This window comes from Arthrobacter liuii, from assembly GCF_014639275.1.
Taxonomy (GTDB): domain Bacteria; phylum Actinomycetota; class Actinomycetes; order Actinomycetales; family Micrococcaceae; genus Arthrobacter; species Arthrobacter liuii.
The window spans coordinates 1-57,671 of the sequence record NZ_BMFW01000015.1; the positions used below are offsets into that span (position 1 = coordinate 1).

The 57,671-nt window shown below is 63.6% G+C and carries 52 protein-coding genes and 3 tRNA genes (1 of these 55 running past the window's edge); 27 read left to right on the forward strand and 28 right to left on the reverse strand.

What is annotated here, in order from left to right:
* Positions 1 to 225: 225 nt before the first annotated feature.
* The gene (locus tag IEW19_RS14420) at positions 226 to 1,047 is read right to left on the reverse strand and encodes a LysR substrate-binding domain-containing protein (RefSeq protein WP_188572373.1); all 822 of its coding nucleotides are present in this window, start codon (positions 1,045 to 1,047) and stop codon (positions 226 to 228) included.
* On the opposite strand from IEW19_RS14420, the gene IEW19_RS14425 reads away from it, so the two are divergent.
* Positions 1,010 to 1,411, forward strand: a complete 402-nt coding sequence (locus IEW19_RS14425; protein WP_188572313.1) for a DUF5997 family protein — start codon at positions 1,010 to 1,012, stop codon at positions 1,409 to 1,411. The genes IEW19_RS14420 and IEW19_RS14425 overlap by 38 nt on opposite strands.
* A 23-nt stretch (positions 1,412 to 1,434) precedes the next feature.
* On the opposite strand, the gene IEW19_RS14430 is transcribed toward IEW19_RS14425, so the two are convergent.
* On the reverse strand, positions 1,435 to 1,815 hold the full coding sequence (locus IEW19_RS14430) for a VOC family protein (protein ID WP_188572314.1): 381 nt from the start codon (positions 1,813 to 1,815) through the stop codon (positions 1,435 to 1,437).
* A 162-nt stretch (positions 1,816 to 1,977) separates the two neighbouring features.
* On the opposite strand from IEW19_RS14430, the gene IEW19_RS14435 reads away from it, so the two are divergent.
* A complete protein-coding gene (locus tag IEW19_RS14435; RefSeq protein WP_188572315.1) occupies positions 1,978 to 2,610 on the forward strand; it encodes a hypothetical protein in 633 nt (210 codons plus the stop codon).
* A 54-nt stretch (positions 2,611 to 2,664) separates the two neighbouring features.
* Positions 2,665 to 3,273: a DUF6919 domain-containing protein gene (locus tag IEW19_RS14440; protein ID WP_188572316.1), complete on the forward strand. Its 609-nt coding sequence runs from the start codon at positions 2,665 to 2,667 to the stop codon at positions 3,271 to 3,273.
* Positions 3,274 to 3,300: 27 nt separating this feature from the next.
* Here IEW19_RS14440 and IEW19_RS14445 read toward each other — a convergent pair whose 3' ends face one another.
* Positions 3,301 to 3,783, reverse strand: coding sequence for a pyridoxamine 5'-phosphate oxidase family protein (locus IEW19_RS14445; RefSeq protein WP_188572317.1), 483 nt, complete (start codon positions 3,781 to 3,783; stop codon positions 3,301 to 3,303).
* A gap of 66 nt (positions 3,784 to 3,849) precedes the next feature.
* On the reverse strand, positions 3,850 to 5,052 hold the full coding sequence (locus IEW19_RS14450; RefSeq protein ID WP_188572318.1) for a flavin monoamine oxidase family protein: 1,203 nt from the start codon (positions 5,050 to 5,052) through the stop codon (positions 3,850 to 3,852).
* A gap of 136 nt (positions 5,053 to 5,188) precedes the next feature.
* Between IEW19_RS14450 and IEW19_RS14455 the strand changes: the two genes are divergently transcribed.
* From IEW19_RS14455 to IEW19_RS14470, 4 genes are all read left to right on the forward strand, one after another.
* Entirely contained in the window at positions 5,189 to 5,902 is a 714-nt protein-coding gene (locus IEW19_RS14455) for a TetR/AcrR family transcriptional regulator (protein WP_229748486.1), read from the forward strand.
* 111 nt (positions 5,903 to 6,013) lie between these two features.
* Entirely contained in the window at positions 6,014 to 7,237 is a 1,224-nt protein-coding gene (locus IEW19_RS14460) for an MFS transporter (protein ID WP_229748487.1), read from the forward strand.
* Positions 7,238 to 7,328: 91 nt separating this feature from the next.
* Positions 7,329 to 8,456 (forward strand): L-talarate/galactarate dehydratase, encoded by a 1,128-nt coding sequence (locus tag IEW19_RS14465; protein WP_188572319.1) that lies wholly within the window; start codon positions 7,329 to 7,331, stop codon positions 8,454 to 8,456.
* 9 nt (positions 8,457 to 8,465) lie between these two features.
* The gene (locus IEW19_RS14470; protein ID WP_188572320.1) at positions 8,466 to 9,170 is read left to right on the forward strand and encodes a FadR/GntR family transcriptional regulator; all 705 of its coding nucleotides are present in this window, start codon (positions 8,466 to 8,468) and stop codon (positions 9,168 to 9,170) included.
* Positions 9,171 to 9,329: 159 nt separating this feature from the next.
* Here IEW19_RS14470 and IEW19_RS14475 read toward each other — a convergent pair.
* A tRNA-Leu gene (locus IEW19_RS14475) sits at positions 9,330 to 9,412 on the reverse strand.
* Positions 9,413 to 9,807: 395 nt separating this feature from the next.
* Between IEW19_RS14475 and IEW19_RS14480 the strand changes: the two genes are divergently transcribed.
* From IEW19_RS14480 to pknB, 7 genes are read left to right on the forward strand one after another with little or no spacing between them, the layout of a single operon-like run.
* The gene (locus IEW19_RS14480; RefSeq protein WP_188572321.1) at positions 9,808 to 10,560 is read left to right on the forward strand and encodes an FHA domain-containing protein; all 753 of its coding nucleotides are present in this window, start codon (positions 9,808 to 9,810) and stop codon (positions 10,558 to 10,560) included.
* Positions 10,557 to 11,039, forward strand: a complete 483-nt coding sequence (locus IEW19_RS14485) for an FHA domain-containing protein FhaB/FipA (protein ID WP_188572322.1) — start codon at positions 10,557 to 10,559, stop codon at positions 11,037 to 11,039. Before IEW19_RS14480 ends, IEW19_RS14485 begins: the two co-directional genes overlap by 4 nt.
* Positions 11,040 to 11,041: 2 nt before the next feature.
* Positions 11,042 to 12,766, forward strand: a complete 1,725-nt coding sequence (locus tag IEW19_RS14490) for a PP2C family protein-serine/threonine phosphatase (RefSeq protein ID WP_373283614.1) — start codon at positions 11,042 to 11,044, stop codon at positions 12,764 to 12,766.
* Positions 12,763 to 14,151, forward strand: coding sequence for an FtsW/RodA/SpoVE family cell cycle protein (locus tag IEW19_RS14495; protein ID WP_188572323.1), 1,389 nt, complete (start codon positions 12,763 to 12,765; stop codon positions 14,149 to 14,151). The genes IEW19_RS14490 and IEW19_RS14495 overlap by 4 nt, the downstream gene beginning before the upstream one ends.
* On the forward strand, positions 14,148 to 15,608 hold the full coding sequence (locus IEW19_RS14500) for a peptidoglycan D,D-transpeptidase FtsI family protein (RefSeq protein ID WP_188572324.1): 1,461 nt from the start codon (positions 14,148 to 14,150) through the stop codon (positions 15,606 to 15,608). Before IEW19_RS14495 ends, IEW19_RS14500 begins: the two co-directional genes overlap by 4 nt.
* A complete protein-coding gene (locus tag IEW19_RS14505) occupies positions 15,605 to 17,332 on the forward strand; it encodes a protein kinase domain-containing protein (RefSeq protein WP_188572325.1) in 1,728 nt (575 codons plus the stop codon). Before IEW19_RS14500 ends, IEW19_RS14505 begins: the two co-directional genes overlap by 4 nt.
* Positions 17,333 to 17,347: 15 nt before the next feature.
* Positions 17,348 to 19,312 (forward strand): Stk1 family PASTA domain-containing Ser/Thr kinase, encoded by a 1,965-nt coding sequence (gene pknB / locus IEW19_RS14510; protein WP_308419999.1) that lies wholly within the window; start codon positions 17,348 to 17,350, stop codon positions 19,310 to 19,312.
* Positions 19,313 to 19,339: 27 nt separating this feature from the next.
* Here the strand turns inward: pknB and IEW19_RS14515 are convergent, their stop codons facing one another.
* The 3 genes from IEW19_RS14515 to IEW19_RS14525 are packed head-to-tail and all read right to left on the reverse strand — an operon-like array spanning position 19,340 to position 20,939.
* Positions 19,340 to 19,981 (reverse strand): anthranilate synthase component II, encoded by a 642-nt coding sequence (locus IEW19_RS14515; RefSeq protein ID WP_188572326.1) that lies wholly within the window; start codon positions 19,979 to 19,981, stop codon positions 19,340 to 19,342.
* Entirely contained in the window at positions 19,978 to 20,148 is a 171-nt protein-coding gene (locus IEW19_RS14520; protein WP_188572327.1) for a hypothetical protein, read from the reverse strand. The genes IEW19_RS14515 and IEW19_RS14520 overlap by 4 nt, the downstream gene beginning before the upstream one ends.
* Before the next feature lie 2 nt (positions 20,149 to 20,150).
* Positions 20,151 to 20,939 carry a class E sortase gene (locus tag IEW19_RS14525; protein ID WP_188572328.1) on the reverse strand — a complete coding sequence of 263 codons (789 nt, stop codon included), beginning with the start codon at positions 20,937 to 20,939 and terminating at the stop codon, positions 20,151 to 20,153.
* Positions 20,940 to 21,131: 192 nt separating this feature from the next.
* Between IEW19_RS14525 and IEW19_RS14530 the strand changes: the two genes are divergently transcribed.
* Positions 21,132 to 21,383 carry a cell division protein CrgA gene (locus IEW19_RS14530; protein WP_018769892.1) on the forward strand — a complete coding sequence of 84 codons (252 nt, stop codon included), beginning with the start codon at positions 21,132 to 21,134 and terminating at the stop codon, positions 21,381 to 21,383.
* Positions 21,384 to 21,402: 19 nt separating this feature from the next.
* A complete protein-coding gene (locus IEW19_RS14535) occupies positions 21,403 to 22,017 on the forward strand; it encodes a DNA-3-methyladenine glycosylase I (protein WP_188572329.1) in 615 nt (204 codons plus the stop codon).
* Between the two features lie 232 nt (positions 22,018 to 22,249).
* On the opposite strand, the gene IEW19_RS14540 is transcribed toward IEW19_RS14535, so the two are convergent.
* The 3 genes from IEW19_RS14540 to IEW19_RS14550 all read right to left on the reverse strand — a co-directional run bounded on the left by IEW19_RS14540 (position 22,250) and on the right by IEW19_RS14550 (position 24,692).
* The gene (locus IEW19_RS14540) at positions 22,250 to 22,714 is read right to left on the reverse strand and encodes a carboxymuconolactone decarboxylase family protein (RefSeq protein WP_188572330.1); all 465 of its coding nucleotides are present in this window, start codon (positions 22,712 to 22,714) and stop codon (positions 22,250 to 22,252) included.
* A 544-nt stretch (positions 22,715 to 23,258) separates the two neighbouring features.
* Positions 23,259 to 24,137: a rhomboid family intramembrane serine protease gene (locus tag IEW19_RS14545; RefSeq protein WP_188572331.1), complete on the reverse strand. Its 879-nt coding sequence runs from the start codon at positions 24,135 to 24,137 to the stop codon at positions 23,259 to 23,261.
* Positions 24,138 to 24,146: 9 nt separating this feature from the next.
* Positions 24,147 to 24,692 (reverse strand): peptidylprolyl isomerase, encoded by a 546-nt coding sequence (locus IEW19_RS14550; protein WP_188572332.1) that lies wholly within the window; start codon positions 24,690 to 24,692, stop codon positions 24,147 to 24,149.
* Positions 24,693 to 24,847: 155 nt separating this feature from the next.
* Here IEW19_RS14550 and IEW19_RS14555 point away from each other — a divergent pair, with 155 nt between their 5' ends.
* Positions 24,848 to 25,807, forward strand: a complete 960-nt coding sequence (locus IEW19_RS14555) for a hypothetical protein (protein ID WP_188572333.1) — start codon at positions 24,848 to 24,850, stop codon at positions 25,805 to 25,807.
* Positions 25,808 to 25,964: 157 nt separating this feature from the next.
* A complete protein-coding gene (locus IEW19_RS14560) occupies positions 25,965 to 26,840 on the forward strand; it encodes a glycosyltransferase family 2 protein (RefSeq protein WP_188572334.1) in 876 nt (291 codons plus the stop codon).
* Between the two features lie 3 nt (positions 26,841 to 26,843).
* Here the strand turns inward: IEW19_RS14560 and IEW19_RS14565 are convergent, their stop codons facing one another.
* From IEW19_RS14565 to dnaA, 12 genes are all read right to left on the reverse strand, one after another.
* Positions 26,844 to 27,782, reverse strand: coding sequence for a DMT family transporter (locus tag IEW19_RS14565; protein WP_188572335.1), 939 nt, complete (start codon positions 27,780 to 27,782; stop codon positions 26,844 to 26,846).
* A gap of 82 nt (positions 27,783 to 27,864) precedes the next feature.
* Positions 27,865 to 27,940 (reverse strand) — tRNA-Ala (locus IEW19_RS14570).
* Positions 27,941 to 28,012: 72 nt separating this feature from the next.
* Complete coding sequence (locus tag IEW19_RS23555; RefSeq protein ID WP_229748488.1) at positions 28,013 to 28,129, reverse strand: DLW-39 family protein; 117 nt, start codon at positions 28,127 to 28,129, stop codon at positions 28,013 to 28,015.
* A 71-nt stretch (positions 28,130 to 28,200) separates the two neighbouring features.
* Positions 28,201 to 28,274, reverse strand: a tRNA-Ile gene (locus tag IEW19_RS14575).
* 97 nt (positions 28,275 to 28,371) lie between these two features.
* Positions 28,372 to 29,022, reverse strand: coding sequence for a DUF3566 domain-containing protein (locus IEW19_RS14580; RefSeq protein ID WP_188572336.1), 651 nt, complete (start codon positions 29,020 to 29,022; stop codon positions 28,372 to 28,374).
* Positions 29,015 to 31,693 (reverse strand): DNA gyrase subunit A, encoded by a 2,679-nt coding sequence (gene gyrA, locus IEW19_RS14585; RefSeq protein ID WP_188572337.1) that lies wholly within the window; start codon positions 31,691 to 31,693, stop codon positions 29,015 to 29,017. Before gyrA ends, IEW19_RS14580 begins: the two co-directional genes overlap by 8 nt.
* 54 nt (positions 31,694 to 31,747) lie before the next feature.
* Positions 31,748 to 33,835, reverse strand: a complete 2,088-nt coding sequence (gene gyrB / locus IEW19_RS14590) for a DNA topoisomerase (ATP-hydrolyzing) subunit B (protein WP_188572338.1) — start codon at positions 33,833 to 33,835, stop codon at positions 31,748 to 31,750.
* Positions 33,836 to 34,213: 378 nt separating this feature from the next.
* Positions 34,214 to 34,768 carry a DciA family protein gene (locus IEW19_RS14595; RefSeq protein WP_188572339.1) on the reverse strand — a complete coding sequence of 185 codons (555 nt, stop codon included), beginning with the start codon at positions 34,766 to 34,768 and terminating at the stop codon, positions 34,214 to 34,216.
* Positions 34,758 to 35,963 carry a DNA replication/repair protein RecF gene (gene recF, locus IEW19_RS14600; RefSeq protein ID WP_188572340.1) on the reverse strand — a complete coding sequence of 402 codons (1,206 nt, stop codon included), beginning with the start codon at positions 35,961 to 35,963 and terminating at the stop codon, positions 34,758 to 34,760. Before recF ends, IEW19_RS14595 begins: the two co-directional genes overlap by 11 nt.
* A gap of 45 nt (positions 35,964 to 36,008) precedes the next feature.
* Entirely contained in the window at positions 36,009 to 36,893 is an 885-nt protein-coding gene (gene gnd, locus IEW19_RS14605) for a phosphogluconate dehydrogenase (NAD(+)-dependent, decarboxylating) (RefSeq protein ID WP_188572378.1), read from the reverse strand.
* A gap of 149 nt (positions 36,894 to 37,042) precedes the next feature.
* Positions 37,043 to 38,167 (reverse strand): DNA polymerase III subunit beta, encoded by a 1,125-nt coding sequence (dnaN, locus tag IEW19_RS14610; RefSeq protein ID WP_188572341.1) that lies wholly within the window; start codon positions 38,165 to 38,167, stop codon positions 37,043 to 37,045.
* Between the two features lie 537 nt (positions 38,168 to 38,704).
* Positions 38,705 to 40,126: a chromosomal replication initiator protein DnaA gene (dnaA, locus tag IEW19_RS14615; protein WP_141158803.1), complete on the reverse strand. Its 1,422-nt coding sequence runs from the start codon at positions 40,124 to 40,126 to the stop codon at positions 38,705 to 38,707.
* Between the two features lie 470 nt (positions 40,127 to 40,596).
* On the opposite strand from dnaA, the gene rpmH reads away from it, so the two are divergent.
* The 8 genes from rpmH to IEW19_RS14655 all read left to right on the forward strand — a co-directional run bounded on the left by rpmH (position 40,597) and on the right by IEW19_RS14655 (position 46,323).
* The gene (gene rpmH, locus IEW19_RS14620) at positions 40,597 to 40,734 is read left to right on the forward strand and encodes a 50S ribosomal protein L34 (protein WP_003800212.1); all 138 of its coding nucleotides are present in this window, start codon (positions 40,597 to 40,599) and stop codon (positions 40,732 to 40,734) included.
* Positions 40,735 to 40,774: 40 nt separating this feature from the next.
* Entirely contained in the window at positions 40,775 to 41,185 is a 411-nt protein-coding gene (gene rnpA / locus IEW19_RS14625; RefSeq protein WP_188572342.1) for a ribonuclease P protein component, read from the forward strand.
* Positions 41,178 to 41,570, forward strand: coding sequence for a membrane protein insertion efficiency factor YidD (gene yidD, locus IEW19_RS14630; protein WP_188572343.1), 393 nt, complete (start codon positions 41,178 to 41,180; stop codon positions 41,568 to 41,570). Before rnpA ends, yidD begins: the two co-directional genes overlap by 8 nt.
* 15 nt (positions 41,571 to 41,585) lie before the next feature.
* Positions 41,586 to 42,551, forward strand: a complete 966-nt coding sequence (gene yidC / locus IEW19_RS14635; protein WP_188572344.1) for a membrane protein insertase YidC — start codon at positions 41,586 to 41,588, stop codon at positions 42,549 to 42,551.
* Positions 42,551 to 43,114 (forward strand): Jag family protein, encoded by a 564-nt coding sequence (locus IEW19_RS14640; RefSeq protein ID WP_188572345.1) that lies wholly within the window; start codon positions 42,551 to 42,553, stop codon positions 43,112 to 43,114. The genes yidC and IEW19_RS14640 overlap by 1 nt, the downstream gene beginning before the upstream one ends.
* 21 nt (positions 43,115 to 43,135) lie before the next feature.
* On the forward strand, positions 43,136 to 43,786 hold the full coding sequence (gene rsmG / locus IEW19_RS14645) for a 16S rRNA (guanine(527)-N(7))-methyltransferase RsmG (RefSeq protein ID WP_188572379.1): 651 nt from the start codon (positions 43,136 to 43,138) through the stop codon (positions 43,784 to 43,786).
* Positions 43,787 to 43,875: 89 nt separating this feature from the next.
* On the forward strand, positions 43,876 to 44,958 hold the full coding sequence (locus IEW19_RS14650) for a ParA family protein (RefSeq protein WP_229748489.1): 1,083 nt from the start codon (positions 43,876 to 43,878) through the stop codon (positions 44,956 to 44,958).
* 66 nt (positions 44,959 to 45,024) lie between these two features.
* A complete protein-coding gene (locus IEW19_RS14655; protein ID WP_188572346.1) occupies positions 45,025 to 46,323 on the forward strand; it encodes a ParB/RepB/Spo0J family partition protein in 1,299 nt (432 codons plus the stop codon).
* 4,509 nt (positions 46,324 to 50,832) lie between these two features.
* Here the strand turns inward: IEW19_RS14655 and trxA are convergent.
* The 5 genes from trxA to IEW19_RS14680 form a co-directional block, all read right to left on the reverse strand.
* The gene (trxA, locus tag IEW19_RS14660; protein WP_188572347.1) at positions 50,833 to 51,159 is read right to left on the reverse strand and encodes a thioredoxin; all 327 of its coding nucleotides are present in this window, start codon (positions 51,157 to 51,159) and stop codon (positions 50,833 to 50,835) included.
* 36 nt (positions 51,160 to 51,195) lie between these two features.
* On the reverse strand, positions 51,196 to 52,152 hold the full coding sequence (gene trxB / locus IEW19_RS14665; RefSeq protein WP_188572348.1) for a thioredoxin-disulfide reductase: 957 nt from the start codon (positions 52,150 to 52,152) through the stop codon (positions 51,196 to 51,198).
* Positions 52,153 to 52,429: 277 nt separating this feature from the next.
* A complete protein-coding gene (locus IEW19_RS14670; RefSeq protein WP_188572349.1) occupies positions 52,430 to 54,061 on the reverse strand; it encodes an ABC transporter substrate-binding protein in 1,632 nt (543 codons plus the stop codon).
* Between the two features lie 165 nt (positions 54,062 to 54,226).
* Positions 54,227 to 56,359, reverse strand: a complete 2,133-nt coding sequence (murJ, locus tag IEW19_RS14675) for a murein biosynthesis integral membrane protein MurJ (protein ID WP_188572350.1) — start codon at positions 56,357 to 56,359, stop codon at positions 54,227 to 54,229.
* Positions 56,360 to 56,419: 60 nt separating this feature from the next.
* The gene (locus IEW19_RS14680; RefSeq protein ID WP_159629410.1) at positions 56,420 to 56,920 is read right to left on the reverse strand and encodes an NUDIX hydrolase; all 501 of its coding nucleotides are present in this window, start codon (positions 56,918 to 56,920) and stop codon (positions 56,420 to 56,422) included.
* 208 nt (positions 56,921 to 57,128) lie between these two features.
* On the opposite strand from IEW19_RS14680, the gene IEW19_RS14685 reads away from it, so the two are divergent.
* A protein-coding gene (locus IEW19_RS14685) for a CCA tRNA nucleotidyltransferase (protein ID WP_188572351.1) crosses the window boundary here: on the forward strand, positions 57,129 to 57,671 show its beginning. 966 nt of this gene lie beyond the right edge of the window; 543 of the gene's 1,509 nt are visible here — the first part of the coding sequence; the start codon lies at positions 57,129 to 57,131; its stop codon lies beyond the right edge, outside the window.

The window sequence follows — 57,671 nt, forward strand, 5'->3', positions numbered from 1 at the left end:
TGGAAAACGTCAAGGCCACCGCCACCGACGCCGCCCAAAACGTCAAAACCGAAGGCCAACAAGCCGCCACCGACGTCAAAGACCGCACCACCGACGCCAAAGACAACGTCCAAAACACCTAATCCGCGTGGGTAACCAGAACCAACAGCAAAGCCGGCTCCGCACACTGCAGGGCCGGCTTTCCTGTTGTCCTGGCCTATAAGCGGAGGCCCACAGGGTCGGAGGCTAGCGCTTGCCCTTTTTCCGTGAACCCCGGCCGCGGCCCTTGTCCGGGTTGGGGGCGTACCGCTGCGCCACCTTGGGCGCCTTCTTGGCCCCGCTACCGCGGCGGTCCGGCTTCGGCTCCTTCTTTACTTTCTCCGGCTGGGCAGAGGGCTGGCGTGAACTCTGGGCGGTGCGGCCGCGCACCACCCCGATGAATTCCTCGAGCACCTCATCCGTGGCCTCCATGGGCCACGCCAGCGCCACTTCGGTTCCCTCGGCGCCGGTAAGCCTGCGCGCCACGGTGTCTTTGACGTTGAAATGGCGGGCCACCGACATGGGGAGGATCAGCAGGCCTGCACCGGCGGCAACCACTTGGAGCGCGGCCTCCGGTCCGCCCAGGGCCGCGACGTCAAGAAACGACTCCTGCGCAACGTCGGCAAGCTCCACTTCCTCGAATACCGAGATCTCGTGGCCCTTCGGGGCCACCACCACCGGCTGTTCCTCGTACAGCGGGATGACGCTGAGGCCCTCCCGTTCGATGGGCAGGCGGACGAAGCCCATGTCTGCCTTCTTGTCGACCAGCACTCCAAGCTGGGCGCCGTCGTCGACCATGAATGCCTCAAGCGGAATATGCGGCATCCGCTCTTCCCAGCGGCGGATCCATTTGCCCGGTGTCACCCCCGCCACGTAGGCGATGCGCAGCACCCGCGGTGCCGCCTCGTCAGGGCCGGTTTGGGCATCAGGCGTGGGGGTATTGTCGGCGGGCACGTCTTCACAGTACCCGTCGCCCGGATACCCTTGAAGCATGACCTCTGCAAACTCCCAGTCCATGAAGCCGGCCACTGTTGCCAAGAAACTTGGCATCTACCTGCCGGCGACGCCGCAGGAGTTCCAGGATTCATCCATTACCCGCGAGGAGTTCGCCGAGCTGCAGGCCAATCCCCCGGAATGGCTTGCAGATCTCCGCCGCAACGGCCCGCATCCCCGACCCGTGGTGGCGCAGAAGCTCAACGTGTCCATCAGCGGCCTGGCGCGCGGTGGCGTGGAGGAAGCACTGACGACGGCGGAAATCACCGCGCTGCTGCAGGCTCCGCCGCAGTGGCTGGTCACCGAACGTGCAACGCACGCAGCCGTCCGCGCTGAAGCCCAGCGCGTGAAGGACGAGGCCGCGAAGAAGCAGGCAAAGAAGGACCGGGCGCAGGCATAGCCGATTGTCAGTCCTCCCGGTCCTCAGTCCTGGTGGATCTGGATGTAGTTGCCGCAGCCGTCGTCGAACACGGCGCTGGTCCCGAATGAATCCGTTACGGGCGGACTCTTGAAGCTGACCCCGGCAGCCACCAGCCGGTCGTACTCCGCCTGCACATCGGTAACCCCGAAGACGATGGCGGGAAGGCCGGCCTCGCGCACGGCGTTCATGTAGTTGGCGCCCATCGGATTGTCGCTCGGCTCCAGGAGCAGCCCCACCGAACTGTCGTCCGCTCCTGGGTCCTTGATGATGTAGAGGTTGTACTCCGGCATGGCCATGAGGGTGTCAAAGCCCAGTGTCCCGGTGTAGAAGGCGTGGGCGGCGGCGGGATCCTGGACGTGGATGCTGCACATTTTGAGTCGCATGGTCCCACGGTACCGCCCGTCCCCGCGGCGTTTGCAGTGCCGCGCCTCCCCTTTTCCAGCCATTGACGCTGTGCCCGGAAGACGGTCCAATGGAAGGACCAGTCCGGGCTTCCCGGCCGGGCCCAAGCCTTGACTAAGAATGAAGGGCGCTGGAGGTGCAGGATGCCAGTCGTGGCGGAGTCTTTGATGCACGGACTGCTTCAGGGCGCGTGGGCGGTCCTGCTGTGCGGTCCCGTCCTGGTTGCCAGCGTGGCCGCCACCGTTTTCGTTGTACGACGCCGGGCCCTGGCGCCCAAAGGTCGCGCACCGGAGGGTGCGGACCAGCTCTTCTGGGACCTTTTCCTGGGTTCCTGCGTTGCCCTTCCTGCCCTCTTGATCCCCGCGTTGGCATCGCCCTGGGCGGGACTGGTTCTGGCCGGGGCGGCCACAGCTTCCGGCATTGCCTCCTACCGCGTCAGCCCCGGGTTCCTGGCGTGGCGCGCCGCCCAGCGTGAACAGCGGCAGCAGCTTTCTGCACACCAGGCCGCGCGGATGCAGCATGACGAACTCATGTTGCGGTGGCAGCGCTACGAGCTTGATCCGGCCTGCAACATCGACTACCCGGCATTGACCGACGTGCGGCTGCCGGAGACGTCCGCACTGATCAAGGCAATGCGGACCGCAGACCAGCTTCGGACGGCCACGCACAAGGGCTACCCGGACGCCGTCGGAAGCCTGGCTGCGTCCCTGGCTGCGGCGGAACGGGCGGCGGGAATCCCGGCCGCCCTGCCCGTCCAGCAGGCTGGCAGAGGTTAAGTGCTGTGTCGCGGGCGGTGGATCGGTCCACACGCCCGGCGATAGCATCCAAAGATGAAGCCTGAGCAACTGCCTGTCCATGACAAGTTTGGCCGGCTGCTGGAGGACCGTGGAGTCTGGCGGCAGGCCACTACCTTGGAGGCCGCCGGCGAACTGACGGCCCGGTGGCTGGAAGGCGGGAGTTCGTACCAGCCCGGGCACTTTGCTGCGGGCTTCGACGACGAGACCAGGCCCATCGCAGCGCCCTTGGCTGAACTGAACCGGAACGGGCTGTTCACCAAGGAGTCCCAGCCGGGAATTCTTGCCGATGGGGCGGCACAGCGCCAGTACGTCACCGGCTTCTGCAGCGCCGCCACCGCCGCTGATCTGCTGGCGCTATCCACCCGCACCGAACTGGTCACGGTGGCCCACGCGCCCGGCGAGGCAAGCAGCGCCGCCATTCCGGTGACCCTGGCGGGACCAGAAATCGCTACCGTGCTCGGCTCCAGCGAAAACCCCGTGGAGGAGGCACAGATCCGGGACTGGGCGGACGAAACCAACGATTCCCTGGCACTGCTGCTCGCGGACTCCTGGTATGTGGAAATCATGGATCCCGTATGGGGACGCAATGAAGTTCTCCTGCCGGCAGTCCTCCAGGCGCTGAAAGGGGCAGAGCAGCCTTAGCCGCCCCGCCCCTATCACTATTCGGCGCTACAGCTCCACGGTGCCGCTTTCACCAACACTCATCCGGCTGTGAGTCACCTTCGACTTGACCCACTGCAGCACCGTGGCGGCCGTGCCGCCCGGGCTGGTCCAGTACTCGGCGGAGTCCGAATCGATGTGCAGCAGGCACACCTCGGGGGTGTCCGGACCGTCCGGGAACCACGCCTCAACCGCCTGGTTCCACAGCTCGCGGATCTTGGCCCGGTCCGTAACCACCTCGGCGGTACCGGCGACGGAAACCCACTCGGTGTTCTTGCCAAAGGAAACGTTGACGCGCGAATCAGCCCGGACATGCGCAACCTGCGAGGTGCCAAGGCCCGTGAAGAACCACATGTCGCCGTCGTCCTTGACCTCCTGGACGGCCAGCGGCCTGCTGACGAGGGCGCCTTCTTCATTGATGGTGGTGACCATTCCGATCTTGGAATCGTTGATGATCTCCGTAACCTTGCTGATGCTCTGGGCGTCAGTCATGCCTCACCTCGTTCGTCTGAAGTCGGGGACGCTCCCCGCCGCCAGCCTATTAGTAAGCATGCTTATTTACCAGCCGGCGAGTACCGCCACCTTTGCCACTTCGGCGACGCGCGCCGCGGTGATGCGGCCCATGCGGATGGCGCCGTCCACGTGCTGGTACCCCTCGGCAGCAGGGTCGGAGGAGGACCAGTAGATGGGGCCCACCGGCGCCAATTGGTCCTTGCCGTACCGGTGGAGGCCCCCCAGGTCGTAGCTGGCTGCGTAGGCGCCGCGGGTCCACTCCTCCGACCCCCAGTCGGATTCGTAGTAGACCTCCGGGGCGAGGGCCTCGTCACCCAGGTAGCCGGCAATGGACTTGAGGATGGCGCGCTTGCGGTCGTCGGCACCCAACTCGAAGACGGCGTCGGCCTTTTCATCGGAAACGAAGCCCACCAGGGTGCCGCGCGGGTCGGCGTGGTTGGTGTTGTCATAAACCTCCTGGACCAGGGCATCCGCGCCGAAGCAGGTGCCGGAGAGTCCGGCGTTCCGCCAGAACGGCGTGCTGTACACGGCATGCACCTTGATGACCAGGCCCAGGGACTGGTGCTGGTGCATTTGGTGCTGGCGGCGCGGCAGCGGCGGATTGAAGGAGACGCGGGAGTAGAGGTTCGGCGGCACCGCCATGATCACGAACCGGGCATTGACGGTTGCGCGGTCACATTCGACGGTCACGCAGTGGCCGCCGTCGGCGTCCGGCTCCCAGTTGACCGTGCGCACCGGGGAGTTAAGGACGATGTCGCCACCCAGTTCCCGCGCCTGCAGCAGCGAGACCTGCTGCATCCCGCCCACCACGCGGCGGTCCAGTTCACGCGCCTTGGGATGCGCCCACGGTGCACTGGCGCCGACTTCCGCGGCGAGTCCGTCCAGCAGGGCCACCAGGCGGTCCATCTCGACGGCGATGTCCGGATCCACGGGAAAGGTGTCGCCGGTGTAGCGCACGGGGGCGCCGTCCGCACCGATGTAGATGGACTCCCCTTCGCGGTAGCGCGGGTAGGTGTCCAGCTTCAGCTCGTCAAGCAGTTCCAGGAGGGCGGTCTGGTCCGGTGAGACCCACTGTCCGCCGATCTCGAGCATGGCACCGTCCACGGTGTCGGTCCAGGTGCGGCCGCCCACGCGGTTTCGGGCCTCGAGCACGGTAACGGTGAGGCCCGCCTTCTTCAGTTCACGGGCGGCAGTAACTCCGGACGGCCCGGCTCCCACCACCACGACGTCGCGGTTCAGGTTCAGCATGATGTCCTCTCTGCGGCCGGTTGGTGACGGGGACCGCTAAATGAATGCCGTTCATTTAGTAGAACTATAGCTGTTGCCCGCCGGGAGCGGAAGTGCCGGGTGGAATAATGCAGGGGACATCGACGAAAGGGCAGCAATGCCGGCAGTATCAGCCGCAGAGGGACGCTCCACCAGCATTGGCGGAGCGCAGAGGAGGCGGGCGGGCCGTCCGTCCGCGGCAGTGCTGGACAAGTCCGGAATTACGGCGGCTGCGCTGGAGCTGGTCCGCCGCAAAGGCTACGACGGGCTGACAATGGCCGCCCTGGCCAAGGTGCTCGACGTGGCGCCCTCCGCCCTTTATAACCACGTGGCGTCAAAGCAGGACGTCCTGCTCCTGGTGGAGGACCACCTGATGTCCCTGGTGGACGTCTCCGGATTCGGCGGCGGCAGCTGGGAGGACGCCGTTTGCACCTGGGCCTGGAGCTACCGGGACGTCTTCGCAGAACACACTCCGCTGATTCCCGTGATCGCCGTCCTGCCCGTCACGGACGCGCCGCAGACCCTTGCCATGTACGAAACCGTCAGCAAGGGCTTCCTCGACGCCGGCTTCCCCCGGGAGCGCATTATTCCCGCCATCGTTGCGCTTGAGTCCTTTATTTTCGGCTCTGCATACGATGTCACCGCTCCGGAAGACATCTTCGATTCAGGCTCCATGGCCGGTTCCACCCCGTACTTCACCGCGGCCGTAAGGAGTGCCGCCACGGGCCAGGACGGCACGGCGCCCGGTCCGGAGCGCGGGCGGCAGGCCGACGCCGCCTTTTCGCTTGGACTCGATGCGCTGGTTTCCGGCCTGGGGGCGCTCCGGGGCTGAGATGCATGTTTCGGCGTGCCGAGGCAGGTATCCGCAGTCCCTCCCTGGTCCCGCCGCGCCTTCCTACTATTGCGTGGGGCGAAGAAACGTCTTCGCCGGGTAGGAGAAGACGTGCGGACAGGACAAGACCAATCAGCCGAGACCAAGTCGCGGCGCGGCCTGGCACCCCCTGCGGCCACTGCCGCGACTCCGCTCCTGACGTCGTCCGCCGCCTTGTGCTGGGGCCTGCAATTCGCACTTCTGAACCCCGTCCTCGCACTGCTGCTGGTCGGTTTGTACGACGCAGGTCCGGCCGATGTTGGATGGGTCCTCGCCATCTATAACGCCAGTGGGTTCGTGGCCGCACTGGGAATACCGTCGTGGGCCGACAGGAGAAGGGACTACCTGCGGCCGCTCCTGGCATGTGGAGCACTCACCCTGGCCCTCGCCGGAACCCTCGCCATAGCCACAGCCCTCCCGGTCGCGGTGGTGGCCCTCGTCGTCCTCGGTGGTCCCGCGGGCGTCGGCGTTTCCCTCCTGTTCGCCGAGATGAAGCACGCCAAAGCCGCCCCCTCAGAGGTGATCAACGTACGCGCAATCGTGTCCTTTGCCTGGGTAGCGGGGCCGCCGCTGGCCACCTTCATCATGGGATCCCTTGGAAACCGTGCCATCCTGCCGGTGCTGGCCGCCGTCGCACTCCTCAACATGGCCACCACCGCTGTCATGATCGCCAAGCGCCGCACGGCAAACAGCGTGGAACCAGACCCGGATCCGGCCATCCTTGCCAGCGGGCAATCCGTCCACCGCAGGGCCGTTGTCCCCATTGTCGCCGGCTTCGTTGCCCTGCAGGCGACCAACAGTGCAGCGGTATCGGTCATGAGCCTCTTCGTCACCGAACGCCTCGGGCTCCCGCTGGTATGGTCAGGCGTCGCACTGGGAATCTCTGCGCTGCTGGAGATTCCTGCGCTGCTGGTTATCGGAAAATTGAGCCGCCGGCTCTCAAGCCAGGCACTCCTCGCGACCGGCTGCATCGCCGGCGTTGGCTACTACGCTGCCATGACCTTAATAACAGGACCGGAGTTGCTGATCGCCGCCCAACCCCTAAATGCCTGGTTCTTCGGCACCGTCGCAGGCATTGGATTGACCTTGTTCCAGGACCTCATCCCCCGGCCAGGCCTCGCGTCCGGCTTGTTCACCAACACCAGGCGTATCGGAGCGATAGTCTCCGGTGTGATCATCGCGGCCGGCCCGGGCCTGGGCTTTGGATACCAGGGCGTGTTCGGCATCTGCGCCATCGTGGCCTTCGCAGCGCTCATCCTTATTGGACTGTCGCGTAATACCGCTCCGGCTGCGTGACAGGGAGCCCAGCCAGCTACTTGTAATACAAGTAGCTGGCTTATATCCTAAGATGGTGGGCGACGAAGCCCCCCCGCCTTTAGGAGCATCCATGAGCACCGTCGACCTGATCCGGCATGTCAAGCTGTCCACCGCCCGCCTCCCGCTCGCCGTCCCCATCAGCGACGCCAAGGTATTCACGGGCCGCCAGAAACCCATGACGGAGGTGGTTTTCCTCTTCGCTGAGATCACCACCGAACTGGGCCACTCCGGCATCGGCTTCAGCTACTCCAAGCGCGCCGGCGGCCCCGCCCAGTACGCCCACGCCAAGGAAGTCGCCGAAGGCCTCATCGGCGAGGACCCCAACGACATCGCCAAGCTCTACACCAAACTCCTCTGGGCAGCCGCCTCGGTAGGAAGGTCCGGGGTCGCCACCCAGGCCCTCGCCGCCGTCGACATCGCCTTGTACGATCTCAAGGCCAAGCGCGCAGGGTTGCCGCTGGCGAAGTTCCTCGGCTCCTACCGCGACTCCGTGCGGACGTACGACACCTCCGGCGGCTTCCTGAACGCCAGCCTTGAGGAAGTGAAGGCACGCGCAACGCAGTCCATCGAGGAAGGCATCGGCGGCATCAAAATCAAGGTGGGCCTGCCGGACAGCAAGGAAGACCTGCGCCGCGTCGCCGGCATCCGCGAGCACATCGGCCCCGACGTGCCGCTCATGGTGGACGCCAACCAGCAGTGGGACCGGGCCACCGCCCTGCGCATGGGCCGCCGCCTCGAGGAATTCGACCTGGTCTGGATCGAAGAACCCCTGGACGCCTACGATTTCGAAGGCCACGCCCACCTGGCCCAGGTCCTGGACACCCCCATCGCTACCGGCGAAATGCTCGCCTCCGTGGCCGAGCACAAGGGCCCCATCGCCGCCAACGGCTGCGACATCATCCAGCCCGACGCCCCGCGCGTCGGCGGCATCACCCAGTTCCTCCGCCTCGCCGCCCTCGCGGACGAACGCGGGCTGGGCCTGGCCCCGCACTTCGCCATGGAAATCCACCTGCACCTCGCCGCCGCCTACCCGCGCGAGCCCTGGGTGGAACACTTCGATTGGCTCGACCCACTCTTCAACGAAGGCCTCGAAACCAAGGACGGCCGCATGATCGTCCCCGACCGCCCCGGCCTGGGTGTAACCCTTAGCGACCAGGCCCGCTCCTGGACCACCGAGAGCGCGGAGTTCGGCGCGTAATCTTGACCCATGAGCCGGAACCTCACCGCGGACCTAGCCGCTGACCTTCGCACCCGCATCGTCGACGGCGTGATCCAGCCAGGCGACAAACTGCCCAGCGAGAACACGCTCATCAGCGACTTTGGCGTCAGCCGGACCGTGGTACGGGCCGCCCTCACCCGGCTCCAGGCCGAGGGACTCGTTGAGACCGAGCGCGGGCGTGGCAGCTTCGCCCTGACTCCCCCCGCTGAGGGATCTTCGGCAGTGCCGGCGCTCCGTCCCGTTGCCACTACCGAAGACAGGCTGCACCTGCTGGCATTCCGTATGGGCGTGGAGACGGAAGCCGCGGCACTGGCCGCCCGGAACCGCACGGACCGGCAGTTGCGGGCCGTCAGCACCGCACTGGACGCCTTCACCGAAAACGCAGACCACCCGGCGCACGCCATGAAGTCCGATTTCGAGTTCCACCGTGCTGTGGCCGCAGCATCAGGCAACCCCTATTACTCCGACTGCCTCGCAGCCCTGGGCCAGACCATGATCGCGATGCCACGCACCCGGCTGATGACCGGCGTCGAACACTACGCCCGGGACCATTTCGACCAGGTGGTGCTGGAGCACCGGTCCATCCGCGATGCCATTGCTGATAGTGACGAGGCTGCCGCGGCGGCTGCCATGCGCAGCCACCTTGCCAACTCACGACGCCGGTTCAAGGCTTCGGCGCGGCCGTCCAGTTAGGCGGGGCACACCAACGAGGCGCCAGGACACCCGCTTCCGGACAAACCACCCGTGTATCCCCGGGTGAAAAGTCCGGAGGAGGGTGGTGTACGGAACGACGCCCATTACGGGGACATGCAAAAGAGCCCCGGTCCGAAGACCGGGGCTCTTTCATTTGCGTGCGCGAGGGGGGATTTGAACCCCCACGCCCTTTCGGACACTGGCACCTGAAGCCAGCGCGTCTGCCGTTCCGCCACTCGCGCGCAACTTCTTCCACTTGGCCGGACCGTTTCCCGTTTCCATGCCTCGTAAAAGCAGCGAGATCAAGCATAACGGACACATGCCGCAAATTACCAATTGACCGCCGGCAACCCTCCCAGCACCCCGTTGAAACCGGATAAGAACCGCGACAAGCCAGTCGTAAGACGGCCGGCGGTAGCCAGCCCGCCCCCGCGCGGGGGCGGGCTGAAACGGCCGCGCAAGCGAACTTTTGCAGGCACCCGGCCGTTGTGGATTAAGGTCATTCGCAGGGACGGCCAGTAGTATCGGATGTAGGAGTGGCCGCCGCCGCAGGGCGTACCGCGCTGCGGCAGACTGACCCGCGTGTGCTGGCCAGCAACAACTACTGCCCCGGAGCCGGGGGGAAAGGAGAAGAACCATGGGTCTGCTGGACAAGGTTGAACGTGGCATTGAAAAGGCCGTCCGCGGTGTCTTCTCCACCGGTTCCAAAGCCCAAGTCGAACCCGTGGAGATCGCCAGCAGGCTACGCCGCGAGGTGGACCACAAAGCCCTCACCGTCGCAGCCGGCCGCACCCTGGTGCCGAACGTCTTCGACGTCCAGCTCAGTGAGGACGACTTTGGCCGGGCGCAGGAATGGGGCACCCCGCTGGCCGAAGAACTCTGCGACGTGGTCATAAATCATGTCCGCAGCCAGGGCTACATCCTCCAGGGTCCCGTCCGGATTTCCTTCCGCCGGGAAACGGGGCTTCGCGCCGGTGATTTCGAAATCGCTTCCTCAACCGAGAAGTCACAGGGCACCGGTGACGCCCAGCCCCAGCCCTACGCCAGGCCCAACGTCCCTGCCGCTCCGAGCCGGCAGCCTGTCAGGCTCCAGCCGGTACTGGACATCGACGGCCAGCGCTATTCGCTGAACGCCCCGTCCATCGTCCTGGGCAGGTCATCCGAGGCAGATATCCACATCGAGGATACGGGCGTATCCCGGCGCCACCTGGAGATCCGCACGGCCAACGGGATCACCAGCGCTGTGGACCTGGGGTCCACCAACGGCAGCTACGTCAACGGCCAGAAGGTTTCCGGAAGCACCGAACTCACCGACGGCTCCACCATCACGATGGGACGGACAAAGATTATCTTCCGCCTGCTTCCTGCCAACCAGGGTGGCCATGCATGAGCGATCTCACCATCACCGCTCTGCGGTTCGGCTTCCTGCTGCTCCTCTGGGTACTCATTTTCAGCATCGTCTCCGCCATGCGCCGCGACCTCATGGTGGGCCGAAAGGCTGCCGCCGGTGCACCCACCGCCCGCCAGGTCCGGCGCAACCCCGAACTTGCCGACGCACCGCCGCAGCCCGTGAAACAGCAGGCCCGGCAACTGGTGGTGGTCGAAGGCCCACTCAAGGGCAGGACGCTCCCGCTGGCAGCCAGCCCCATCCTGTTGGGACGCGCCCAGGAAGCCACCCTGGTCCTGGAGGACGATTACGCCTCAGGCCGCCACGCGAGGCTTTTCCCGCAGGGCAGCCGCTGGTTCATCGAAGATCTTGGCTCCACCAACGGAACCTACTTGGGAGACCAGCAACTTACCCGTGCCCTGCCCGTCGAGCCAGGGGTACCCGTGAGAATCGGCAAGACGGTCATTGAATTGAGGCCGTAACCGTGGCCGTGGCTGAAAACCCCGTAACCGGCTCCAGTCCGGGACAGCGGCCCCTTATCATGCGGTTTGCGGCGCGCTCCGACGTCGGCCGGATCCGCTCGAAGAATGACGATTCCGCCTACGCCGGCCGCCACCTCGCCGTCGTCGCCGACGGCATGGGCGGACACGCCGGCGGTGACGTCGCCTCGGCCGCAACCGTCCTGGACATGATCCACCTGGACCGCCCTGGCCACGGCGAGGAGGCCGGAACAGTCCTGGCCGACGAAATCCAGACGGCCAACTCCCTGCTCTCCGAACTGGTGCACATCAACCCGAAGCTGGCAGGCATGGGCACCACAGTCACCGCCCTCCTGCTGGGTGAGGGAAAACTGCATTTCGCGCATATCGGCGATTCACGGGCGTACCGGCTCCGCGATGACGAATTCAAGCAGATCAGCGTGGACCACACATTCGTCCAGCGGCTAATCGACGAAGGCCGCCTCCGGCCCGAGGAAGCGGAAACGCATCCGCACAAAAACGTCCTCATGCGCGTGCTGGGCGATGTCGATGCCAGCCCGGAGCTGGACCTGGACACCCTCGACGCCCGGCCCGGCGACCGGTGGCTGCTGTGCTCGGACGGATTGAACTACGTAGCCGGGCATGCCGTGGAGCGGACGGTCCGGGAAAGCCACAACCTGCATGAATGCGCCGAAACCCTCGTCGAATTGACCCTCGAGGCCGGTTCCCCGGACAACGTCACCGTTGTGGTGGTGGACATCGTGGAGGAAACGCCCGACGACGTCAGCACGGCCGCCGTCGAAATCGTCCCGCCCGTGAAGGGCAGTGAACCCGCTGCCGCGGCAGGTGCTGCGGCGGCCACCGCAGCTGCTCCTTCCGTTCCCGACGACGGAAAGAAACCCGGCGCCGGCCCCGAAGCCGCGAGCAGGGAGACCGCCAGCGGCGAAGGCTCCAACCAGGAATCCCGGGACGGCGACGCCAAGGATGGGGACGAGGGTTCCCCGGAATTCGGCAGCACCGACCCGCATCTGGGGGAACATCTCTCCGCTGAGGTCCTCCGCGAAGAACTTGCCTCGCGGCCACACGAGCTGGTGGGCGCAGCTGCCGCCGCCGCCGAATCCGGTTCCATCCCCACGGTGGCGGGCCGCACCGTGGCGCGGAGGGCAGCGACGCTCCTCACTCATAAGGCAGATCCGGCCGCTGACGTGGAGGCCGCCGCCCCAACGCCGCTGCGTCGGCGCCGCTGGGTAGCGTGGTCCGTTGCAGCCGCAGTGCTGCTTGTAGTGGCCGTCGGATTGTGGCTCGGGTACGCCTGGACGCAGACGCGCTACTACGTGGGCGAATTCGATTCCCGGGTGGCCATCTACAACGGCGTGTCCCAGCGGCTGGGGCCCATCCAGCTGTCCTCCCTTGAGGCCGTGACTGAGATCCGGATGGATTCACTTCCGCCGTTTTCGCAGCAGCGGGTCCGGCAGACCGTTCCCGCCAACGACCTCTATGATGCGCAGCGGATCGTGAAGAACCTGGAGCTCACGGGAACCACGTCGCCGGAACAGGAATGCCCTTCGCCCTCGGCCTCCGCTTCCGCTTCTACCGGGCCGTCCCCTGCAGCCAGCGCCACGCCGCCCCCCGCTCCTGGTGCTTCCGCCACGCCGACGCCATCTCCTTCCGCCACGCCGACGCCATCTCCTTCCCCCACGCCCACCATCACCTGTGAGGTGGCCAGATGAGCCAGGTAAGCACAACGCCGAAGCCTCGCCGCAACGTTGAACTCGCGCTGCTGCTGCTGGCCCTCGCCGTCGGCATCGGCGCCAACATGATGGTGGGCGTGGACCAGGAAAAGGCCTTCGATTCCGACTTCTGGTTCCAATCCAGCCTGCTGGCGGCAGCAGCCCTGGTGTTCCATGGCGTGCTGCGCTTCCGCGCAAAATATGCCGATCCTGTAATACTTCCGATCGTGGTTGCCCTGAACGGACTGGGCCTCGCCATGATCCACCGCCTGGACGCCCCCGGCGGAGATACGGGAAACAACCAGCTCCGGTGGACGCTCATCGCCATGGCTGTGGCTATCGCCGTCGTGTTCTTCCTGAAGGACCACCGCATCCTGCGCCGCTTTACCTTCATCTCCCTGGCTGCCTCCGCCCTGTTATTGATCCTTCCTCTGGTTCCGGGGATCAGCGCCGGAGAAGTCCTCGGGGCACGGGTATGGATCCGGTTCGGTTCCATGACGTTCCAGCCGGGCGAAGTAGCCAAGATTACCCTGGCCATATTCTTCGCTGGGTATCTTTCCTCCAACCGTGATCTCATCCTGCTTGCCGGCCGCAAGATCGGCCCCATGCAGTTTCCGCGGTTCAAGGACATGGGCCCTATGATCACCGCCTGGCTTGTAAGCATCGGCGTACTCGTTTTCCAGCGCGACCTGGGTTCTTCCCTGCTGTTCTTCGGCCTGTTCATCGTCATGATCTACGTGGCCACCAGCCGGATCAGCTGGGTGGTGATTGGGTTGGCCTTGATCATTGGCGGCGGCTTCGTAGCTGCCCAGGTGTTCGCCCACGTTCAGCAGAGGGTCTACGGCTGGCTCAACGCCTTCTCCCCCGACGTCTACGAGAACGGCAGCCGGCAGGTCATTGAGGGCCTGTTCGGAATGGCCAACGGCGGGCTGGTGGGCACCGGTCTTGGCCAGGGGCGCCCGGACCTGGTTCCCTTTGCCAACAGTGACATGATCATCGCCTCACTCGGCGAGGAGCTCGGCCTGATCGGCCTGTTCGCCGTTGTCCTGCTTTACCTGCTGTTCTTCACGCGCGGCTTCCGCGCCTCCCTCGGCACGCGGGATGCGTTCGGAAAACTGCTGGCCTGCGGCTTGTCCTTTGCGGTGGTCCTTCAGTGCTTCGTGGTCATAGGCGGTGTCACGCGGCTTATTCCCCTGACGGGGCTCACCACACCGTTCCTGGCGGCGGGCGGTTCCTCGCTGCTGGCGAACTGGATCATCGTGGGACTGCTCCTGATGATTTCCCACGCTGCCCGCGGCCCCGTGGACACTACCCCGCTTCCTCCTGCGGAGGCAGCCGCTGCCCCCGGCATTGACACTCCAACCGAGGCGGTGAAGCAGTCGTGAACCAGGCAATTCGACACGCGTGGGTGGCCGCAGTGGCCATGTTTGCGCTGCTCTTTGGCGCTATCAGCTTTGTGCAGGTGGTGGGGGCCGACGACCTCAAGACCAATCCGCTCAACCAGCGCGCCATCCTGCAGAACTACTGCAATGACCGCGGTGCCATCATCGTTGGCGGGACTCCCGTGGCCGAGTCGGTACAAACGGGTTCGGAGACGTGCACGTTCCAGCGAACGTACCCGCAGCCGGAGCTCTACGCCGGGCTCACCGGCTACTTCTCGAAGAACTACGGTGCCACCGGGCTGGAGCAGTCCATGGCCGCCGAACTCGCAGGCAACTCGGATCAGCTCTTCCTGGACCGGGTGGGTCAGCTCTTCCTTGGCAACCAGCCCAAGGGTGCGTCAGTTGAACTCACCATCGACCCCCAGATCCAGCAGCTGGCCTACAACCTGATCCCTGACGGCCAGCGCGGCTCGATCGTGGTGACGAATCCCAAGACCGGCGCCATCCTGGCCATGGCGTCCAAGCCGTCCTACAATCCGAACCTGGTTGCCACCCAGGACGCTGCCGCGGAGCGGGCCAACATAAACGAGTTGGTCAAGGTTCCGGGCATCAACCTGAACCAGAACGTCAGCGGCCCCACCGGGGAACTCCTGGCCCCGGGATCGGTCTTCAAGCTCGTGGACACGGCCGCGGCCCTCGCCTCGGGCAAGTACAACAAGGACAGCGTCCTTCCCAACCCCGCGGAGATGTCCTTTGACGGCATCCAGTACAAACTGCCCAACTACGCGGGTGGCAACTGCTACACAAGGGACACCGCCACCTTCGCCTTCGCACTTCAACAGTCCTGCAACACCCCGTTTGCAAGCATCGCCCTTGACCTTGGCCGCAACGCCATCGCCGACCAGGCCAGGAAGTTCGGGTTCGGCGAGGACGTCGGGGACCAGCTGAAGCTGGGCCACGCGCTGGGCAACGGGTTCCCTGACAACCTGGACGCCCCCGGCCTGGCGCAGTCGGCCATTGGCCAGAAGGATGTCCGCGCAACGCCGCTGCAGATCAACATGATGACTTCCGCCATCGCCAACGGCGGCAAGCAGATGCAGCCCAACCTTATTAAGACCCTGCGCTCCCCTGACCTTCGGGTCATCGACGAACCACAGCCGCAGCAGCTTCGCACCTCCACCACCCCGCAGATCGCCGGCCAGATCACCGAGTGGATGGCAAGTGCGGTGAGCGAAGGCATTGCAAAGGGTGCGGCGGTCCCGGGAATCCAGGTCGCCGGCAAGACAGGAACTGCAGAGCTTGGAAACGGAACCAATAACTCCTGGTTCACAGGCTTCGCCCCCGCAAATAATCCGCAGGTGAGTGTCACGATCGTCATGGAGGGCGTGAACATCACCACCGGCGCACAGCTGACCAGTCCCAACGCGAAGAAGATTTTTGAGGCGGTGTTGAATAAGTGAGGCCTACAACGGGAATCACCCTCGGCGGCAGATTCCAGCTGACCACGCGGATTGCGATCGGCGGCATGGGGGAAGTCTGGAAGGCCAAAGACCTCGTCCTGGGCCGCATCGTCGCCATCAAGGTGCTGAAGGAGGAGTACACCGGTGACCCGGGATTCCTCCAGCGCTTCCGCGCGGAGGCCCGCCACACAGCCCTCCTGAACCATGTGGGCATCGCCAACGTCTTTGACTACGGCGAAGAAGAGGGTTCAGCGTACCTGGTCATGGAGCTGGTCCCCGGGCAGCCGCTGAGCAGCATCATCGAACACGAGCAGGTGCTGTCCCCGGACCGTACGCTGTCGATCATCGCCCAGACCGCCCGCGCGCTGGCCGTTGCGCACGCCCAGGGCCTGGTCCACCGCGACGTCAAGCCCGGCAACCTCCTGATCACCCCTGACGGACGGGTCAAGGTCACGGACTTCGGCATCGCCCGCCTCGCCGACCAGGTGCCCCTCACCCAGACCGGGCAGGTCATGGGGACGGCGCAATATCTGGCTCCGGAGCAGGCCACCGGCCAAACCGCCACCGGTTCCTCGGATATCTACTCGCTGGGCGTCATCGGGTACGAATGCCTTAGCGGCCACCGTCCCTTCACCGGCGAATCCCAGATTGCCATCGCACTGGCCCAGGTGAACGACGCTCCGCCGCCGCTTTCGGAGACCCTGCCCACGCCCGTGCGCGCCCTGCTGATGTCCATGCTGGCCAAGGACCCGAAGGACCGGCCGGCGAATGCCATCAAGCTGGCGGAGGCAGCGGAGGCCATCCGCAACGGGGATGTAAGCGCAGCGCGCGCCGCCGTACCCGGCATGCTTCTTTTTGACGCCGATACCGGCCCCATCACTGCCCCCGTGGACACGGCCACCGCCCCTACCGGCGTCATTGGCGCGCAGCGGGATTCCACACCCACCGCCACGTCGGCCCTGCCGGTGGTGGGCGCGGGCGCAGCGGGCGTGGCCGCCGGAATGGCTGCCGGGGCCGCGGGTGCATCCGCCGCCGAACGGGAGGCACCGCAGGGGCCGCTGGCCCGCGCCAATGCGCTGGCGGCTGAACGGAACTGGGACCAGGAGGAGGAAACGTACGACGACGGGCCTTCCGACGAGCCCCGGCGCAAGGGACGCAGCCCCTGGACCTGGCCGCTGGTCGCCTTGATCCTGTTGCTGCTTTTCGCCCTGGTGGGCTTCCTCCTGAACCAGGCGGGACTCTTCTCGCCAGCCGGGAACCCCACGTCCGGCACCACCACAAGCAGCGCGCCCCCTTCGTCGGCGACGCCAACTAAAACCACCCAGTCGGCTACGCCTACGCAGACGCGCAGCACGCCAACGCCCACCCCCACCACGCAGCCCACCCAAACCACCGTCAACGTGATCCCGGCCGCGTACCTTGGCAAGGACTACCGGCAGGTCCAGGCTGCCCTCGCAGGCCTGGGGCTCCAGGTGACGGTCCTGCCCCAGGAGAGCTCTGCGACGCCCGGGACAGTATTGGAACTGAATCCCACCGGGACGGTCCCCAAGGGTTCGCTCATTACGGTCATCTACGCCACGGCTCCGACACCGGCGCCCACTACGGCGGCCCCAACGCCTGCGCCCACTTCATCGTCACCCGTGGCGGGGCCGACGCCCATCTCGCCCTTGCCCACCTGCACCGCCGGCCAAACGCCCGGAGCGCCGCCAACCTGCCTACCTTAGACGTCGGGACCATCAGTGAACGAGTCAGCACGCACACCGTTGCATCGGGAGGACAGCCTGCCGGTGGATAACCGGCGTGTCCTAAGCGGGCGCTACGAGCTGGGTGATCTCATTGGCCGCGGCGGCATGGCGGATGTCTACCGTGGGACCGATACCCGCCTTGGCAGGACCGTTGCCATCAAGCTGCTCCGGCCCGACATGGCCAGGGACCCGCAGTTCCAGGCACGGTTCAAGCGTGAAGCGCAGGCCGTTGCTGCCCTGAACCACCCCTCCATCGTTGCCATCTTCGATACCGGGGAACACGTGGTCCACGACGGCACCGCAGAGGACGTCCGGGTACCCTACATCGTCATGGAATATGTTGAGGGCAAGACCCTGCGCGAACTGATCCGTGCCAATGAGGTCACCATCAGCCAGGCCATCGACTACTGCCTTGGCGTCCTCGGCGCCCTCGAATACAGCCACAAGGCCGGCATTGTGCACCGGGACATCAAGCCTGCCAATGTGATGTATTGCCCGGGCCCCAACTCGGTGAAGGTGATGGACTTCGGCATTGCCCGCGCCATCGCAGATTCCTCCGCCACCATGACCCAGACCCAGGCAGTGGTGGGAACGGCCCAATACCTCTCGCCGGAGCAGGCCCGCGGTGAAACCGTTGACGCCCGGAGCGACCTCTACTCCGCGGCGTGCCTGCTCTACGAAATGCTGACCTCGCGGCCGCCGTTCGTCGGGGACAGCCCGGTGTCCGTGGCCTACCAGCACGTACGCGAAATTCCTGAGCCGGCCAGCAGCCTCAACGCGGACGTGTCACCAGCGCTGGATACCGTCCTTGCCAAGGCCCTGCAGAAGAACCGGGACGACAGGTTCCAGGACGCCGCCGCCTTCCGGCGCGCCCTGCGGGCTGCAAAGGCAGGAGTTGCTGTCCCGGCAGTACCGGCGTCGGAGGCACCCACGGACCCGAATGACCACGTTCCCCAAGCGTCACCTCCCACGGAGGCATTCGCGGCAGCCGGCGCAAGCTTCCTTGATGAGGCACCCACCGGGCAGCTGGCCGCCACCACCCTCTTCCATGACGACGGCACACCAGCTGTTCCGCTGGAAGTGGCGGATGAGCACGGCGAAGATGACCACGGCGCCGGGGCACTCCCGCTTGGCTTCCTCCCGGAACGTGAGCGCACCACGCGGCAGAAGTCCCGGCGTCGTGCCTGGATCGCGACGCTGGTGATCTTCACCCTGCTGATCCTCGCCGGCGGCGGATTGTGGCTGTACCAAACGGTGAACCGGCCCGCTCCCGCTCCGCCCAAGGTATCCATCCCGTCGGTGGCGTCCATGTCGGAAACCGCTGCACTCCAGGAACTGTACAATTCAGGCCTTCACCCCAGGATCGCACGGTCTAGAAATGACACGGTGCCCAAGGGGACCGCCATCGGGACGGATCCCGCGGCGGGCGGTTCGCTGGATCCGGGGGCCGAGGTAATCCTCAACGTCTCCGACGGACCCAGTTCGGTGAAGGTCCCGGACAGCCTCCCGGGCAAGACTGAAGCGGCGGCACGGGACATCCTGCGCCAGGTGGGACTGGTCGGCGCCCCGTCAACCATCACCGCCAACAGCGCCACCGTTCCGGCCGGGATTGTCATCACCTCCAATCCCTCACCGGGGCAAAGCGTCGGCGTGGGCACCAGCGTGGAGCTCATCGTCTCCACGGGCAAGGTGGTTGTACCGGAACTGCGTGGCCTCAACCGCGAAGAGGCCGAAGCCGCACTGAAGGAACTCGGCCTGGTGCCGTCGGTGACCGAGGTGGAAAACTCCCAGGTGGAGCCCGGCAAGGTCACGGACCAGAGCGACCCCGTCAACGCCGCGGTTGCCCAGGGAAAGACCATCACCATCGTGGTGGCCAAGGCTCCTGCGCCGCCGCCGGCGCCAACGGAAACACCGACGCCCACACCTACGCCGACGCCGAAGCCCACCAAAAGGGGCTGACGTCCCCCGCTGGGGGAACGGGCCCGGCTAGTGCTGGATGAGGGGGCTCAGTTTCGCGGCACGCGCGGCCGCGCCTTTCATGCCCAGCGACTCCAGCCAGTTGCCGAGCATCTGGTACCCGCCCTCGGTGAGCACCGATTCGGGGTGGAACTGAACCCCGCACAGGGGTGCCGTCCGGTGCTGCAGTCCCATGACCACGCCTGACGCGGTTTGTGCCGTGATTTCCAGGACATCGGGAATGGATTCCCGGACCGCTGCCAGCGAATGGTAGCGGGTGGCGGTGACGGGGGAGGGGAGTCCCGCAAAAACACTGGTGCCGATATGCTCCACTTGGGATGTCTTGCCGTGCATGAGTTCGGGGGCGTGGGTCACCTTGCCGCCGAAGGCTTCCGCCAGTGCCTGATGGCCCAGGCACACGCCAAACATGGGAACGCTGTTTTCGCCGCACCACTTGATCAGCTCGATGCAGATCCCCGCCTCGGCAGGGTTTCCGGGACCGGGAGAAATCAGGACGCCGTCCCGGGTGCCTGCAAGTTCGATCGCCTCGGCCAGGGTGACGTCGTCGTTGCGGACAACGGTGGTTTCGGCGCCGAGTTCCTGAAGGTAGCCCACCAGGGTGTAGACGAAGCTGTCGTAGTTATCCACTACGAGGATCTTGGTTGTGGTCATGGCTGGTCTGTGGAACCAATCGTTGAGTCGGTGAATTGGGTGAAATGGGACATCCAGGGGAAAAGGAACTGGACCATCAATACCAGGGCAATGAAGACCAGCACCAACGAGATGACGATCCTGAGCCAGAGCGGTCCGGGGAGGTGGCGGAAAATCCAGGGGTACACGGTCAGCTCCTTCCGGTGGCTGCTGCCACCTGGGCTGCGATCTCGGCCGGCGGTCCGGCTGCAGCCGGGCGCCAGCTGTCCAGCAGGGCATAGGCGATGATGCGTTCTTCCGCGCCGAAGCGGGGGTTGCAGCTTGTCATCGTGAGGTAGCTTTCGGTGGGCGCGGCGCCCGGCTGGGTCGGCACCGGTTCCAGGACGTCCGTGCGGGAGGGCATCACGATCTGGTTGTTCCGGAAAACGTAAACGTAATAGCCGTCCTTGGTCTGGACGTAGATCTTGTCGCCGGGCACCAGCGTGTGGATATTGTCCAGCACTGCACCGTGCGTCTGGCGGTGGCCGGCAACGGCGAAATTGCCTACCGCACCGGGCATCGCCGTATTGCTGTAATGCCCAAGGCCGAGCGTGTCCAGGACGTCCTGGCTGGTCCCCTGGACAATGGGGCGGGTGTAGGTAGGGCCGAACCGGGGGATGTACATGATGCCAATGGTCCCGGCGTGGCCCGGAGCGGTTCCCACCACGGGCTTGCCGAAATCCTGAGCCGCTGCAGGTGGCGCCGGCGTTGCTGAGGGAGCGGGTGCGGCACTGCCGAGGTCCTGGGCGAATTCCTTGATGACCTGGCTCTGCTTGGCGTCGGACTCGACGTTAGTCCACCACAGCTGCCATGCCACGAAGAGAAGAAGGATGACGCCGGCAGTGATCAGTAGTTCACCCAGCACCTGGATGGTGCCGCGCAGGACGGCGCGACGGGGTGCGGGCGCAGTGGCAGTCCCCACCTTCTCCTGCAATACCACGCGTTCTCCTCCGGGCGTTTGCCCTGGCAGTTCCCCGGCCAGGCCGGCACCGACTGCCCATCAACTGCGGCTAGAATTGGCTGCTAGTAAGAATCCAGATTTGACCAAGATCGCGCAGACCGCTGGCAATTTCCTTCTTGCAGGATACCAAGCCCGGGACGCCGAGCTTGCCCAGCCCGCCAAGGAGAGCCAGTGCCCGAGTCAAAGCCGCGCAAGAAGACCGCCAGCACCGCCCAGCCGGCTTCACCGCAGGCCTACAAGCCCAACCCAGTGTGGTTCAAGCCGGTCATGTTTGGCCTCATGATCATTGGCCTGTTCTGGATCATCACCTTCTACATCAGCGAAGGGCGCTTCCCGGTCCAGGCCTGGCAGTCCTGGAACATCGTGGCCGGCTTCGGCATTGCCATCGTCGGATTCCTCATGACCACCCGCTGGCGTTCCTAGCGCCGTAGGGCTTTTCAGGATGACCACACTGGTTCCCGGTTCCGCGGGAGTAATCGTCGGCGAGGATGGCCTGGCCCGTCCCGCCTGGGCTGCCACAGACCCGCTCATGCGGAACTACTATGACCAGGAATGGGGGCTGCCCGTCACTGACGAGCAGGGGATGTACGAACGAATCTGCCTGGAGGGCTTCCAGGCAGGACTTTCGTGGGCCACCATCCTGCGCAAGCGCCCTGCTTTCCGTTCCGCCTTTGCCGGGTTCGATCCCGAGGCCGTGGCCCTGTTCAGCAACGCCGACGTGGAGCGGCTGATGCAGGACCCAGGCATCATCAGGAACCGGTTGAAGATCCTTGCCGCGGTCAAGAACGCGCAGGCCACCTTGGAGCTTCGAAACGACGGCGGCCTGGTGGACTTTGTCTGGGGCTTCCGCCCGGCGAGTACCCCGCAGCCGCGGCGGCCAGCCGATATCCCCACCCAGTCGGCGGAGTCAGTGGCCTTGTCCCAGGCGCTCCGGAAACGTGGCTTCTCCTTTGTGGGGCCCACCACCATGTTCGCCCTGATGGAGGCAGTGGGCATAGTGGATACCCATCTCCTGGCCAGCCACCGCCGGGGGTCCTCCGGCATCTGGCCCGGCTAGGAGTGCCCACCCCGCTGCCGGTTATCCCCAGCTGTTCGGAAGGTTATCCACAGTGTGGAAAACCTTCCTACCCCATTCCGGGCCACGCAGCCGCCGCCGCTGGCAGCGCCAATCTGCGGTGCTATTGCCCGGACGCGCACGGTTAGCAACCGTTATTAACAGTGTGGAATACCTGTGGATAAACCAGGTCCGGGGCGTGGACGGGCGTCCGGCACGGAACCGCCGGTGGCTACTAGCGGTCCCGCCTGACGGGGTGGTGGCTGGTGATGGAAACCCGGTTGAAGGCGTTCATCGTCACGGCAACCCAACTTACAGCCGAAAACTCCTGCGCCGTGAGGCATTCCCGCGCGTACGCCTCCTCGTGCTCCCGTGACCGCTCATCCGGAAGTTCGGTGATGCTCTCCACCAGTGCCAGCGCGGCCCGTTCCTTGTCCGTGAAGAGCGCGGTTTCGCGCCATGCCGGCAACACCGCCAGCCGCTGCGGAGTCTCTCCTGCCTCACCGGCTTTGCGCACGTGAAGATCAAGGCAGTAGGCGCAGCCGTTGATCTGGGAAATCCGGACGTTGAGGAGTTCCAGCAGGCCCCGCCCGATTCCTGCTTCTTCTGCTGCTTCCTGGACCTTGAGGCCCAGGCCGCTGATCGCTTTCCACAGGACCGGATGCTGTTTGTCCAAGTACAGATGCTCGGTGACGCTCACGGGTGTCCTTGTCGCTTTGAACGGCTTGGCAGGCAACCATCATAGGCAGGAAGGGCACCTGCACCCCTTGTGCCTCTTATCCACTTACCAACATCGCAATACCCACAAGTTATCCACAGCTGTGGGAAACAGGGTGGAAATCCTTCCCCGGTGGGCTCTCCACCCTACTCCCGTAGCCCCGGAGCACTCGGAACTACAGGCTTGTCACTTATTAACAGTGTGCATAACGCTGTCGATAACCTCGGCATGGGGCTCATATAAGAGTCCACGCCGCACTTCAGCACCATACTTTTCCACAGAACGTCCCAGATATCGCCGGTTATCCACTTACGCACACGGATATTCCCACAGATTATCCACAGGTGTGGAGAACGTGCACCGAAAAACCGGTCACCGCCGTGTTGAAGCAGTGATGGCGGGATGGCGCACCTGAACTACACAGATGTAAGTTACCAACATTGTGGATAAGCCCTGTGGAAAACAGCTATGCCCCCGGCACCTTTGGTGCCGGGGGCATAGCCCGTTCAAGAAAAGATGGCGGCCTTTAAAGCGTCACACGTACCCAACTCACGGCAATAAGAAGTGCAAGCACGGCAGCGAGGCCCAACGCCTGGAGGAGGCCCTGCCGGCGGCCGCGCGGTGTGTAGGCAAGGACTGCAGCGCAGAGTCCGCCGGTGATAAGGCCGCCCAAGTGGGCCTGCCAGGCAATGTGGGGGATAAGGAAACCGATAACGCCGTTGATCGCGATCAGGACCCACAACTGCCGGGTATCGCCGCCCCGCTGCCGTTGGACCAGCAGCATGGCGCCGAAGAGGCCGAAGATGGCGCCGGAAGCGCCCACCAGTCCAACAAGTCCCTGCCCTGGCACCAGCAACGGGTTCAGCAGCAGATAACCGACTGAACCACCAATAGCGGAGATCAGGTACAGCGCCAGGAACCGGATCCGGCCGAGTACGGGTTCAAGGGCCTGCCCAAAAATCCAGAGCGTGTACATGTTCAGGAGGATGTGCAGCAGCGAATCCGGGGAATGGAGGAAGGCCGACGTGATCATCCGCCACGGCTCGAATGCACCGTACTGCGGCGCGGCAAAAATGTTGTTGTAGGCGAACTGCTTGTACACCCAGTCGCCGGGTATGAGCATTTGCAGGGCGTAAACGACAACGCACGCTGCGATGATGCCGTACGTCACCAAGGGCCTGCCCGTGGCAACGGCGCCGCCGTAGACCGACCGTACCTCCGCCGTCGTACGTTTTGTTTCGTTGACGCAGTCAACACATTGGAATCCGACGGCGGCCGCCCGCTGGCAGTCCGGGCATGCCGGGCGGCCGCAGCGCTGGCAACGCACATAGGACGGCCGGTCCGGATGCCGGGGGCAGACCGGGACCTGGGCGGACGGCTCAGCCGACGGAATTCCGTATGTCATGGCGGAGCGTTACAGCTGTTCGATGTCGATGCTGTTGATGGTGACGTCCTCAACCGGGCGGTCGCCCATGCCGGTGCGGACGCCCTCGATTGCGTCAACGACCTTCTTGGATTCCTCGTCAGCCACTTCACCGAAGATGGTGTGCTTGCCCTGGAGCCAGTCCGTAGGGATGGTGGTGATGAAGAACTGTGAACCGTTGGTGCCCTTGCCCATCTGGATGCCTGCGTTGGCCATGGCGAGCTTGTAAGGCTGGTTGAAGCTCAGTTCCGGGTGGATTTCATCGTCGAAGCGGTAGCCGGGGCCACCGGTTCCACGGCCCAGGGGATCGCCCGCCTGGATCATGAAGTCCTTGATGATGCGGTGGAAGATGGTTCCGTCGTACAGCGGAGTGCCGGTCTTGTCCTCACCGGTTTCCGGGTGGGTCCACGCCTGTTCGCCGGTTGACAGGCCGACGAAATTCTTGACCGTCTTGGGCGCGTGGTTGCCGAAGAGGTTAACCACGATGTCGCCGAGGCTGGTGTGGATGGTTGCTTTTGCGGTTGCGATGGCAGTCATAGGCCCCATTCTTCCATGCCGGGTATGGGCAGCCACGGCTGCGGGGACAGTTCCGCGCTGGGTGAAATCCCCCTAAAATCCGCAGAGTGAATAGCCCGTGATGATCTGGGCACGTAGGCTAGCGACAGAACCGTCACATTAATCGGGAGGTAGTTGTGAAGAAATCGGATCGTATTGCCCGTGACCTTGAGCAGTCGGTCACCAGTGCGGTGGAAAATGCCAAGGATTGGGCGGCACCCCGCGTGGAAGCTGCCGTTGACTGGGCTGTTCCCCGGCTGCAGCACAGCCTGGATACTGCATCTCCCAAGATCCAGGAAGGCCTGAAGACGGCCGCCTACAGCCTCGCCGACGGTGTTGCAACCGTGACGCCCCGCATCCAGGACGGCCTGGCCCAGCTGGCGCCGAAGATCAATGATGCAGTTGAAGGTGCACCGCCCATGCTGCACACCGCCCTGGACAAGGCCACCCCCGTTGTCCTGAATGCCCGTGACCGGGTAGTGGTGGAGTACCTGCCCAAGCTCTCGGACCAGATCGGCGTGGCATCCGGCGCAGTTCACCGCACCCTCGAGAGCACCCCGGCACGGGTGGATGCCGTCGCACAGAAGCTGGGCGACGTGGGAATCATCCACGTCATCCAGGAGCAGGCCCAGGCAACCGGCACGCAGCTGAAGGCAGCCGCATCAGGAGCCAGCCGCGCCGTGGACGTACACCTGGCCCAGCCGCAGAAGCCCAAGAAGCGCGGCTGGCTGGTCTTCGGGGTTGTCGCCGCCGCCGTCGCCGCGGGTGTTGCGGCATGGAAGGCTTCCAAGCCAGTGGAGGACCCCTGGAAGACGCCCTCGCCGGTCACGCCAACTCCGGCCCCCGTTCCCGCCACTACCGTCAGCGATGTTAAGGAAAACACCGCGGACGCCGCTGACAAGGCTGCTGCCGCGGCCGGTTCCGCCGCAAGTGCCGGCGCCGCCAAGGCGGCCGACGCAGCAGAGACGGCCAAGGAAAAGTCCGCAGAAGCCGACAAGGCCAAGCATGTTGCGGACGACGCTGCTGAGGGTGCAAACACTTCAGCCACCGACGCCGACGCGGCCACGAAGGATGACAAGGGCAGCAGCCAGCCCTAGTCTTAGCACCGCATACGCAGGGGCTCCGTTTCACGGCGGAGCCCCTTTTGTGTGCCCTGAACAGAGCAACGGGCCGGTTTCGGGAGACTCCGCGCCGGCCCCGCTGCCAGGCAGTGCCGTCCGGGGCGGACATGGCCCTGATGCTAGATTTGAAGTGATGTCAGCCAATCGATCCTCTGGGGACTCCGTGAACGACGCAGCCGTACAGCTCCGCGTGTCAATCGTCATCCCGGCGTACAACGAGGAGAGCGTGATCCGGCAATGCCTGATCGCCGCCATCTACCAGTCTGTCCCCGCCCACGAGATCATCGTGGTGGACAACCGTTCCAAGGACCGGACAGCTGACATTGTCCGCCAGATGCAGCTCGAGTATCCGGAGAGCCCCATCATCCTGCTGAGCCAGGACCGGGAACAGGGACTTATTCCCACCCGGAACTTCGGCCTGGACAGCGCCACGGGTGATGTCCTGGGGCGGATCGACGCGGACTCCATCGTGGAGCCCGACTGGGTGGAGCAGGTGCAGAAGGCGTTCGCGGACCAGACCGTCCAGGCTGCCACCGGTCCTGTGGTGTACTACGACATGCCAATGCGCCGCTTTGGACTGAAGGCGGACGACAAAATGCGCCAGCTCATGCTGAAGCTGGCCAAGCACCAGTACCACTTCCTGTTCGGTTCCAACATGGCCCTGCGGGCCAGCGCCTGGGAGACCATCCGTTCGGAGACCTGCCGCGACGAGAAGGACGAGATGCACGAGGACATCGACCTGTCCCTGCACCTGGCAGACCATGAGCTGCCGGTCCGTTATTGGCCGCAGATGGTGTCCGGAATGTCGGCCCGGCGGCTGGAGGATTCACCGCGGGACTACCGCTACTACGTCACCCGGTTCGACCGGACCTACAAGGCCCACAATGTCAGGAAGATGGCGCTGAAGGCCCCCATGGTGGTGTTCTTCTCGGTGTATTTCCCCGCCAAGCTCCTGCGGGCCATCCATACGGTCAATACAGCCCAGCCTGTCCGCCGCGGCGGACAATAGCGCTCAGTCAGTCCCCAGCCCGGCAAGGCGTTCCGACGGCGGCTCCTCCTGGTGTGCCCTTCCACGGCTGCTGCGCATGCCGTTCCTTTGGCCCAGGACCACGACGGCGAGACCCGCAAGGATGAGGCCGAGCCCTGCGTAGGTGCCCGCAGGCAGGGTCTCGTGCAGGAAGACGGCCGCCAGCAGCGCTGCCCCGGGGATCTCCAGGAGGATGATCATGGAGACGACGAGCGGGCTCATGGTGGCCAGCAGGTGGTTGAACGCAGTGTGGCCCACCAGCTGCGCGCACACCGTGATGGCTGCGATACCGAGCCATCCCGCAGGCTCGAACCCGGCCAGGGGCTGGCCTCCCAACAGGGCCAGGACGGCCACGACTACGGCGCACATTCCGTAGCAGAGGGTCGTGTAGGTTCCGGTGGTCATGCTTTGCCGCGCCTTGCCGCCGGCCAGCGTATAGAGGCCCGCCAGGGCTCCGCCGGCCATCGCCAGCAGGTCTCCCATGAGGGCCTGCGGGGATGAGCCCATATCGAAGCCGGTGATCGCCACAACGCCGCCGAAGGCGATGCCAAGCCCCACCAGTACCTGCCAGCGGTGGCGGGTGCCGCGGAACAGTTGGAAGACGGCAATCCAGCCTGACTGCAGACAGACCAGGGCTGTGGCGGCGGCTACGGAGGTGAGCTGCAGCGACGTGATGAAGCAGGCAAAGTGCAGCGCAAGGGCGACGGCGGCCAACAGCGACCAGCGGAACTCGCGGCCGGTAATCCTGCCGAACTGGCGGGGCTCCCGGAGCAGCGTGGGCGTGGCCATGACGGCCGCCCCGATGGCGTTGCGCCAGAAAGCAATGGCAAGGGCGCTGACGCTGGTGGCGCCCAGCGTGGCCGCAATCAAGGGGCCCGATGATGCCACTCCCAGGACCCCGAGGGCCGCGAAGAAGAAGTTCACTGCAGCCCCCTGATGCTGGTTCCCGGCGGAAATGGAAAGCGAAAAGTCCCGGCCTGCGTTTCCGCAGACCGGGACTTTCTTATGGTGGAGGCACGGGGACTCGAACCCCGAACCCCCTGCTTGCAAAGCAGGTGCGCTACCAATTGCGCCATGCCCCCATAAGAAGCAACCCGTCAATCGTACCCTAGAACCGTCAGAGCCTTTGACAGCTCCGGGACAGGGCATCCTGGCTAGTCAACCGTGTCGGTTGACTTACTCCAGACCGTTTTCCGGGCTTCGGACTCCTGTGCCTTGCGGTAGACCAGGACGCCTGCGATTGCCGCTGCCAGTACAAGCAACTTCTTCACATGCTCCCCGTTCCGGCTGGGTTCCGGATGGAACCGGACCAAACCTCCATTTGAAACCTGCACAGGTTCCGTGGGCGTACCAGGACTTGAACCTGGGACCTCTTCGTTATCAGCGAAGCGCTCTAACCGCCTGAGCTATACGCCCCAATCCCTCATCGGGCCGAGACATGACTTTACAGCACACCCCGGCCCGATCTCAAATCGGGCATTTTCACCGGCGTTGAGCCGGTGAAAGTGGCATCCTAATCGTCGGTAAGGGTAACGCCGACGCCGCCCACCAAGGTGGCGGAGATGTTGTAGAGAACAGCGGAAAGCATGGACAGTGCTGTCAGCAGGACAACGTTGACCACGGCAATGATGGTGGCGAATGAGGCCACTTGTCCCAACGACGCAACCTTCTTCAGCTCGAAGCCGCCGCCTTCAGAACCGGCGAGCGTACCGAGCAGGCTGTCCACCTGGTCGAAGATCCCAGTCAGGTCCAGGACCGTCCACAGGACAATGGCGGCCACCACAGTGACAATTCCCAATGCCACGGAGAGCAGGAATGCCATCTTCAGGACGGACCACGGGTCCACCTTGCTGACCAGCAGCCGGGCCCGGCGGACTTTCGCCTTTGGCGCCGGCTTGACCAGGCCGGGCGTTCCCTGGCTGGAGCCACCTTGTGCAGGACGCTGCCCCGCCTGGCCCTGGAAGGGGCGCTGGCCCGGCTGCACGGGGCGGTCGCCCTGCTGCGGGCGCTGGCCCGGGACAGCAGGGCGCTGGCCCGGAGCGCCGGCAGGAGCTGCCGGGCGCTGCTGCGGACGAACGGGGGCGTTCACGCGGGGCGCCGCTGACGGCCGATTCCCGTCGGGAACAGTGCTGTTCGGCTTGGGAAATGAGTCGGAATTACTCACTCGTTACCTCCGTGTTGTCTTCGTTCGGCTCAGCGTCGCCCGAGGCGTCCTCTGACTCAACGGCCGGTGATTCTTCTGCCATTGCTGGCGCGGCGGATTCCCCAGCGGTCCCGCCATCTTCAGCCAACGTTACGTCATCACCGGTGGATTCTTCGTCCTCAAGGCCGCGTTCGCTGTTACGCGCCACCTCAATAATCCGGTCATTCTTGTCAGGTTTGGCAAAGATGACGCCCATCGTGTCACGGCCCTTTGCCGGAACACCGGCCACAGTGGACCGCACAACCTTGCCGCCCTCCATGACCACCAGGACTTCATCCTCTTCCTGGACAATGAGCGCACCCACGAGGTGGCCGCGTTCTTCCTGGTATTTGCCCACCTTTATGCCCAGGCCGCCGCGGCCCTGCAGGCGGTATTCCTCCACCGCGGTGCGCTTGGCATAGCCGCCCTCGGTCACGATGAAGACGAAGGATCCGTCGGTGACCACATCGGCGGCCAGCAGTTCGTCATCCTCCCGGAACTTCATGCCGGTGACGCCGGATGTGGCACGTCCCATGGGGCGCAGCGCATCGTCGGTGGCGGTGAAGCGGATCGACTGGCCCATGCGGGACACCAGGAAGAGGTCGTCGGTTTCCGAGACAAGCTGGGCGGAGACCAGTTCGTCACCGTCGCGCAGGTTGATGGCAATCACCCCGGCGGACCGGTTTGTGTCGTAGTCCTCCAGCCTGGTCTTCTTCACCAGGCCCCTCTTGGTGGCCAGCACCAGGTAGGGAGCCTGCTGGTAGTCCTTCAGGTCCAGGACCTGCGCAATATGTTCGTCGGGCTGGAACGCCATCAGGTTGGCCACATGCTGGCCCTTGGCATCCCGGCCCGCTTCCATCAGTTCGTACGCCTTGGCACGGTACACGCGGCCGAGGTTGGTGAAGAACAGCAGCCAGTGGTGGGTAGTGGTGACGAAGAAGTGCTCCACAACGTCGTCGCCGCGAAGCTGGGCACCCTTGATGCCCTTGCCGCCGCGCTGTTGTGAGCGGTAGTTGTCGCTGCGCGTGCGCTTGACGTAGCCGCCGCGGGTGATGGTGACCACCATCTCCTCTTCGGGGATCAGGTCCTCCATGGACATGTCGCCGTCGAAGCCCATGAGGATCTTGGTTCGCCGGTCGTCACCGTGCTTATCCACGATCTCGCCCAGTTCGACGCTGATGATCTCGCGCTGCCGCTGTTCGGAACCCAGGATCGCGTTGTACTCCTCGATCAGGGCCTCAAGTTCAGCGTGCCGGTCCTGGATCTTCTGGCGTTCCAGGGCAGCCAGGCGGCGCAGCTGCATGTCCAGGATGGCCCGGGCCTGCAGCTCGTCGATGTCGAGCAGTTCCATCAGCCCGTCGCGCGCGGCTTCGGTGGTGTTGGAGGCACGGATCAGGGCAATGACCTCGTCGAGCATGTCCAGTGCCTTCAGGAGGGCCCGCAGGATGTGGGCTTCCTCCTCCGCCTTGCGCAGGCGGTACCTGGTGCGGCGGGCGATGACGTCCATCTGGTGCGTCACCCAGTGGCGGATGAACGCGTCAAGGCTCAGGGTCCGCGGCACGCCGTCCACGATGGCCAGCATGTTTGCAGAGAAGTTGCTCTGCAACTCGGTGTGCTTGTAGAGGTTGTTCAGCACCACCTTGGGCACTGCGTCACGCTTCAGCACGATCACCAGGCGCTGGCCGGTGCGTCCGGAGGTTTCGTCGCGGAGGTCGGCGATGCCGGAGATCTTGCCGTCCTTGACGAGTTCGGCGATCTTGATGGCCAGGTTGTCCGGGTTGGCCTGGTACGGAAGTTCCGTGACTACCAGGCAGGTGCGGCCCTGCAGTTCCTCCACTGCGACCACTGCACGCATGGTGACCGAACCGCGGCCGGTCCGGTAGGCGTCCTCGATGCCTTTGTGGCCCAGGATGGTGGCGCCCGTGGGGAAATCCGGACCCTTGACCCGCACCAGCAGTTCCTCGAGCAGTTCCTCCCGGGTAGCCCCGGGGTTGGCCAGGTACCACTGGACGCCGTCCGCCACTTCGCGGAGGTTGTGCGGTGGGATGTTGGTGGCCATGCCGACGGCGATGCCGGAGGAACCGTTCACCAGCAGGTTGGGGAACCTGGCCGGCAGGATGGTGGGTTCCTGGTTCTTGCCGTCGTAGTTGTCCTGGAAATCGACGGTTTCCTCGTCGATGTCCCGGACCATTTCCATGGCCAGGGGCGCCATCTTGGTTTCGGTGTACCGCGGTGCTGCGGCGCCGTCATTGCCCGGCGAACCAAAGTTGCCCTGGCCCAGCGCCAGCGGGTAGCGCATGGTCCAGTCCTGGATGAGGCGTACCAAGGCGTCGTAGATGGCGGTATCGCCGTGCGGGTGGTACTGGCCCATGACCTCGCCTACAACACGGGCGCATTTGTTGAAGGAACGGTCGGGGCGGTAGCCGCCGTCGAACATCGCGTACAGCACGCGACGGTGGACGGGCTTGAGTCCGTCGCGGACGTCCGGGAGGGCACGACCCACGATGACGGCCATGGCGTAGTCCAGGTACGAACGCTGCATTTCCGTCTGCAGGTCCACCTGTTCGACGCGGTCGATCAGCACGTCGCCTTCAAGAACGGTGTCCGGAGTTCCGGCCTCGGGGGCTGGATTCTCGGGGGTTTCGTCGCTCATTAGTTATTTTCCGTTTCAGGTATATGTCTGGTTCCGAATACTTAGAGCGGGTCCTTAGATATCCAGGAACCTGACGTCCTTGGCGTTCTGCTGGATGAAGTTGCGGCGTGATTCCACGTCTTCGCCCATGAGGACGGAGAAGATCTGGTCGGCGGCGAGGGCGTCGTCCATGGTCACCTGCAGCAAAGTGCGGTGGTCCGGGTCCATGGTGGTGTCCCACAGTTCGGTGTAGTCCATCTCGCCGAGGCCCTTGTAGCGCTGGATGCCGTTGTCTTTGGGGATACGGCGTCCCGCTGCCTGCCCTGCCACCAGCTTGGCGTCGCGTTCGCGGTCGCTGTAGACGTAGTCGTGCGGCGCGTTGGACCACTTGATCCGATACAGCGGGGGCTGCGCCAGGTAGACATACCCGTTCTCGATCAGCGGCCGCATGTAGCGGAACAGCAGGGTCATCAGCAGGGTGGTGATGTGCTGGCCGTCCACGTCGGCATCTGCCATGAGGACAATCTTGTGGTAGCGCAGCTTGGCAAGGTCGAAGTCCTCGCCGATGCCGGTACCGAAGGCGGTGATCATGGACTGGACCTCTGCGTTGCCCAGGGCCTTATCCAGCCGGGCACGCTCCACGTTCAGGATCTTGCCGCGCAGGGGCAGGATGGCCTGGGTCTCGGGGTTGCGGCCGCGCTTGGCTGAACCCCCGGCCGAGTCACCCTCCACGATGTAGACCTCGCATTTTTCCGGGTCCTTGGAGGAGCAGTCGGAAAGCTTGCCGGGCATGCCAAAGGATTCCAGCGGGCTCTTGCGCCGGGCGTTGTCGCGGGCCTTCCTCGCAGCCATCCGGGCCTGCGCGGCCGAGATGGCCTTGCGGATGACGTCGCGGGCCGGTCCGGGGTTGCGCTCCAGCCAGTCGCCCAGGCCGTCGGTAACCACGCGCTGGACGAAGCCCTTCACCTCGGAGTTGCCCAGCTTGGTCTTGGTCTGGCCTTCGAACTGGGGCTCGGCCAGCTTGACGGAGATGACCGCGGTAAGGCCCTCGCGGATGTCGTCGCCCGTGAGGTTGTCGTCCTTCTCCTTGATGATGCCCTTCTCCCGGGCGTACCGGTTGACCAGGGACGTCAGGGCAGCGCGGAAGCCTTCTTCGTGGGTGCCGCCCTCATGGGTGTTGATGGTGTTGGCGTAGGTGTGCACGCTCTCGGAGTACGCGCTGGTCCACTGCATGGCCATTTCCAGGGCGATGCGGCGTTCGGTGTCCTCGGTTTCGAAGGCGATGACGTCTTCGTGGACCACCTCCACCTTCTTGCCCGAGTTAAGGTGCTTGACGTAGTCCAGCAAGCCGTCGTTGTACTGGTACACCACGGTGCGGTGTTCTGCGGTGACCTCACCCTCGGTGCTGAGGTCATCGAGGTCGAGGTCGCCGTCGGCATCGTCGCCGGCTGCCGCACGCTCATCCGTCAAGGTGATGCGCAGGCCCTTGTTAAGGAAGGCCATCTGCTGGAAACGGGCGCGCAGCGTCTCGAAATCGAACTCGGTGGTCTCAAAGATCGCCGGATCCGGGTAGAAGGTCTGGGTGGTTCCCGTGGTCTCTGTCTCTTCGCCCTTGACCAGGCTGCCCTGGGGCTTGCCGCCGTCGGCGAAGGACATCCGCCAGACGTGCCCTTGGCGGCGCACTTCCGTGTCCACCCGGCTGGACAGGGCATTGACCACCGAGATGCCCACGCCGTGCAGGCCGCCCGAGACGGCGTATCCGCCGCCGCCGAACTTGCCGCCGGCGTGCAGGATGGTCATGACCACCTCGACGGTGGGCTTGTGTTCGGTGGGGTGCATGTCCACGGGAATGCCGCGGCCGTCGTCCACCACCTTGACACCGCCATCGGCCTGCAGGACAACCTCGATGTGGCTGCAGTAGCCGGCCAGCGCTTCATCCACGGAGTTGTCCACCACCTCGTAGACCAGGTGGTGGAGGCCGCGGGGTCCGGTGGAGCCGATGTACATGCCTGGGCGCTTGCGGACGGCCTCGAGGCCTTCAAGGACAGTGATGTCGCTGGCGCCGTATTCCCTTGGGCTTGTTGCCGCAGGCGGGGTATCAGGGGTGCGGCCATCCTCGACTGCTGTATCTGCTGCCAGAATATCCGTGTTGTCGTTAGCCACAGGCTCTGCGACTCCTCTGTTCTCGATGATGGCCGGCGGGCTTCTCTTCACAGGGAAAAGGCACCCGCCAACAGGCACAAACTTATGGCGCCGGTGGCTTGCTGACGGTGATGATCCATGCCCTGCACGCAGGCAGCGCGCGGAGAATGGACTGAAGTCAACGTTTCATCCGCGCCCAGTTATCTGCGTCAATTCTACCGTGAACAAGGGCATATCCCCGCATTCTAAGGGCCTTCGGCACTGGTGAATATGGCCATGCGAGGCTCTTGGCCCCGCCTTGGGCGGCCCAGCGGTGCACCCTCCGGGTTCCTATACAGGCCTGGTTCCCTACAGCGCCCTGTACGGCCTTGCGCGCAGTTTCAAGACCTGCGGTTGCGGCTATCCGTAAGTGTCCCGTGGACCGCGGCCGTTGACACTGCGTCCACCCTTGCGCCAGCTTGGTGCCGAGGGTCCCAGCACCTGGATGCTGGTCACCACGCCATCGCCCAGTTCCCGGCGGAATTTCTCCAGCAGGCTAGTGCTCAAAAGCCTGAGCTGGGTTGCCCAGGCAGTGGAATCGCACCGCACGTGCAGGGTGGTGGCGGTGAAGCTTTCGGGTATGCAGTGCGCGGAGATTTCGGGTCCCACCAACGTGGCCCACTCCGCCATGACAGAGCCGACAGCCACTGGCGACGTCCAGCCCCGTTCTGCCACAAGCCGTCCTACAACCTTCCCAAGGCCGAGCGGATCGCGGCCGGTGGAGTGGAACTGGCTGAAGCCGCGGGTGTCACGGATACTGCCTTTGGCCTTCTGCGAACCGGGCCGTGCCGCTTTCCGGCGGACTTCACCGCGGGCGGCCGCGGCTTCCCGCATCCTGTTCAGCGCGGCCTGCGGGGCATCGATGTCGTCAGGCTCACGGCCGGGCTGCAGGCCGCCGCCCTGGTCACTGCTCATCGATACCTCCCGGGATGACCTTCACCCGCCGCCCGGACAGCTCGTCCGGAATGTCGGCGTCGACGGCGGCGGTCACCAGGACCTGTTCCGCGCCGGCGACTATTGCCGCCAGTTTACGCCGCCGCTGGACGTCCAGTTCGGCAAAGACGTCGTCAAGGATGAGGATGGGAGCAGAACCACCGGTCCGGGCATCGTCCAGCATCACGTAGTACGAGGCCAGCCGAAGGGACAAACACATGGACCACGTTTCCCCGTGCGAGGCATATCCCTTGGCAGGCGCCTGGCCGAGCGTCAGCTCCAGTTCGTCACGGTGCGGGCCAACAAGGGAAATGCCCCGTTCCAGTTCCTTTTTCCGGGATTCCGCGAACGCCTGGATATACCGTTCCATGAGTTGCTCGACGGAAAGCAGCCGCAGGTCATCCTGCGCGGCTGAAGAACCTCCGCCCGGGGCTTGCTGCACACTTCCGGCTGGAACGCCGTCGTCGTCCATCTGGTTCTGGAGCGTAGAACGGTAGGTGGCGTCAGCGTGCTTGGACGCGTCCGTGAGCTCGGCGTAGGCCCGGGAAAGGTGCGGGCGGAGCCGTTCCACCAGCTCCAGCCGGGCGTGCAGCAATTCCGCTCCGGCACGGGCCATGTGCTGGTCCCACACGTCCAGGGTGGATTCATGCGCTGCCGTGAACTTGCCGGCACGCGCCGACTTGAGCAGGGCGTTGCGCTGTTTCAGGACACGGTCGTAATCGCTCCGGGTGGCTGCGTGGCGCGGGATAAGGCTGGCCAGCAGCTCGTCCAGGAAGCGGCGGCGGTTGGACGGATCACCCTTGACCAAAGCCAGGTCCTCCGGCGCGAAAAGGACGGTCTGGCAAATGCCGAGGATGTCGCGGGCACGCACCGGATTGCTGCGGTTGATGCGGCCGCGGTTGGCGCGACTGGCGTTGATTTCCAGCTCAAGGACCGTTGTCTGGCTGCCGCGGACCAGGCGGGCGCGCACCAGTGCCCGCTCCGTACCGAACCTCAGCAGGGGCGCATCGGAACTGACACGGTGCGAACTAAGCGTGGCCAGGTAACCGATGGCCTCCATCAGGTTGGTCTTGCCGATTCCGTTGTACCCCACCAGGACGGTGACGCCCGGGCCCAAGGCGAGGTCAACCTGGGCGTAACTGCGGAAGTCGGTCAGTGAAAGGTGTTCCAGATACACGCGGTTTTCGGCAATTCTGGGAACATTGTTGGTTCCCGGTGGGTGCTATTTGGCGGGACGGGTTGCGTGGCCGCCGAATTGGTTGCGCAGCGCGGAAACCATCTTCATGGCAGGCGAGGTGTCTTCGCGGGATGCGAACCTGGCAAACAGCGCGGCGGTGATGGCTGGAGCGGGAACCGCGTTGGCGATAGCTTCCTCCACCGTCCAGCGGCCTTCGCCGGAATCCTCCACGTAATCGTCAATCGAGGCCAGGCCCGGGTCCTCGTCCAAGGCCTTGACCATGAGGTCCAGCAGCCACGAGCGGACCACCGTCCCCTTCTGCCACGCCCGGAAGGTGCCGGGCAGGTCGGTGACGATGTCCTTGGCGGCGAGCAGTTCATAGCCCTCGGCATACGCCTGCATCAATCCGTATTCGATTCCGTTGTGGACCATCTTGGCGTAGTGGCCGGCACCGATTCCGCCCACGTGGACAAAACTGTCCGCCCTCTCACCCTCCGGACGCAGCGCATCGAAAATTGGCAAAGCGCGCTCAATGTCCGCGGCGTCGCCACCGGCCATCAGTCCGTAACCGTTCTGGAGTCCCCAAACTCCGCCCGAGACGCCGCAGTCGGCGAAGCGGATCCCCTTGGCGGCGAACAGTTCGCCGTGCCTCTGGTCTTCGGTGAATCGGGAGTTGCCGCCGTCGATGACAAGGTCGCCCGGCTGCAGCTTTTCGCTGAGTTCGGTAACCACGGCATCGGTGATGGCTCCGGACGGGACCATTACCCAGATGATTCTCGGCGCAGGAACCGCGGCGATCAGATCATCGACGCTGGCGGCATCAGTGACGTCAGGGTTCCGGTCGTAGCCCGTGACCTCCACGCTTCCCTTGCGCAGGCGCTCACGCATGTTGAATCCCATTTTGCCGAGGCCAATCAGTCCAATGTGCATTGTGGAACTCATTTCTGCGCTAGTGGGTGGCGGTGGTTGGGAGGGGGTCGCTCTTCTGGGGTAGTCCCGCGCCGTGAGGGCGGCGGTGGGTGGGGCCCCATCGGCGAGGGGCCCGGCCTGAGCTTGCGAAGGCTGGGAGCCGATGGGGACTAGTTGGGAAGTCGGACCGGCATCACCAGGTAGCGGTAGTCATCCTGGTCTTCGCCGTCGGCATCTGCTTGGGCTGTGATCATGGCCGGCTTGGGTGCCGCGGTGAACGAGAACCGGACGAACTTTGTCTCTATGACGCTGAGCCCCTCGATCAGGTAATGCGGATTGAAGGCAACAGTGATGTCGTCACCGGACAGCTGCGCTTCAAGCTCTTCGGACGCCTGTGCGTCCTCTCCGGTACCGGCGTCCAGGTTTAGCAGTCCAGCAGTGAAAGCAAGCCGGACCGGGGTGTTGCGCTCGGCCACGAGCGAGACCCGGCGCACGGCTTCAACCAGTTCCTGGGTCTGGACCGTGGCATGGATGGGGGTGGACTCGGGGAACAGCGACCGGATCTTGGGGTAGTCGCCGTCCACCAGGAGTGACGTGGTGGTGCGCCCGCCGCTTTCGAACCCGATAAGCCGGCTGTCGTCGTCGGACAGGGCCAGGTTGATGTCCCCACTGTTGCCGAGCGTTTTAGCTACCTCATTGAGGGTTTTGGCCTTGACCAGGGCGCTGGTGGAAATGCCGGGAGTGACCGGCTTCCACGGCACTTCACGCATGGCGAGCCGGTAACGGTCGGTGGCCAGCAGCGTGATCAGGTCGTCTTCGATCTCCATTCGCACGCCGGTGAGGATGGGGAGGGTGTCGTCCTTGCTGGCCGCGATGATGACCTGCGAAACGGCCTGGGCGAAGGCATCGCCCGGAACGGTTCCGCTGATGGCCGGCAGGGCTGGCAGTGGGGGATATTCGGCTTCCGGCATGGTGGCCAGGTGGAAGCTGCTTCGGCGGCAGGTAAGCGTGACTTTGTTGCCGTCGGTTTCGACGTCCACCGGCGCCGAAGGCAGGCTGCGGCAGATGTCGGCAAGCAGTCGTCCGGAAACCAGGATGGTGCCTTCGTCCCTGATGTCGGCCGTGATTTCAAGTCGTGCCGAGGTCTCGTAGTCAAAGCTGGAAAGGCTGACGGTTCCTGCTTCAGCCTTCAAAAGCAGGCCGGAGAGGACGGGCACTGGCGGCCGCGGAGACAACGACCGGGCTGTCCAGGTGACGGCTTCTGCCAGGACGTCCCGATCGACTCTGAACTTCACGGAAGGGTGCCGCCTTTCATTGCTGATGCCATGTAAACCCGGGAATTTCGCAGGAAACTCCGGAAGAAGTTGGGCGTGCCCTTCGATGGTGCATGGTCCGTGGAGATTGAAACCACACGAAAACCCAGGGATGGGAGCGCTGCTGACAGCTTAGCCGGAAGATCCGGGATTAACCCATCCCCCGGAGTCCGGCCCGGACCTCCAGGGGCCGGCAGGCCCTGTCTCCGAATGTGCGGACCGTTCTTGTTGTTTGAGGGATTTCGATTTTTTGGGATTAGTAGTGTTAATAACTGCTGTGGAAACTGTGGATAACCCGGTCCAGCCGCATGGTTCCGCGCTTAAGCCCTGTTCACGGACTGTGCGTTAAGCAGGTTTTAAACAGGGTGTGGATGGGGACAACACGAAACCCTGTTTTTAACGATCCACAGACGGCTTAAGGGTTTTAAGCCCATTAACCGCCCTTGTCCCCTTAACTATCCACAGGCTTATCCACATGCCTCTGTTAATAAGGTATGGAGTGCCCGGTGCGGTGTGGATTCAGGAGTCGCGCTGTTGCTGCTTGATCCGGTTGGTCAGCTCCGTCACCTGGTTGTAGATCACACGGCGCTCGGCCATCAGCTCGCGGATCTTCCGGTCGGCGTGGATGACAGTGGTGTGGTCGCGGCCACCGAGCTCCTGCCCGATCTTGGGAAGTGACATGTCAGTGAGCTCCCGGCAGAGGTACATCGCGATCTGCCGTGCTGTCACCAACGTCCGGGTCCGGGATTTGCTGCACAGCTCTTCCATGCTGAGTTTGAAGTAGTCAGCCGTCTGCTGAAGGATCTGGGCGGACGTGATCTCTTGGGCGCCGTCATCGGTAATGAGGTCCTTCAGGACCATTTCGGCAAGGGCCACGTCCACCGGCTGGCGGTTCAGGCTGGCGAAGGCCGTGACCCTGATCAGTGCGCCTTCGAGTTCACGGATGTTGCTGGAGATTTTGGAAGCGATGTACTCGAGGGCATCGTCCGGCGCCGACAGGCCCTCACTTAGTGCCTTTTTGCGGAGGATGGCGATGCGGGTCTCAAGTTCGGGCGGCTGGATGTCCGTCAGCAGGCCCCACTCGAAACGGGACTTCATGCGGTCCTCGAACCCCGCCAGCAGCTTGGGCGGCTGGTCCGAGGTGATGACCACCTGCTTGTTGTTGTTGTGCAGGGCATTGAAGGTGTGGAAGAACTCCTCTAGCGTACGGTCCTTGCCGGCCAGGAACTGGATGTCATCGATCAGCAGGACGTCTACGTTGCGGTAGGTCGTCTTGAAGCTTGTGCCCTCGTCGTCGCGGATCGAGTTGATGAAGTCGTTGGTGAATTCTTCGGAATTCACGTAGCGGACGCGGATCCCGCTGTACAGCCGCCGGGCGTAGTGGCCGATTGCGTGCAAGAGATGCGTCTTGCCGAGGCCGGAGTCACCGTAGATGAAGAGCGGGTTGTATGCCTTGGCGGGCGCCTCGGCGACGGCAACGGCGGCGGCGTGGGCAAAACGGTTCGAGGAACCAATCACGAAGGTATCGAAGACGTACTTCGGGTTTAGTCGGCCGAACTCGTGCGACGTGCTGGGCAGCATGGGCTGCGGCTTCTGCTCGATCACCTGGTCCGGCGCGAAAGCAGGTTCGACGGCGGGTTCGGGCTCTTCGTGGATGGGAACCAGGTCGGTGTCCACGTCGATGGCGCAGCGGATGTCTTCGGAGAAGACGTTGTGCAGTGCGTCGTCGAGGGCTTCCTTGACCTGGGTCTGGAGCACTTCACGGGTGAGTTCGTTGGGAACTGCTACGAGGAGGGTGGAACCGATGAGTCCCTGCGCCTGGGCGAGGATGACAAACCCCCGCTGGCGAGGTGATACGCGGTGGTCCTGTTCCAGCAGGCTGACAACCCGACGCCAGGAACTTCCGACAGTATTGGCGTGGTTTGCTTCGTCTACTGTCATCAATCGGTTCCCTCAAAACTTGCTATGCCTGCATTGCCTGCAGCCCAAGTCCGGAACCAGGGTGCTGGCCCAGCGTAATCCACAGGGTTATGCACAGTCCGTGGATAATCGGCTACTGGGACACTCTAGGGGATGAAAAGCCTAGAAGATAGCTGGCTATCCGGCTGTGGATAATTACACGGGTGTGGTTCCAAATGCACCGTTGTGAGCCACTTCATCCACAGGCTGTTGGGGATACTTAGGCACAGCTGGGGACAGCCGGGGCAGGCCGTTCCGGTTTGACTCCGGGCTCTCATTTGCCCTAATGTTGTGAAGTCCTTTGTGCCCGCTTTTTGGCCCCAACTGAACCCTCCAAAGCGCAATGCGCCTGGACAGCCGGGGGAAGCGTGCATATACAAAACTTAGCGTCGGCCAGTTCTTCCCCATTACTGATCGGGTGGGCGCACCTTTGATCCACTGGAGTAACTAACGTGAGCAAGCGGACTTTTCAGCCGAATAACCGCCGTCGAGCCAAGAAGCACGGCTTCCGCCTTCGTATGCGTACCCGTGCGGGCCGCGCCATCCTGGCAGCCCGGCGTGGCAAGGGCCGCACCGAACTGTCGGCCTAAATAACTGGCTTATCGGTAGACATCCCTTTGCGAGTTTAAGGTGCTGGCCGCCCGCAACCGCTTGAGGACCTCAACCGATTTTTCAACAACTGTACGTTCCGGTGTCCGCAATGGACGCCGGAACGTAGTGTTATATGCGGCAGCCATTGCTGCCGACGAACCCAGCCGGATCGGGTTCATTGTTTCCAAAAGTGTAGGGAACGCGGTGGTCAGAAACCTCGTTAAGAGGAGACTGAGAGAAGCAGGTGCTGCCTCGTTGCGCGAGCACGGCACAGGACTCGCTATCGTGGTGCGGGCGCTTCCGGCGTCTGCCTCCGCCAGCTGGGACCAGCTGCTGTCGGACTACAACGCTGCACTGGAATCTACGCTTAACCGGCTGGCTGGCCGCCCTTCCCGGGCTGCCGCCAAAGGTTCGGCCGGTACAACACAGGAGGGGACAACGCGTGCCTAACGCCACTGCCGTCGTCGCCCGTTTCCGCATCGTGACCGTCGCCGTCGGAAAATTCCTCTGGAACCTGCCCCGGAACATCCTCATTCTCCTGCTGATGGCCTACCGCAAGGTGGTTTCTCCCTTGTACGGGCCGGTCTGCAGATTCTTTCCTTCATGCTCGGCCTATGCCCTCGAAGCGGTTACCGTCCATGGCGCCGTCAAGGGAAGCTGGCTCGCAGTGCGGCGCCTTGGCCACTGCCACCCATGGAACGCCGGCGGAGTGGATCACGTCCCCGCCGGCGGCCGGGAATGGCCCGCAGGCCGGACCCCCACAATTGTTGTGCTGAACAATCCGGACAGGTACCTGGTTGCTCAGACTGATGAAGAAGGCCGCAGTGCGGCCTGACGAATAGGGATAAGTATGGACATCTTTGGGACAATAATCGCCCCGTTTAAGTGGCTGGTTTCGTTCATCATGGTGGCGTTCCACGATGGACTGAGCGCCATTGGCATGCCCGCCGCGAACGGCTGGACCTGGACCTTGGCCATTATCGGGCTGGTGCTGGTGATCCGCGCCGCCCTGATCCCGGTATTCGTCAAGCAGATCAAGGCGCAGCGTGGCATGCAGCTGCTCCAGCCCGACCTGAAGAAGCTGCAGGAAAAGTATAAGGGCAAGACCGACCAGCTGTCCCGCCAAGCCATGGCCCAGGAACAGATGGCCATGTACAAGAAGCACGGGACCAATCCGTTCTCGGCCTGCCTGCCCATGCTGATCCAGATGCCCTTCTTCTTCGCACTGTTCCAGGTCCTGTCGGGGATTTCACAGGCCAAGGACCAGGGCGCCGGTATCGGGGCGATGAGCCACGAGCAGGTAGTGGAATTCGACGCTTCGAGCATCTTTGGTGCCCCGCTGTCCGCAGCCCTGCTGCACGGCGGTGCCGACAACGTCGCCGTGGTAGTGCTCTCAATCGTGATGATCCTGGCCATGACGGCATCGCAGTTCATCACCCAGAAGCAGATCATGGCCAAGAACATGTCTGAAGAAGCCATGGCCAGCCCGTTCATGCGCCAGCAGAAGATGATGCTGTACATCCTGCCCATCGTCTTCGGTGTGGGTGGCATCAACTTCCCCATCGGTGTCCTGATCTACTGGACCACCACCAACCTTTGGACCATGGGCCAGCAGTTCTTCGTCATCCGCCGCATGCCGACGCCGGGATCCCCCGCGGCCAAGGCACTCGCCGAACGCCGTGCCGCCAAGGGGCTGCCGGCGCTGTCCGTCCTCAGCGGAAAACGGGATGAAGCGGCCGACGCCGCCGCGGCGGCCGCAGTCGAGACCAAGGGACAGCGCGTTCAGCCCCAGCGCAAGAACAGGAAGAAGAAGTAATGTCAGCCGAGAGCACCGAGCACGCCCTGTCTGAAGAGATCGAAGATCAGGACGAATCCTTGGACCAGGATGCTTCCGCTCCCAAGGTTTCCGCCGCCACCCGCCTCGAGGAAGAGGGGGACGTCGCCGCAGATTACCTTGAGGAACTGCTGGACATCGCCGACATTGATGGCGACATCGACATTGAGGTCCGCAACGGCAGGACCTACATCTCCATCGTTGCCGAGGACGAAGCCGAAGGGCTGGAAGGCCTGGTTGGCGAAGACGGCGAGGTCCTTGAAGCCCTCCAGGAGCTCACCCGGCTGGCAGTGCTGTCCGCCACGGAGAACCGCTCCCGGCTGGTCCTGGACATCAACGGGTACCGGCAGGAACGCACCGGGCATCTGCAGAAGATCGCCGAAGATGCCGCTGCCGCCGTGAAGGAAACAGGCAAGTCAGTGGCCCTCGAACCGATGAGCGCCTACGAACGGAAGATCGTGCACGACGCCGTGGCCGATCTGGGACTGGTCAGCGAGTCCGAAGGCGAAGGCGCCGGACGCCACATTGTTGTTTCCTCAGACTAGAGAATGCTGAACCCGATAACCATGGTTGACATCACGGCAGCAGAACTTCACGCTGCTGAGAAGATCTTCGGCGACCGGCTGGAGCTCGCCAAGCGCTACGTGGAGCACCTTGCCACGTCCGGGACCGAGCGCGGCCTGATCGGTCCGCGCGAGGTGCCCAGGCTGTGGAGCCGGCACGTGCTCAACTGTGCGGTCATCGAAAGCGTGATTGCCCACGGAAGCCATGTTGCCGACGTCGGAAGCGGCGCGGGACTGCCCGGCCTCTGCCTTGCCATCGCGCGTCCCGACCTTGAGTTGACCCTCATCGAGCCGCTCGAGCGCAGGGTGATCTGGCTCCAGGAAGTGGTCGATGACCTCGGCTTGGACAACGTCACTGTCATGCGCACCCGGGCAGAGCTGGCTGTGGGCAACGTGGAGGCTGACGTGGTGACTGCCCGCGCTGTATCGGCGCTAACCAACCTTGCCGGCCTCACCATCCCGCTTCTCGGCGGACACGGTGAAGTAGTGGCCATCAAGGGCCGCAGCGCTGGTGAGGAAATCGACAAGGCAGCCAAGACCATCCGCAAGCTGGGTGGCGAGGATACCTCCGTGCTGACCGTGGGTGACAATCTCCTGGAGGAGCCCACCACGGTGGTTCGCATCGTGGTGAACAAGTCCCAAAAGAAGTCCTAATGCGGGCCCGCCGACGGCTGTCAGCAGGCCGGAGCGGTTAGGCTAGACAACGGCAGCAAAATTGGCTGAACGAGAGTGAGTGTGCCCCAGTGACCAGTAGTGAAGCCTCCGCACAACGGATCCCGCCGTTTGTGTCCTTGGGGTCGGCACGTTCTGTCGCTGGGTCCGGACTGGCCGGCCTCGGGATGGCTCGCGGCCAAGGTGGCAGTCATCCTAAAACGGTTGTCTCGCCGGCTTCCAGTGGTTCAGTTTCACGTGAAACAACCTCTGGGGGTCGTTCGAACGTGATTGACGCCATCGATGACTCGAGTCCTATCGCGCGCGAGCTTGCCCATGAGAACAAGCGCCGTGAGCGCCTGATGGGACGCCAACTCCCACGCCCCGAGAAGACCCGTATCTTCACCGTTTCCAACCAAAAGGGCGGGGTGGGCAAGACCACCACCACCGTGAACATCGCTGCCGCCCTTGCAGCTGCCGGACTGAATGTCCTGGTCATCGATATCGATCCGCAGGGAAATGCTTCCACCGCGCTGGGTATTGAACACCATGCAGATGTGGACAGCATCTACGACGTACTGATCAATGATGTCGCGCTGGCTGATGTCGTTGCCCCATGTCCGGACATCGGGAAGCTCATCTGCGCGCCGGCAACGATCCACCTTGCCGGCGCTGAGATTGAGCTGGTGTCTCTCGTTGCACGGGAGCAGCGGTTGCGGCGTGCCATCGATGTCTACGCGACGACGCGCGAGAAGAACGGCGAGGAACGCCTGGACTACGTCTTCATCGACTGCCCGCCCAGCCTGGGCCTGCTGACTGTCAATGCTTTCTGTGCGGCCAGTGAGGTACTGATCCCCATCCAGTGCGAGTACTACGCGCTGGAAGGCCTCAGCCAGCTCCTGAAAAACATCGAGATGATCCAGAAGCACCTAAATGCGGATCTTGTTGTTTCCACCATCCTCCTCACGATGTATGACGGCCGTACCAACCTCGCTGCGCAGGTTGCCGCGGAGGTGCGTCAGCACTTCCCTGAACAGGTGCTTTCCGCCGTCGTTCCGCGGTCCGTGCGGATCTCCGAAGCTCCCAGCTACCAGCAGACGGTCATGACATACGACCCCTCGTCGAGCGGTGCGCTGTCCTACCTGGAAGCCGCTGCCGAAATAGCGGAACGTTAGAATCTTTCAATACCGCAACGCACGGAGCCAGGCTGGTCCTGGCTCTACCACTGGAGGGATTTACCCATGAGCGAGAAGCGACGGGGCCTAGGCCGCGGTCTTGGCGCGCTGATTCCAAGTTCCGCCGCAGCCAATGGGGCTGGCAACGGTGGGGCGGTATCCCGGCCTGTGGACTTGTTCTTCCCCGAGGGCCGGAAGAAGGCCGAACCGTTGGAGGAGCCTGCGGCGTCAGCTGCCGACAAGGTGCAGGACAAGTCGACCCCAGCCGTTGCACCCCGCGCGTCGTCAGCTAAAGCAGGATCCGCGAAGTCGGCTGCGGACGAGGGCAGCGATGACAAAGAGGATGCTCCGGCAACTGCTGAAGCGCCTGCGAAAAAGGCTCCCGCGCGTGAGACTCGCGCCGCCGCTTCAAAGACCGTTTCCAAGCCCGCAGCAGACGCAGATCCGGCCGCGGCCGGGACCGCGGCCGGGACCTCCGACCGTATGGCCGCTTCCGCGCCCGTCGAAGTGGCCCGGCCCGAGGACAACGGTGTTGAGCTGGTTGAGGTACCTGGCGCCCGGTTCGCTGAGATCTCCGTTGGGGACATCCATCCGAACCGGAAGCAGCCCCGAAATGTCTTCGATGAAGACGACATGGCCGAACTGGTCCACTCCGTCCGCGAAATCGGTGTCCTGCAGCCAATTGTGGTGCGGACATCAACCGAGGGCGGTAGCGAACCGTATGAGCTTGTTATGGGTGAGCGCCGGTGGCGTGCCGTGCAGGCCGCAGGGCTCGAAACCATCCCTGCCATCATTCGCGACACCACCGACGATGACCTTCTGCGGGATGCGCTCCTTGAGAACCTCCACCGCAGCCAGCTGAACCCGCTGGAAGAGGCTGCCGCCTACCAGCAGCTTCTCGAGGACTTCGGTACCACCCATGAGCAGCTGGCGGACCGGATCGGGCGTTCCCGGCCCCAGGTGTCGAACACCCTCCGCTTGTTGAAGCTGCCCCCGCTGGTGCAGCGTCGTGTGGCCGCCGGCGTACTGTCCGCTGGGCATGCCAGGGCGCTTCTCTCACTTCCGGACGCCGCCGCAATGGAGCGCCTTGCACAGAGGATTGTCGCTGAGGGGATGTCGGTCCGTGCAACTGAAGAGGCGGTCACCCTGTACCAGGACCCCTCCACACCCGCCAAAAACAACGTTCCACGACCCGGTGCACGCCATGAGCGCCTTGACTACCTGGCATCTTCGCTCTCCGACCGCCTGGATACCAACGTCAAGATCTCGCTCGGGGTGAGGAAAGGCAAGGTAAGCATTGAATTTGCCAGCGTTGAGGATTTGAACCGAATCATGGACGTCCTGGCTCCCGATTCAACAAACTAATCCGCCAGTAAAAGGCCCGATTCTGTATTAAATCGGGCCTTTTGCTTTTCCTCCAGTAGGAAAGGCTGCCCGCAATTCTTATGCAACTTCAGGAACACTGGGACAGCTCACGTGGTGCGCGTCATGACATCTTTCTCTGACTGCGGTAGGGTGCTTTGGCTTCGGATTTTCTTTCTGCGGTCTTTCGCCGCGTGGATAACGTGATAGCTAAACCGCTCCCAGCTGTGAGGTGGTGACATAAACAGTGGGGTGCCAGCCGGTAAGACATCTCCTAGCCACTGATTTCGGTTCGTGTCCCCCCGCCTATGGTCATACACTTCGTCGGGTGCGGGCACTGACTCGTGATCGGACGCTCCCCTTGGTGCCCTTACCCGAAGGCAGCTCGCCTCAGCTTCTGTGAGTATACGGGTTCGTACGGTCCCTAGCTTGTTCTTTAGGCTCGTCGGGCCAGCGCTTCTGTGCGTTTCACGTGAAACTATCCGCATTCCGGTAATGTGATCATCGATCTTAAGAACGCTGCTGCGGCCACTGTATGCGCTTTCGGACTGCGACTTAACAAACATGGAGGAGAGGGTCAGACGTCCGAGTTCCCCCGCGATCCAAGGTCTTCGAGGCAATCCAGCCAACCGGGGCATTACCGCATCCTTCGTGGCAGCTTTATGGCTGGTCACCAATGTGGGCAGGGCGCCTACTATCTACACCAGCCGTACGCGCCAAACCGCAAACCCCTCTTTGGTGAGGTGGCTTGCCGCATCCTTGGTGATTCTGCATCCTCGTCTGATGGATCGTCATTCGTGACTTGATTCCTTGCGCGCAGGTGGTCCAGCGACGAACAACGGTTATCAGCCATCAGAGCGGCAGTTAGCAGCGAAACGAACGGTGTTCTTAACGCGAAGGATGGTTTTTGGCGGGCCAGGGACATAAGATCGATCGCCAGCTCCCCCGCGCAGCGCAGGATGCCGGACTGATCGTTACTGCAAATCCATAGTGCTTGCGTCGCTATCCCTGTGCATTTTTGTGGGTCTATGTATGACGATGACCCAGTCGCGCCAGGACTTCAGGATGGTGGCCTTAGTTGAAGGTAGAGCACGTTCTTTCTGCCGGCGCTGGGGAAAGTGCTTGAGTGCTGAACCATCAGCCTGCTTCATGTGGGAGCTCGGACTCCGGTGGAATATGATGGTTTCACGTGAAACCCATGATGCGTACGTCTAGAACTACTGGTGCACCGAGACTGCCATGCATCACTCCACCTCGATTCTGAGTTCGGAGGGGTCCAGCGCGACCCACCGATTATCAGGCCCCCATCGCAAAAGATTGGCCCCTTCGAAGAGCCACACTTCCTAGACACGCCATGCACGCCGCTGCGCCCATGTTTCACGTGAAACACCAAGCTCGAGGGCTTCCCGGCAACCAGCCCGAGGAACTGAGCGGTAACGGGCTCCTGGGGAGCCTGACCTCCAACCCGCGTCGAAACACCGTGGGACCAACGAGGCGACGACCATTGCTCCCGCTCCCGATAGTGAATGCAACTCCCAATAGCCAGCCGCGCGTCAACTGTCAGGGCATTGGGAAATGCATCCGAGGAGCCCAGCTCTGTGATGTACACCCGGCCGCATCACAGCATTGACGACCTGCGTAGAAGCCTCCCGGCGGCGCAGCGCTAGTGAACCGTGAACGGTGCCACGAGGTACTTGGCTGGCTGCCTTTGGCATCGCCGATGGACGTCGCGATGCGCGTCAATGCGGTTCCTATGAACCGCGCCTGTGCCGCCAAGTCAGAAGCTGCCCACAGGCGCACCTGAAGTGACGGGCCAGGTGAGGCGTAGGTGGAGCACGGCTTTTCAACAAAAGATGCGGAGAATCAGCTTCGGCTCGCCAGTGGGCAACTGTTCCGTCATCCGCCCAGAAGCGAGCTGCCACCGACTGTTTGTTTCCCGAGGTGGAGTCGGGGTAACTGGACGTATGTTGGCGTTAGCCAGGCAGACGCGGCGGTCGGAGTCGCCGCACCTGTCCTGCACTCACAGTGGTTAGTCTCGGTGTGTTCCTCGACAGTAAAAACCGCGCAGCGATTTCGGCCCTCTAGTCGTATCTGCATCGAGTTCATAGCATCGATCTCTGTGACTGAGGGATCACCGTAGTGCCTGTCTGGCTGGCTCTGCAGTCGTGGTGAGGTGGGGATATTCTTGTGTATAACTCCGTGGATAACCGCTGCATCGCGCCGACCACCAGGGCTTGTATTGCTGGGGATCCCCGGAATATGTAGCGGCATTCCCGGACCAAGCATCCGGCACTGCGCATCGGTCGCCGGACCTCGTTTCACGTGAAACGTAGTGAGAGGACCAGATTGCAGGAAATACGGTCCCACGCGGCTTAGTATCAGCCGAAAACAGGCACAGTACATGTGTCCTACGCGTGCGTGAAGAGGACTGCAGCAGTCGCAAGGCGGAAACCTGCGCTCAGTCTATTCTTATGTGGTGGCCTACTAGCTAGAGATGCCCGTCCGCAACCAACGATACCTGGCATTGCCGCTGTGGATAACTGTGTGGACAAAGTCCGGACAAGGTTGTGGATAACGTTGTGGACAAATCGCGGTACGGCGGTCGCTGCTTCATCGTTCAGCTCCTCCCGTTCCGCCTATCGTGTCGAGAGCGAGTTGTGCTCGCTGGTGCAGGTCGCATCTGGCTATAGCACGCGTTGGTGTGTTTCACGGATATGTAGCGCGAAGTTTGTGTATGTGACGACGCGGGTGGATTCGCGTCCGCGGTGCCGTCATGGAGATGAGGTCGCCGCCACCGTACGGACAGGATGAAGCAGCCAGTGGTCGGGTGTTTTTGGTCCAGCGGTCCTGTTTTTCGTGCCCGTGTTCGTGGCCGCGGCCGGTCGCCAGGGCTGCGGCCCTTGCTCCTCAAGCATACTGGGCCTAGAACGCCATCCCTGGTCCTGCGCGAATCAGCTCCTGGGTCATGGGGCTTGCGCTGGCGTAGGTTCTCGGTAATGCTGTCGCGGGTAGGCATAGTGGCAGAGAGGCACCCGAAGAGCCGCCTTGAGGGCTCCGCAGGCGAGGTGCGGCGGAGTGGCTACGCCAACAACAACAGGGACAGGCTACCCGCATCTACAGATCCACGGCCATTCACGCGCACCTTGGTCCGCCGGTGGCATTCCACGGGGCCAGCCTGGCCAGCCGGTGTTTCACGTGAAACACGCGTCGGTTGGTGGGGCACACCTTGCCACTCGCCCAACTAGCTACGATCCTTTGTCGGCGCCGTCATGAACCGCCGAGGAGTCGAGCGCTGACTACAGTCCGACAGCGTATGTGTCCCTGCGTGTTGTCTTACTGTCGCCCCGTCTACTTCCAGTCCTGCCTGGGCTTTAGGAGCGAAATGCGGCCACTTCTGGACCTGGCGGGCGGAGAGTCGTAGGCCGGTTAGCTCGTCCAACATTGGCGCAGCTATGCGCCGGGCCTAATGCAGCTCGGGCGTTCGTTCCCGTCCCCTTAAGTATCTGGGACATCACGGTTGTCCTAGCCGTGGGCTGGGAGGTCCACCGACCGGGCCATCGCCAGGTGGTGAGGTGGCGGGCACGGCGCATTGCTGGATCGCCAATCACCGCTCACGCGCAGAGGAGTGGGCGTGCAAAGGCGTCTTGCCGAGAGACCTCTGGTCGGGACCACTGATTCTTTGCATAATGCCTAGATATGGATAGGTACCTGGGTGGAAGTGGAGCTGTTTGTCTACTTTTGTCCGAGGCCGGATTTGCATGGATTGTTGGTGGCGCGCGAATCCTGTGTCTCAGAACGTTGATCGGCGCGTGAGTTCGGGGATCGCAGGGAACCACACATCCAGTGGTATGCAAGAAGTTGTTGGATCGCATAACTCCATGTCAGCCCTGCGGCTGAGTCATCGGTGCGAAGGCCTGGCGTTCCCATGCACGAGAAATCATCAAGCCAGCCTGATGCAGGACTCAATGCTTCGCCATGCAGGCATGTGCCCGTGTTTCACGTGAAACATGACGCAGTCGGGTTACCCCTGCAGATCGAACACCGCTACTAACTGGAGCTACGGGGGGAGCCTGGACGGTCGGTGCGTCCCGGGGTCCCTCAAGAGAGGCGGAGCTCAGTTCCGGAAGCTCCCAGTGGAAGGCGCCGCGGGAATAATAGTTCTGCTTCTCCACAAGAGACTTGGTCCAAAAGAGATCTGGAATCCCCCTTGGGGTGACCCGAAGGCGCAGCCCACGCGGCACGACCCGCCGCAGCACCCTGCCGTTGGCAAACACTGTGGATGACACAACCGATGCGCCCCTGCGCCCCCTCGCGAGTTTCACGTGAAACACATCGGTGCGGACCCGCAGCGAGCAGAAATAGGTGGCGTGGACACGGGCTGTGCCGAAATAGCATCGCGAGGTAGCAATATCCACACCTGCATCAGGACCATAAAGCAAAAGTGGCCAGCACCATCGGCGCTGGCCACTTTACGTACTGCTCCAACCTATGGTGCCCATAGGCACCCGGAAGTCAGGACAAGACGTCAGAGAATTCCTTCTCAAAGAACTGCTTGGGCTTGGCACCGATGACAGTGCTCTTCACCTCGCCACCCTGGAAAAGGTAGACAGCTGGAATTGAGGTGATGCCGTATTCGGCGGCGATTGCAGGGTTGTCATCAACATTGACCTTGACGACGTTCACCTTTTCGCTGTATTCCACCGAAATCTCGTCGAGGATGGGGCCAAGCTTGCGGCAGGGTCCGCACCATTCGGCCCAAAAATCTACAATTACCGGCTTGTCGGCGGACAATACGTCCGTGCCGAAACTTGCGTCAGTCACATCTTTTGCGTTGCTCATAACCATATCTTTCTCTTCGGATAACAGTGGCGCAGATTAGGCCGGGAGGTCTGCCAAATAGTGTTCGACGTCGATTGCCGCCACACAGCCGGAACCCGACGCGGTGATGGCTTGACGGTAGGTGGGGTCTACAACGTCGCCTGCAGCGAAGACTCCTGGAAGGCTTGTCTTGGAGCTGCGCCCCTGTACCGCAATGGTTCCTTCCGGCGTCAACTCAAGAATGTTTTTGACCAGGTCTGTCCGGGGGTCATTGCCGATGGCAATGAAGACGCCAGTGACAGTAAGCTCTGTCAAAGATTCATCCACTAGGTTCTTCAGCCGGAGGCCGATGACCTTGTCGGTCCCCAGGACGTCGTCCACGGTGCTGTTCCACGTAAAGTTGATCTTCTCGTGGGCCAGAGCGCGGTCTGCCATGATTTTGGAAGCCTTCAGCGAATCACGGCGGTGAACAACTGTTACTGACTTCGCGAACTTGGTGAGGAACAGGGCTTCTTCCATCGCGGAGTCGCCACCGCCAATGACGGCGATGTCCTGGTCTTTGAAAAAGAAACCGTCACAGGTTGCGCACCAACTCACGCCGTGTCCGGACAGACGCTTTTCGTTGGGCAAGCCCAGTTCCCTGTAGGCCGAGCCAGTGGAAAGGATGATGGCCTTCGCCTTGAAGGTCTCCCCCGTGGCGATGGTGACCGTCTTGACGGGCCCCTCCAGCTCCAATGCTGTGACGTCCTCAAACTGGATCTCGGTTCCGAAGCGAGCCGCCTGCTTCTCGAAGTTCTCCATGAGGTCCGGTCCCATGATGCCTTCGGGGAATCCCGGATAATTTTCGACATCCGTGGTGTTCATCAGTTCACCGCCGGCAGTCACGGACCCTGCCAGCAACAAAGGTTTGAGGTTTGCCCGGGCGGTGTAAACGGCTGCCGTATAGCCTGCCGGGCCTGAGCCCACAATGATGACGTCGCGAACGTCCGACGTCGTCTTTTCTTCGATGGTCACTGAACCGTGAACCTCTTCCTTGTTCGACTCGCCTCCTTGTGGAGACCGGCCACATGGCACAACTGTGTCCGTGTGCTGAATATTCCAGCGCCCGGACATGCCGAACCGCCAGGAAAAGACGGAGGACCAGCCGTCGCGGGGCGCTCTTCCCAGAGTACATTCCCGGGGGCGGACGCTAGGATTTCGGCACTAATGTCCGCAGCACCCAAAGCGGCCTGGAGGAACTCTGCTACTACTCCACCCTGCTACTACTTGGCCCTGCTACGACCGGACCCTGCTACTGGACCTTGATTTCAGCAAGTCGGAGACCGTAGCTGTACCGGGTCTTGGGAGCCGCCAGCTTGGGGAGCGAATTGATCGAGACAATCACGTACTGTGCCTGCACGGGCTCCGGGAGCGGCATGTTCAGGTCCGCGGAAGTGAAGCCGTTGGTTCCCACTGCCTTGGCGCCGTCGATGGAAGGCCGGTCATTCGTGTAAACGGTGATGTTGCCGCCCGATCCGCCAAGCTGGGAAAGCGTGATGGAAGAAATGGTTGCTGGGCTCTTCAGCTTCACCACGAGCGGAACACCCTGCGGGGCCAGGCCACCCCAGTTTTCCGAGGCGAATTCCATGTCAGACCAGTAGCTGGCGGCGTTCCCGTCATATGCCTTGACCAAGTCGCCATCGAAGGTGGCGGCAAAGTCGAAATTCCCCTGCCGGCTGATACTTTCAATAGCCGGAGGCACCGCGGGCGGCGCCGGAGGAGCTGCTTTCGTTGCCGGCGCTGAGGCCTGGGGCGGACTGGTGGTTACCGGCGCTGCCGTCGGTTTGGCCTGCGGTGCGGGCGTAAACAGGCTTCCCAGGTTCGTAACGGCAAAGATCAGGCCTGCGATGAGAACTACTGCCAGTAGACCGCCCACCAACCAGCGCATGGACCGGGGCTGTCCCTCGGACTCATCACGGTCATCGTCATAGTCGTCACGATCAGCGAAGGACACACCGGCGGCAGCGGGTGCAGCCGCACGGGCGAAGAGGGCTGCCTTGCTCTTGACCGGACGAGTCTCCTGCTGGGCGGAGTCAGCGTCCTCGTAGTGGCCCTGCTCCCCAGACTGCGCATAGTCATCATCGGACCACCGGGAAACCTTCGGCTTGGTGTCCTCCACCGGCGACTGGGCTTTTGACTGCATGCTGCTTGAAGAAGTTGTATTGTTCGGACCGGTGTCCGCCTCTGTCGAGCCAGCGCGGCCGGACTTGAACGGCGCGCTATTGGCCACAGGCTGCGCGGCGGTGGCATCAGGATCGATCCGGGATGCACCTGACGGGGCCTTGGAGGCGGCGGCAGCACTTGCGGCGCCCGCAGCGGCTCCAGCACCCGCAGCAGCCGGACCCGTGCGGCCCGTTGAAGCGGGCTGCTGGTCAGCGGGACGAACAGAAGGCCTGGGAGGTACCGCTGGAGCTGATCGGTAAGGATCAATCTGGCTGGGGTTTGAGCCGCCGTAATTGATGTACCCGGCCTCGACGTGGTCTTCCTCGTCGTAGGGCTCGGGCTCGTGGGACCGCGGCTGGCCAAAGATTTCACTGCCGAGCGTATCCGTGAAGAACGGTTCCACGTACGGCGGGCTGGGCGCCACCACCAGGTCCAGCAGATCGGCGGCGGAAGTGTGGTTGGTGATGAGGTAGGTGGCATCTTCTGTGACACCGAGGTCCAGGACCTGCACGGTGCCAGGGCGTTCGCCAGTGGCAACTTCGCGGGCGCTCTGCGCAACCTGTTCGGTGTTCTCCGGTCCGGCAACCAGGATGCTGACCGGGCGGTTGAGGACCTGGTCCACACCGTCCAGCACCAGATCGCGGTCGTGCGAGGCCAACACTGTGGCGGTGACCTTGTAGCGGCCGCCAAGTACTGAACCGACATCGATCGGGTTGGACACGTGTTCCTCCTAGACTGTCCGGGATTGCCGGCCTCGATGACGCAACCGCCGTTCAGGTACCGCGCACGGCGGGAACCTTGAATGCAACTACCCCTGTACCTGTTCGATCCTAGCCGATCCGCCCCGGGCGGCCGTGGAGAAGACGGCCGCCAAAGTACACCGGAGTCACTTTCTACGCCTGCGCCGCGTCTTGAAATACGGGTTCTCTCCGGCTTTCCCTTGGTAGGTCCGGCGGCCCGGCAGCGGAATTTGTTCGCTGAGCAGGCCGCCGCGGGCAGTGCCGGGCTGGTCCTCACCCGGCAGGTATGCGCCTTCGGCACCCTGGCCCGTGCCGCCGTCGTACGTGTCCTCACGGCGCGCCCCGCCCTCGGGATCCGGACCCGCACGGAAGGAGACGGCGTCGAATTCCCCGGATATCCGGGGAATCAGGCCCGTGTCCACCGACGTGGTGGCCCGCTCCGGGCGGTGCCCGGAGGATCCGTCAACGGAAGAGGACGACGGCGTGTCCCCGGCTTCCTGAGCAGGGGCCTGGCTGCCGCGGCCAAACCTGCCCAGCAGGGGCCTAAGCATGTCGCTGAGCTCGGAAACCCGGAACAGCCTGAGCAGCAGGAAGTAGACGGCCAACATGACGGGCCCCACGATGACCAGCGTCACCAGCGCCTGAAGGCGTCCGCTCCACGCGAAACCGTCCGGGGTGTAGCTGCCCATGAGCCACAGGGCGGCCGCGCCGGTGATCGCCGAGCCCAAGGCTGCGTACCCCATCCGGATGTAGGAATTGGCGATCCGCGCACCGTCCAGGTGGCCCAGCATGCGCCGCAGGAAGAACGCGCTGATGACCACCGAAAGGATGTTGCCCACCATGTAGAGCACGGCGATGGCGTAGATGATGCGGCCCACCGGGAGGTACTGGATGGCGAATGCACCGGCCACGTACACCACGGCCAGCAGCAGCTGCACATAGAACGGGGTGCGCGCGTCCTCGTTGGCGTAGAACACGCGGGACATCATGAAGTTGGCGCTCATGAACGGGGTGCTGAGGGCCAGGATGGTGAGCGTCTGGGCCAGCATGACGCCGTCCTGGCGCAGGCCGCCGGAGAAGAACATCCCCAGCGGACCGGCCAGGGCAAACAGCGCCAGGGCACCAAACACGGTAGCCACGGCCATGGTCCGCAGCCCGTGCGACAGGGCGTCCCGCAGCTCAGCGCGGTTGCCGTCCTGCGATGCCCGGGTCATGCGGTTGAACAGCACCGTGGCCAGGGACAGCGCGATGATGGAGTGCGGGAGCAGGTACAGCTGGCTGGCAACCTCGAGGACGGCGTTACCGGGAAGGGTGGATGCGGAGGGGTCGCCCGCCTGCTGCAACCGGATGCGTTCCGCGCCGGGAATGGTGGCGATGCGCATGACGTACAGGAAGGCCAGCTGCCCGACGGCGGCAGTCAGGAGCGTCCATACGCTCAGCCTGGCAGCGTGGCCGAGTCCCACGCCCCGCCAGCCGAACCGCGGACGGAGGCCGAGCTTCAGCCGGACGACCGGCACCAGCAGGATGGCTGTCTGGGACAGCACGCCGATGGTGGAGAAACCGGCCACCAGCAGCGTCTGCGTGGCGCCCCAGTTGTCCAGGGTGTGGGGGCTGAACTCGTTGGTGTCGAAGATCCAGATGAACATGCCCAGGCCGGCGATGGCCACCACGTTGTTAAGGATGGGTGCCCACATGGCGGGACCGAAGGCGCCGTTGGCATTCAGGACCTGGGTGAGCAGGGCGTAGAGGCCGTAGAAGAAGATCTGCGGCAGGCACCAGAACGCGAACGTGACCGCCAGGGCCTTCTGCTGCGGCGAATAGCCCTGGGTGGTCAGCTCGATCACGCCCGGTGCCGCCAGGGTAACCAGCGCCGTCAAGCCGAACAGGAGCAGGACTGCCAGCGTCAGCAGCCGGCTGATGTAGTCCGCTCCCCTGTCCGGGGCCTTGCTGGCCTTGATGATCTGCGGGACCAGCACGGCATTGAACACGCCGCCGGCCACCAGGAGGAAGATCAGGTTGGGTAGGTTGTTGGCGTTAATGAATGTGTCATTGACCGTTGAGCCCAGGCCCAGGGCTGTGCCGAGCATCCAGGTCTTGCCGAAGCCCAGGAAACGCGAAACGAGCGTCCCGGCGGCCATGATGGCGCTGGAACGGGTCTCGCTGACGCCGGCAGCTGCGGGCTCGGCAACGTCCGGGGCCGCCGGCTCCGGGGGCACGCCATCGGGTGCCGCGTCATCGGGCCGGGCGGACCGGTCGGAAGGAAAGTTGGTAGCTGACATCGACTTCATCGTCTCACCCGCGGGCTCTTAACACCGCAATGGCGACGGCGGCGTCCGGGGTTAGAGATGCCCAGGCAGGACCTCGCGGGCGAGGTCGGCGATGCGGCGTTCGTTGGGGAAGGACAGCTTCCGGGCCAGCTCCTGGATGGGCACCCAGGCCACATCAACGGCTTCCTGGTCGGGATCGTTCTCGATGGTGAGCTCGCCGCCCGTGGCGCGCAGGAGGTAATGGTGCACGGTCTTGTGGACCCGGTGGCCGCTGACAGTGAACCAGTAATCGATGCTGCCCAGCGGTGCCAGGATGATGCCCTCGATGCCGGTTTCCTCGGCAATTTCCCGGACCGCTGCCTCTTCGTTGTTTTCCTTGCCTTCCGGATGGCCCTTGGGCAGGCACCATTCGAGGCGTCCGCCCCGGTTAAGGCGGGCGATAATCGCAACCCTCAATTCGGCGTCGGACGTGTCCACCACAACGCCGCCCGCCGAAACTTCCTCAACCGTGGGCAGCGACGCCGGTGCCGACTGCTGGGCAGGGGCAACGTGCGCTCCGATTGCCGACGGCAATGGAGCGTTTGTCCTCCTGCCTGGAGCGCTCGGTACTGGATGGGCCATGGAGTCCACTCTAACGACTGTTGCCCTCCCGTGATGACCGGAACATGACACCAACATGGACGGGATATGACGCACTTTCCGGCGCGGAACGTCAATCAGCGCGGATCGTGACGCTTTTTTGGACTGCCACGGCGCTGGTTTCTGCCAAGCTTAAGGAACTATGTCGCACGCACACCACAAGATTGATTCCCACACTGTCGACTTCAAGGTGGACCCGGTGGTCCTGGAGCTCGGACAGCGCTTCGTGGACGCCGGCCACGAATTGTCCCTGGTGGGCGGTCCGGTGCGCGACCTGTTCCTTGGCCGGACCTCTCCCGACCTCGACTTCACCACTGATGCCACCCCGGACCAGACCGTGGCACTGATCAAGAAGTGGGCAGACAACTTTTGGGAGATCGGCCGGGCCTTCGGCACCATCGGCATGCGCAAGGCCGGTTTCCAGATCGAGATCACCACCTACCGGGCCGAGGCCTACGATCCCGACTCCCGCAAGCCCGTGGTGGCGTTCGGCTCCTCGCTCACCGACGACCTGCTGCGCCGCGACTTCACCATCAATGCCATGGCGCTGAAGCTTCCCTCCATGGAACTGGTGGACCCGTTCGGAGGCGTCCGCGACCTGCACGCCTCCGTGCTGGCCACGCCGGGCGCGCCGGAAGCATCCTTCTCCGATGACCCCCTGCGGATGATGCGCGCCGCCCGGTTC

Excerpts from the sequence above, each read along its gene's own strand:
- rsmG (WP_188572379.1), top strand. The coding sequence starts at position 43,136 with ATGGTTGACATCACGGCAGCAGAACTTCACGCTGCTGAGAAGATCTTC.
- IEW19_RS14515 (WP_188572326.1), bottom strand. The coding sequence starts at position 19,981 with ATGACCACAACCAAGATCCTCGTAGTGGATAACTACGACAGCTTCGTC.
- IEW19_RS14440 (WP_188572316.1), top strand. The coding sequence starts at position 2,665 with ATGAAGCCTGAGCAACTGCCTGTCCATGACAAGTTTGGCCGGCTGCTG.
- IEW19_RS14485 (WP_188572322.1), top strand. The coding sequence starts at position 10,557 with ATGAGCGATCTCACCATCACCGCTCTGCGGTTCGGCTTCCTGCTGCTC.
- gnd (WP_188572378.1), bottom strand. The coding sequence starts at position 36,893 with ATGCACATTGGACTGATTGGCCTCGGCAAAATGGGATTCAACATGCGT.
- IEW19_RS14655 (WP_188572346.1), top strand. The coding sequence starts at position 45,025 with ATGAGCGAGAAGCGACGGGGCCTAGGCCGCGGTCTTGGCGCGCTGATT.
- IEW19_RS14455 (WP_229748486.1), top strand. The coding sequence starts at position 5,189 with ATGCCGGCAGTATCAGCCGCAGAGGGACGCTCCACCAGCATTGGCGGA.
- IEW19_RS14480 (WP_188572321.1), top strand. The coding sequence starts at position 9,808 with ATGGGTCTGCTGGACAAGGTTGAACGTGGCATTGAAAAGGCCGTCCGC.
- IEW19_RS14445 (WP_188572317.1), bottom strand. The coding sequence starts at position 3,783 with ATGACTGACGCCCAGAGCATCAGCAAGGTTACGGAGATCATCAACGAT.
- IEW19_RS14545 (WP_188572331.1), bottom strand. The coding sequence starts at position 24,137 with ATGACATACGGAATTCCGTCGGCTGAGCCGTCCGCCCAGGTCCCGGTC.
- IEW19_RS14470 (WP_188572320.1), top strand. The coding sequence starts at position 8,466 with ATGAGCCGGAACCTCACCGCGGACCTAGCCGCTGACCTTCGCACCCGC.
- IEW19_RS14465 (WP_188572319.1), top strand. The coding sequence starts at position 7,329 with ATGAGCACCGTCGACCTGATCCGGCATGTCAAGCTGTCCACCGCCCGC.
- murJ (WP_188572350.1), bottom strand. The coding sequence starts at position 56,359 with ATGTCAGCTACCAACTTTCCTTCCGACCGGTCCGCCCGGCCCGATGAC.
- IEW19_RS14430 (WP_188572314.1), bottom strand. The coding sequence starts at position 1,815 with ATGCGACTCAAAATGTGCAGCATCCACGTCCAGGATCCCGCCGCCGCC.
- IEW19_RS14450 (WP_188572318.1), bottom strand. The coding sequence starts at position 5,052 with ATGCTGAACCTGAACCGCGACGTCGTGGTGGTGGGAGCCGGGCCGTCC.
- IEW19_RS14495 (WP_188572323.1), top strand. The coding sequence starts at position 12,763 with ATGAGCCAGGTAAGCACAACGCCGAAGCCTCGCCGCAACGTTGAACTC.
- IEW19_RS14425 (WP_188572313.1), top strand. The coding sequence starts at position 1,010 with ATGACCTCTGCAAACTCCCAGTCCATGAAGCCGGCCACTGTTGCCAAG.
- IEW19_RS14640 (WP_188572345.1), top strand. The coding sequence starts at position 42,551 with ATGTCAGCCGAGAGCACCGAGCACGCCCTGTCTGAAGAGATCGAAGAT.
- IEW19_RS14560 (WP_188572334.1), top strand. The coding sequence starts at position 25,965 with ATGTCAGCCAATCGATCCTCTGGGGACTCCGTGAACGACGCAGCCGTA.
- IEW19_RS14535 (WP_188572329.1), top strand. The coding sequence starts at position 21,403 with ATGACCACACTGGTTCCCGGTTCCGCGGGAGTAATCGTCGGCGAGGAT.
- IEW19_RS14595 (WP_188572339.1), bottom strand. The coding sequence starts at position 34,768 with ATGAGCAGTGACCAGGGCGGCGGCCTGCAGCCCGGCCGTGAGCCTGAC.
- IEW19_RS14435 (WP_188572315.1), top strand. The coding sequence starts at position 1,978 with ATGCCAGTCGTGGCGGAGTCTTTGATGCACGGACTGCTTCAGGGCGCG.
- IEW19_RS14550 (WP_188572332.1), bottom strand. The coding sequence starts at position 24,692 with ATGACTGCCATCGCAACCGCAAAAGCAACCATCCACACCAGCCTCGGC.
- yidC (WP_188572344.1), top strand. The coding sequence starts at position 41,586 with ATGGACATCTTTGGGACAATAATCGCCCCGTTTAAGTGGCTGGTTTCG.
- trxA (WP_188572347.1), bottom strand. The coding sequence starts at position 51,159 with ATGAGCAACGCAAAAGATGTGACTGACGCAAGTTTCGGCACGGACGTA.
- gyrA (WP_188572337.1), bottom strand. The coding sequence starts at position 31,693 with ATGAGCGACGAAACCCCCGAGAATCCAGCCCCCGAGGCCGGAACTCCG.
- dnaA (WP_141158803.1), bottom strand. The coding sequence starts at position 40,126 with ATGACAGTAGACGAAGCAAACCACGCCAATACTGTCGGAAGTTCCTGG.